The following is a 49,705-nucleotide window of genomic DNA, read 5'->3' on the forward strand; positions in this document are numbered from 1 at the left end:
CCTGATTTACAAGACTTCAAAAACGTGTAAATCAAACGGGGCTTGATTTACAAGAACTTTTCAAACGTGTAAATCAAATAGACCTTAATTTACAAGACTTCGTAAACGTGTAAATCAAACGGGTCTTGATTTACAAGAATTTTCAAACGTGTTAAACAAACGGGCCTTGATTTACAAGACTTCTGAAACGTGTGAAACAAACAAGCCTTGATTTACAAGACTTCAAAAACGTGTAAATCAAATGAGTCTTGATTTACAAGACTTTTCAAACATGTAAATCAAACGGGGCTTGATTTACAAGACTTCTGAAACGTGTAAAACAAACAGGCCTTGATTTACAAGAATTCATAAACATGTAAATCAAACGGTTCTTGATTTACAAGACTTCTGAAACGTGTAAAACAAACAGGGCTTGATTTACAAGACTCTGTAAACTTGTAAAACAAACGGGCCTTGATTTACAAGATTCTGTAAACGTGTAAAACAAACGGGCCTTGATTTACAAGACTTCAGAAACGTGTAAAACAAACGGGCCTTAATTTACAAGACTCTGTAAACTTGTAAAACAAACGGGCCTTAATTTACAAGACTCTGCAAACGTGATAATCCAACGCCCTCCGTTTATCAAGACTTAGCAAACGTGATAATCCAACGGCCTCTGTTTATCAAGACTTAGCAAACGTGATAATCCAACGCCCTCTGTTTATCAAGACGCGTCAAACGTGATAATCCAACGCCCTCTGTTTATCAAGACGCATCAAACGTGATAATCCAACGCCCTCCGTTTATCAAGACACTGCAAACGTGATAATCCAACGCCCTCTGTTTATCAAGACGCGTCAAACGTGATAAACCAACGCCCTTCCGTTTATCAAGACGCTGCAAACGTGATAATTCAAGCCCTTCCGTTTATCAAGACGCTGCAAACGTGATAATCCAGACCCTGCACTTTATCAAAACCCAACAATTATGATAAACCCCGTCACACGACTACCTCTTAAAACAAAAAAAGCACAGACGAAGTCGCGTTCGCAACCGCCTGTGCCTTATACAATCGATATCTCTATCTCAAATTTATAAATTATTACGCCATTCGACTAGCGTTTCAATATCTTCTTCCTTAATCGCGCCTTCTTCTTTAGCGACTTCGATTAATTCATCGTAGTTACTTAATGTGTAGAACGGCATGTCGATGTCTTTAAATGCATCAACTGACTTTTGTAAGCCGTAAGTGAAGATGGCTACAACGCCAACAACATTAGCGCCCGCTTCTTTCAAAGCGTCTACTGCTGTAATTGAAGAACCGCCTGTAGAGATTAAATCTTCAATTACGACAACGTTTTTACCTTCTGACTTAGCACCTTCGATTTGATTACCTTTACCGTGGCTTTTGCTTTTAGAGCGCACGTAGTTCATAGGTAAGTTCATTTTCTCAGAGATGTAAGCAGCATGCGGGATACCCGCTGTAGCAGTACCTGAGATCACGTCGACGTTCTCAAAGTTCTCTTCAATGAGCTTGATTAGACCGTCACGGATTTCTGAGCGTACGTCAGGATAACCTAAAGTTACGCGGTTATCACAATAAATTGGTGATTTGATGCCAGAACTCCAAGTAAATAAATCGTTAGGAGAAAGTGAAACTGCCTCAATATCAAGTAAAGACTTTGCGATTTGTTTTGCCATTTATCTTAACCAACTTTCTTTAATTTCTTTATAACTTTGGACTGGGTCCGTACTCTGTGTAATTGGTCGACCGACAACGATATGTGTCGAACCGTTTTGTCTTGCTTCTTCTGGTGTCGTTACACGTTTTTGATCATCTCTATTCGCATTTTCTAGTCGAATGCCTGGCGTGACTTTTAAAAAGGCTTCGCCAATCTCGTCAGTTATTAACTTCGCTTCTAAAGGTGAACATACGACGCCGTCAAGACCTGCAGATTGTGCTAACTTTGCATAATTTAATACAGCGTCTTCAATGCTTGTTTGAATGTTCTGTTCGTCATGTAACATCGCTTCAGTAGTTGACGTTAGCTGGGTCACAGCAATAATTTTAATATCTGGATTTACGCTACGTAAGCCTTCAATAGCGGCCTTCATCATTTCAGTACCGCCAGCAGCATGCACATTAACTAAGTCAACATCAAGTTTCGCTAGGCCTTCCATAGCTTTCTTCACTGTATTTGGAATATCATGCAGTTTCAAATCTAAGAAAATCGCGTGCCCACGAGATTTAATCTTTTCAATGAGACGCGGACCTTCCTGATAGAAAAGCTCCATCCCAACTTTTACGAAAAGGGGTTCGTCAAATTGGTCTAAAAATGTTTCGACCTTCTCAAGAGAATTAAAATCTAGTGCAATAATTGGTAAGTCTTTCATTATTTTAACACCTCGTGTGTACGTCCTTTTAGGTCGTGAATATGGTTAACTCCAAGCTCGTCTAAGCGTTTCGGTAGTTCGTCGATAATTTCTTTACAAACTAAAGGATTCTGGAAGTTGGCTGTACCTACTGCAACGGCATCAGCGCCTACTGAAATAAAGTCGATAACATCTTGCGCGTTCTGAATACCGCCCATTGCGATAATCGGAATATCAACAACTTGTCTAACTTGATACACCATACGCATCGCAACAGGTTTAATTGCAGGACCACTTAAACCACCTACGACATTATGAATGATAGGTTTACCAGTATTTGCATCAATACGTAAGCCAACTAAAGTGTTGATCATCGTTAAACCGTCCGCATGTTCACTAATCGCTTGTGCCATCTCAACGATATTCGTTACATTCGGCGATAATTTCACATAAACAGGGACTTCTGAAACGGCTTTAACTTGCTTCGTTAACTCACTCGCAACTTCGGGATCAACGCCGAACTGCATACCGCCTTCTTTAACATTTGGACATGAAATATTAAGTTCTAATGCGTGAACGTTCGGTGCTTTAGAAATATGTTCAGCAACATATACGTAATCTTCTAATACAGACCCTGCTACGTTCGCTATAATCGGCGTATCATATTTTTCTAAAGCTTTTAACTCATGTTCAACGATATGATGAACGCCTGGGTTTTGTAACCCAATTGCGTTAATCATACCACTATCTGTTTCCGCAACACGTGGCGTTTCATTACCGTATCTCGCTTCTTTTGTAGCAGCCTTAATCATGATGGCACCAAGTTCGGATAAGTCATAGAATTGACCGAACTCTGCACCAAACGCAAAGCAACCACTTGCAGGCATGACTGGATTTTTAAGTTCTAAACCTGGAATTGAAACATTTAATCGACTCATAAGATGACCTCTCCTTTTTTGAATACGGGACCATCCGTACAAACTTTCACGTAGCCGTTTTCCTCAGGTGTATGACATACACAAGCGTAACAAGCGCCAATGCCACAACCCATGCGTTCTTCTAATGATAGAAAACCGTTTACATCAACTAAGCCCTCGTGATTTGTGATGGCTTTTAACATAGGTTTAGGACCACACGTGTAGTACGTGTCATAATCTTGAGGAAGTGCTGAAATCACGTCTGTAACGAAACCTTTCGTACCGTTCGTACCATCTTCGGTCGCAATGTACGTATCGCCAAGTTCTCTAAATTTCTCTTCGTAAAAGACATCTTTCGCAGACTTGAATCCAAGAACATGAACGGTTTCGATACCGCGCTTATTTAATTGCTTAGAGAGTTCATATAACGGTGGAACACCAATACCGCCACCAACGAGTAACGCCTTGTGCTTCGCTTCATCTACAGGAAAACCGTTTCCAAGCGGCGCTATGATGTCGAGTTCATCTTGTTGGTTGAGTTTCGCAAGTTTTTTCGTACCTTCACCTTCTGCACGAAATAACATTGTAAACGTATCTTGTTCTGAATCAATATCACAAATTGAAATCGGGCGTCTTAACATGTGTAAAGACCCTTCTCCTACTTTAATGTGAACGAATTGACCAGGTTCTTTCATGTTTTTAGTTACAGGTCCTTTAACTTTTAACTCATAAATGCGATCTGCAATTTGACGATTGGAGACTACTGTCATTTTTTCCACCGTTCAATTCCTCCTCTTACATATTTTTCATATCAAATGTAATCACTTCGATAACGTCTGTTAATGCGCTTGCTGTATCAAGTGATGTTAAGCATGGTACGCCGTTCTCAACCGTTGTACGTCTGATTTGGAAACCATCACGTTCAACGAGTTTACCTTTTGTCATTGTATTAATAACGATTTGAACGTCACCGTCTTGAATTTTAGCAAGTAAATCGTGTTCGCCACCGATTTTTTCAACCTTTTCAACAGGGATATCGTTCGCTTCAAGATATTTCGCAGTACCTTCTGTTGCGATAATTTTGTAACCGACGTTTTGTAAACGTTTCGCGATTTTAAGACTTTCTTCTTTGTCTTTATCACTTACTGTGATGAGCACGGTACCATAGTCTTTAACTTCAAAGCCGCTTGCAGTTAATGCTTTGAAAAGGGCTTTTTCTAGAGTTAAATCACGACCCATTACTTCACCTGTTGATTTCATTTCAGGCCCAAGCGTAATGTCGACGTTCTTAAGCTTATTGAAACTGAATACTGGTGCTTTAACGAAGACACCTTCTTTGTAAGGTTGAATACCTTGTTTGTAGCCTGAGTCAGCTAGTTTGTGACCCATAATCGCACGCATTGCTTCTTGTGCCATAGGAATTTCAGTAATCTTACTTAAGAATGGTACCGTACGGCTTGAACGTGGGTTTACTTCTAATACATATACGCCGTCATGTGTTAACACGAATTGGATGTTAATCAGACCAATGATATTAAGGCCTTTTGCTAAACGGATTGTGAAATCTTCAAGCGTATTGATTTCGTCTTCAGTTAACGTTTGCGGTGGATATACCGCAATGGAGTCACCAGAGTGAACACCAGCACGTTCGATGTGTTCCATGATACCTGGGATTACGACGCTTTCACCATCTGAAATCGCGTCTACTTCGATTTCTTTACCTGTTAAGTAACGGTCAACTAAGACAGGATGTTCTGGACTTGCTTTAACTGCTTGATTCATGTAGTTCTCAAGTTCCTTATCGTTATAAACGATTTCCATCGCACGTCCACCTAGAACGTAGGAAGGTCTTACAACGACTGGGTAACCGATATCACGCGCATTCTCAAGCGCTTCTTTCGCTGAAGTTGCCGTCTTACCTTTAGGTTGAGGCACACCAATCTTATTTAAAAGCGCTTCGAATTCTTTACGATCTTCAGCACGGTTTAAGTCTTCTAACGTAGTGCCAAGAATCTTAACGCCGTGACGTTCAAGTTTATCCGCTAAGTTAATCGCAGTTTGACCACCGAATTGAACGACAACACCTTTAGGTTTCTCAAGTTCAACAATGTTCATCACATCTTCGTCTGTTAACGGTTCGAAGTAAAGTTTGTCTGAAATTGAGAAGTCTGTTGAAACAGTTTCAGGGTTGTTGTTCACGATAATCGCTTCATATCCAGCATTTTGGATAGCCCATACTGCGTGTACCGTCGCATAGTCGAATTCAACACCTTGACCGATTCGGATTGGACCTGAACCTAGTACGATAATTTTTTCTTTATCTGAAACGTCTGATTCATTTTCAGTTTCATATGTGCCATAGAAGTATGGTGTCTTAGATTCGAACTCAGCAGCACATGTATCTACCATTTTATATACTGGGAAGATGCTATGTTCTTTTCTTAAATTGTAAACCTCTTCTTCAGTCATATCGAAACGGTGCGCAATCGTTTTGTCGCTGAATCCAAATTGTTTCGCAAAGTGAAGGTATTCAGGATCACCTTTGTGCGCTTTAAGTTGATGTTCGATTTCAATGATGTTTTTAAATTTATTTAAGAAGAAGTAATCCATATCTGTCATGTCGTGAATTTCTTTTAAAGACATACCGCGACGAATCGCTTCACCGATAAAGAAGATACGTTCATCGTCTTGACGTTCGATACGATCTTTAATTTCAGCTAACGTAAATTTGTCGCCATTAGGTAAGCCTAGGTGATGGACACCGTATTCAAGTGAACGAATAGCCTTTAACAGAGACTCCTCGTACGTACGGCCAATCGCCATAACTTCACCAGTTGCTTTCATTTGCGTACCAAGTTGACGAACACCTTTGTCGAATTTATCGAATGGGAAACGTGGAATCTTAGAAATCACATAGTCTAATGCTGGTTCGAAAGCCGCGTAAGATGTACCTGTTACAGGGTTTAACATTTCGTCTAACGTTAAACCAACTGAAATTTTAGCTGCGAGTTTCGCAATTGGGTAACCTGTTGCTTTTGATGCAAGGGCTGATGAACGTGACACACGTGGGTTAACCTCAATGATGTAATAATTTAATGAATATGGATCTAACGCAAGTTGTACGTTACAACCACCTTCAATTTTCAACGCACGAATTACCTTTAACGATACGTCACGAAGCATTTGATATTCTTGATCTGTTAAAGTTTGGCTTGGTGCCACAACAATTGAGTCACCTGTGTGAATACCAACTGGGTCGATATTCTCCATGTTACAAACAACAATCGCGTTATCATTATGGTCACGCATAACTTCATATTCTATTTCTTTATAACCTGCGATTGATTTCTCGATTAAACATTGTGTCGCTGGGCTATATTTCAGTCCGTTAGAAACGACTTCATGAAGTTCCTCATCGTTATAACAAATACCGCCACCAGTTCCGCCTAAAGTAAAGGCTGGACGTACAATTAATGGGTAGCCTACTTCTTCTTTAAAAGCAATCGCTTGTTCAAGCGTGTTTACGATATCACTTTCAGGAACTGGTACGTTCAGTTCAGACATTAAGTTTCTGAATTGTTCTCTATCTTCAGCTTGTTCAATTGATTCTAAAGTTGTACCAAGTAATTCAACATGGTTTTCAGCTAGCACACCACTTTTATGAAGTTCAATTGCCATGTTAAGACCTGTTTGACCCCCTAATGTAGGTAAAAGCGCGTCTGGTTGTTCTTTACGAATGATACGTGCGATAAAGTCATGAGTAAGCGGTTCGATATAAACTTTGTCCGCTACTTCTTTATCTGTCATGATTGTCGCTGGGTTTGAGTTAACTAAGATCACACGGTACCCTTCTTCTTTAAGTGCTAGACAAGCTTGCGTACCAGCGTAGTCGAACTCAGCAGCTTGTCCAATGATGATTGGACCTGAACCAATGACTAATATTGTATTGATATCTGTACGTTTAGGCATGAACATCCGTCTCCTTTTCTTTAAATTCGTTCATCATTTGAATAAAATCATCAAATAAAGGATTTGAATCTGTTGGACCTGGGCAAGCTTCTGGGTGATATTGTACAGAGAATGCAGGTAAAGAAGTATGTTTTAACCCTTCAACAGTTCCGTCGTTTAAAGCAACGTGCGTAATTTCTAGGTCTGTATCTTTAAGAGAATCTTTATCGATCGCATATCCATGGTTTTGACTTGTTAAGGCAATTTTACCTGTAGCTAAGTCTTTGACTGGATGGTTCGCACCACGGTGACCGAACTTCATCTTATATGATGTAGCGCCTTGTGATAGCGCGAATAATTGGTGACCAAGGCATATACCGAAGAATGGAATTTTACCAATAATACCTTTAATCATTTCAACGGCACATTGTACATCATCAGGGTCCCCTGGTCCGTTAGATAACATTACACCATCTGGTGACATGTTTAAGATTGTTTCTGCCGTCGTATCATAAGGTACGACCGTAACGTTACAACCTCTAGCATTTAGTTCACGCACGATATTTTCTTTTTTACCAAAGTCGAGTAAGACAACGCTTAGGCCTTTTCCAGTAGAAATATAAGGTGTCTTCGTTGAAACGCGTTCAACTTGAGTTCTAGGGAACGTCTCTTGCTTTAATGTTTCTACCATTGCTTCAATTTCATCTTTGTTGTCAACGAAAGCTGCCTTTAATACGCCGTATTGACGAATCTTACGAGTAATACTACGTGTATCTACGCCGCTAATACCAGGGATGTTGTTCTTAACGAGGCAATCATGAAGCGTATATTGCGCTCTGAAGTGATTTGGTTGTAAACATGCTTCCTTAACCACAACGCCACTTAAAGTTAAATTTAACGCTTCGAAATCATCACGGTTAATACCGTAGTTACCAATTAATGGATATGTGAACGTGATAATTTGACCTGTGTATGATGGGTCTGAAATCGTTTCTTGGTAACCTGTCATTGCAGTGTTGAATACAATTTCACCTTTAGTTAGATCATCTGAACCTAATTTAAATCCTGGATAGAACGTGCCATCTTCTAAAACGAGATATCGTCTTTCTAACATTCAATTACGCCTCCTGATATTTGATTTCGCCGTCAACGATTGTAAGTACTGGATTACCAAATACGTGTTCACCTAAGAATGGTGTATTTGTTGCTTTAGATTTAAAGTCTTCACCTTTAATTTCATATTCTTGATCTAAATCGATCATTGTTAAGTCTGCAATTTTACCTTCAGCAAGTACGCCATAAGGTAATTTAAATGTTTGAGCAGGTTTAATTGTTAAGTAATCTACTAATTCTTGAAGTGACCAATCTCCATTCTTAACGAAGTTCGTGTAAAGTAATGGGAATGCTGTTTCACTACCAACAATACCGAATGGTGCTTTAACCATTGGTTGATCCTTTTCTTCGCTTGCATGTGGTGCATGGTCTGTCGCGATGCAGTCAATTGTACCGTCTCTTAACGCTTCGATTAATGCGTCGCGGTCTGCTTTACTTCTTAATGGTGGATTCATTTTATAGATCGCGTTGTCGCCTGGCACATCTTCTTCAGTTAATAATAAGTGGTGCGGCGTAACTTCAGCTGTTACTGGGATACCAGCTTTCTTCGCGTCACGAATCACGCGCACACTTTCCTTTGTAGATACATGGCATACATGATAGTGACAACCTGTAGCTTCACTTAATAACACGTCACGTGCAATTTGTACCGCTTCACAAATGTTTGGAATACCTGGGATGCCAAGTTCTTCGCTACGTTTACCTTGATGCATCGCACCGCCGTAAATAAGGCTGTTGTCTTCACAGTGCGCAACGATCGCTTTATCTTGTTTCTTAGCTTCAATCATTGCTTCGTACATCATTTTAGCTTCTTGAACACCTACGCCATCATCTGTAAAAGCAAAGACGCCATTTTCTTTTAAGCTTTCGAAATCAACTAAATTTTTACCTGCTTGGCGTTCTGTAATTGATGCGTAAGGTAACACACGCACTTGTGCAGATTCTTTAATAATTTGATTTAACTTTTCGATATTTTCAACTGTGTCAGGAACTGGTTTCGTATTAGGCATTGGGCAAACTGTTGTAAAGCCACCACGTGCAGCTGCTTTCGTACCAGTTTCAATTGTTTCTTTATGTTCGCCACCTGGTTCTCTTAAATGAACGTGTACGTCGATTAAGCCAGGTGCTACAAATTTACCGTTAGCATCGATAACTTCAGCGTCATTAGGTGCTTCAACGTCCTCACCCATTGCTTTAATCGTTTGCCCTTCGATTAAGATATTTGTTGTCGTTAAGTTATTGTTTTCTAATACTTGCGCGTTTTTAATAAATAACATGATTAGTTCCCCTTTCGATTAATAAGTTGATTTAATACTGACATTCTTAAGTATACGCCGTTTTCCATCTGTTTGAAAATGCGAGCCTTATCGCTTTCCACAAGTTCTGTATCAATTTCTACACCGCGGTTCACTGGTGCTGGGTGCATGATGATTGCATGTTCTTTCATCTTGTTGTAGCGTTCTTTCGTTAAACCAAAACCTTGATGGTATGCTTCCTTACCAAAACTTCCTGCATCTTGATGACGTTCATGTTGCACACGTAACAGCATGACAATGTCAACTTGATCTATATGAGCATCGATGTCGACGTACGGTGCTTTCATTGTGTCATCTTTCCATACATCTGGACTTGAAAACATCACATCCGCACCAAGCTTTTCAAGACTGTGATAATTACTTCTCGCAACACGAGAATTCACAATGTCACCACAGATAAGTACGTTTAAGCCTTCAAATGTGCCGAACTCTTCATAAATCGTCATGAGGTCAAGCAGACTTTGCGTCGGATGCTGACCACTTCCGTCGCCACCATTGATAACCGGGATGTTAAGACCGTCAAGTTGTTCGTAGTACGCGTTGTCGGAGTGGCGAATCACAAGTGCGTTCGCCCCAATACTTTCTAGAGTCTTACACGTGTCGTATAACGATTCGCCTTTTGAAACAGATGACGTGCTCGTTTCGAAATGAATGACGTTCATACCTAACTTCTTCTCGGCCATTTCAAAGCTACATTTCGTTCGCGTTGAATTCTCGAAGAAAAGATTCGCGATATATTTATTACTTAGATTTGGATAATTTGTTGCTTGTTTAAATTCGATTGCCGTTTCAATCAATGAAAAGATTTCGTCTTTCGATAGATGTTCCATAGAAACTAAGTTATCCATGTTATGCCTCCTCGTTTTGTTTCGTGTCTCCTTTTGGCAAAATTAAATTAAGTAGAATACCTGCAGTTGCTGCGAGCGCCATACCTTCGATTTGAAGTTTAATACCTACATGTTGTAGATCAAGTAATAAGTTACCGATACCTACGACTAAGATGACTGAAGCAATAACTAAGTTACGGTTATCCGCAAAATCTACCTTACTTTCGACTAACATTCTTAAACCACTTGCTGCGATTATTCCGAAGAGTAAAATCGACACGCCACCCATAACCGGTGTCGGAATGGATGAAATGAGTGCAGTAAACTTACCGACGAATCCTAGAATAATCGCACAGACCGCAGCGCCGCCGATAACGAAAATACTAAATATACGTGTTATTGCGAGTACCCCGATGTTCTCACCGTACGTTGTACTTGGTGGACCACCAATTAAACTTGCTAGCATCGTTGAAACCCCGTCGCCGATGATTGAACGGTGAAGGCCTGGCTTTTCAAAGAAGTTACGCCCAACAATCTTATTAATAACGAGTTGGTGACCGATATGTTCACTGACCGTAACAAAGACGATCGGAATCATAATTATGATTAGCCCCATATGAATGGATGGCTCATAATCTCTAAATGGTAAGTAAATATCAGGAAACTGTAACCATTTGGCCTTTAAAACCTTTTCAAAGTCGACTATGCCGAGCGTAAGCGACACGATGTATCCAACGATAATACCGATTAGTACTGGGATAAGGCTTAAGAAACCTTTGAAATAACCTTGAACAATGACTGTAACGAGTAACGTTATCATTGCGACAATTAAGTACGTTAAGTTGTAACCTTCCTTATCGCCAGGGTTCTCGAACGTCGCCATGTTAACTGCTACAGGCGCTAAACTTAGACCGATAACCATAATAACTGGTCCGACTACAACTGGCGGAAGTAATCGCATGAGCCAGTTCGTACCGCTCAGCTTGATAATGAGTCCGATAATGACATACATTAAACCACTCATGAAAAGTGCTACTAACATATCACCTAGGCTGTGCGTTTTCAGTCCTGTAATAATTGGCGTTATGAACGCAAAGCTCGAACCAAGGTAAGCCGGGATTTGAGCTTTCGTTATTAAAATATATAATAGCGTTCCTATACCTGAAGCGAGTAGTGCTGATGATACTGGTAATCCTGTTAGAAATGGTACAAGTACCGTGGCGCCAAACATCGCAAATAAGTGTTGTAAACTTAGGAATGCCCACGTAGATGCATTGGGCTTTTCATGGACATCAAGAACAGGTTCAACTGTTCGCTCAAACATATAATCATTCTTCATAACTTTCTTTCCTCTCTCATTAAAAAAGGCCTCTCTACATTTCAGTATGCAAAGAGACCTACACCTATGCGACATGGGTCACAGGTGTATCAAATGCCTTTGTCAGTCTCTCGTACTGAATTAAAAGGGTTTACTTATTCATTTAAATAATCACGACACCGTTCTTCTGGTCGACTTCTTCAAGGTAAACTTCTACAGACTCATCTTGCGCTGTAGGGATGTTCTTACCGACAAAGTCTGCGCGAATTGGTAACTCACGGTGTCCACGATCTACAAGTGTTGCAAGTCCAATCTTCGTAGGTCTTGTGTGGAGTAGAATCGCATCAAGTGACGCTCTAACCGTGCGCCCTGTGTATAATACGTCGTCAATGATGATCACTACTTTATCATTTAAATCTTCTTCAATTTCAAAAGACTTTGATAAATGTTTGTTCGTTCGTGATTCAATATCATCTCTAAAGTTTGTAACATCAATCGTGCCAGTAGGAATTACCTTACCTTCGATACCTTTAATCTTATCTTGAATTCGACGCGCTAGAAATTCGCCACGCGTTTTAATACCGAGTAAGATCAAGTGTTCAGAGCCTTTATTATATTCTAGAATCTCATGGGCAATTCGTGTAACCGTACGATTAATCGCTGCTTCGTCTAATATGACACGTTCAGACATCTTCTCACTCCTAACAAAAAATCCTCACGCCTACTTTGAGACATGAGGATTTAGGTATATGGAAATAAAGATAAGCATACTTATCCCTATAGGTATACACGTATCACGTTTATCATCATGTCTTCAAAGCCTCTCTGGACTTTATTTAAAGACGCTTTCTTTAAATTTACTTTATATTATTTTAACCCTTTTTCGTGTAAAAGTCAAAACGCTGAAGATAATTAATATTGTAACTTTTACATCTTTTGAGTGATTAAGGATGTTGTAGCGGTGATTGTAGATTTAGGTTAGAGAAAATTTTCGGGGCGTGAGGGATTTACAGCGGGGGCGAGTCAAGGTTGGCGACTTTGGATTGGCGAGTCAGGGGTGGTTACTTTTAACAAGGATTTTTTAAGGTGGGACTACAGTTCGGCTTAATAGATGTCCGAACCTTTTTGTTCTAATTTGAAGATGTAGAACAACTTGATGGCGTTATTTAGATGAGGTGAGTCGGCCATTATAAAAAAGCTTAGTACCCTCAGGCGAGGTACTAAGCTTGAATTTTGTAGCATATCATTGTGGTAACGCTAAGGTAATCGCAAATGTCACAAATAGAAGGCCTACAAAAGGAACGATCTTATATACATGATTTTGCTGTCTATGCTTAATTCCAATTGTAATCATCACAATACCAAGAATAAATGAGAACAGCATTAGCCAAAAGCCCATTTAAATCAGTCCTTTCTTAAATTGAAATATAAACTTAAAGTGCTTTTTTAAAGCATTATAAAATCAGTTAAAGACAAATTACGTTGCCTATGTAGCTGGGTAAAATCTTTCGATCCTTTGAAATTATGAAAATGTATAGTTGATTTAAATTTTGACCGACCTCATTCATATTAATCGAATAAGGGACATTTAAAGTGGTATTGTTTAAATTATCTTAGGATACTAGTTGAGTAAATATATAAAATAATTTTAATACCAAGTCTATCTTCAATATATTTCATAAAAATTAAAGAGTCAAATATATGTAATTATTAATTTCTAGGACTATAGTTGTAGGTTTGTGGATGATTCACGGGTTTAAGAGACATGAGTTTTACACGTTTCTGAAGTCTTGTAAATCTAGAGCACTTTCATTTACACGTTTAATAAGTCTTGTAAATTTGAAACTTTATGATTAACACGATTTCTATTTCTTGATAAACTAGCTCTCTAATTTCGCTCTACTTTTTATTAAACCTAACTAAAATCAATATTATCGCTTTATTGTTTTTTTTGTCATAATTCGATTGTTTATAATTAATTACTACAATCCTTAACTATAGTTATCATCCTATCATGACGATGTGCTAAGTCTAGTTCGTGCGTTACAGTAATTAATGTGCTTCTAAACTCTCTATTCATTTCAAATAATAAGTCTACAATACGTGCTTTAGTATCTTCATCAAGAGAAGAAGTTGGTTCATCAGCTAAAATTAAATCAGGTTTCATTATTAAACCTCTAGCTAAAGACGCTCTAGCTCGTTGACCTCCAGAGCATTCCAAAGGCTTCTTTTTTAGAATTCCTTGTATTCCTACCTTTTCAATGACATAGTTATAATGATCGATTAAATTTTGAACATCATTAGATTTAGCATATAAATAAGGTAATTTTATGTTCTTCTCAATGCTTAACGAATTAATCAGTGCGGATTCTTGTAGAATGAATCCCAACTTTTGATTACGTAAAAGTGCTTTTTCTTTCGAACTTAGCCCATTTATATTGTGACCAAATAAGTTATAATTACCGTCAAAATCTGAATCAACCAAGCCTATAATATTTAATAAGGTTGTTTTTCCTACTCCAGAGGAACCTGTTATTGAAATACTTTCTCCGTAATCAACCTCTAAGTTAAAGGACTTTAACATAGTTAAATTGTTCTTCTTAAATCTTTTAGAATTTAAAGATAAATTTATAATATGATTCATAGTAATAACCCCTTTGATAGCGGTATTCGCTTAACCTTTAAAATAGATAACTCTACAATAATAATTGATACGAATAAATTAATACCTATAACTACTAATAACGCATACCAATCAATATCTAATAATCCCCAAATATTATAGGTAGCTAAATTGCTCTCTTTATTCACCCAATGTAACCATCGATTATAAGCAATAAGTATAAATAAAATAACTGAGCTAATAGAACTTAAAAATATATAATAAGAGTAATAAACAAATTTTAATCTTTCGTAACTTAAACCTACTAAAATATTCAATATTATTTCTTTAGTGGTAAGGTGGATATATTTAAAGGTATTCCATAAAGCTAACCCTATAATAACTACAAGTATTATTGTAGTTATACAAGAAATCAGAATATATGATTGATAAAAGTTTTCTTTAAAATATGCGTCATTGTCATTTTTGCCATAAAAATTTAAATATATATTATATTTTTCAAAGTATCTTTTTAAACCTTCTACACTTTTATCGTTAGAATCTAGTATTAAAAGATTATGTATGCTATTAACTTTTAATAATTCATTGGAGTCATAAATAAAATTCTGGTTAATTGGTATTACTATTGAAAAGTTTCGATATTCCTTAGTATTAGGAGCTAATTTTAAAGACTTGTAAGAATTTCCTTGTATAACACCTTTGACTTGTAGAGTCACCTCTTTTTCCAAAGTAGGATCTTTTAATTTAAATATAGTATCGAGAGGAAAAAGTTTTTCTAAACTAGCACCGATTAAAACAGGTATAGGATCTTTTGTGTAGTTATTATCATAATTTAGATGTTTTCCTTTTATCAGATCAATTTTATTAAGTCTATAAGCTTCCTTACTAATATATTCCAGATTTATCTCCATATTTTTACTATCTCTAATTCCACTTTTTATTCCATTCACCTCAATAGCATAAGTAAAATTATCATTTAAATGTTTGAATAGTAAGTTTAAATCTAAGTTATTATCTACGCTTTCAAAATTATATTTCGGGTCTAAATTAAATAAGTAATTGTCCTTCTTATTCCATAAAGATACTTCCTTAAGTCCTTGTATATTTAGAATAATAGATCTTACAGTAGTAAAAGCTAGAAAGTTAGCAAAAATTAGTAAAGCGATTAAAGATAAGGTAAATAGAGGACGTTTAATAAATGAATCACTCATGAACTTTTTTAAATACATCATTAACAATCATCATTCCTATACTAATAAAGATATAAATAACTAATATGCCTAATACACTAAAATTTGACAAAAATGGTATATTAAAATAGAGATTAATTAATGATGAAATTGAAAAACTCAACAAAAGTATCATTAAATTTAAACTTATGTGTAAAAGTAAAAGGTTAAACAGGTAATCTCCAACAATAATTTTACATCTAACTTCGGTCGCTTTTCGTCTATTGAATTGATAATGATACACAAGACTGATAAAACTAACTGCTATAATAATTATGTTTTGATAATCAATAAATAAGCTTATATATGATTCTAAAACGATGTAATCCGACCAATCATGTAAACTAATATAAGTAATTAACGAATTCACTATAAGGCAGAACAAGTATATAAATAGAAGTTCAATTACTTCATTTGTACGAAATAGTGATTTACTCATATATTAGCCCACATCCCCTTTTATAATAAACTTTCACAATACATCTACCATTCTAAGTATTAGATCTTGAATTACATATTTTAATTATATAATTGCCTATAACTATTTTGTCAACTTATTTTTAACGTATTTTTTATAGATAATATAGCCAATTATAACTCTTTGCATTTTTACCCCTTAACCCAAAAAAGCACAAACGCCAATCAACGTTTGTGCCTCTTTCATTAACTAAGCTTCACCTTTATCCAAGTCTTGAAGGATTTCTTCAAAGTAAGTTGGAAGTGGTGCAATCTTTTCAATATATTCATTTGTTTTAGGATGGTTGAAACCAATCGTCGCCGCGTGTAAGGCTTGGCCGCCAATATCCATCGTTTTCTTAGGTCCGTACTTCGGATCACCTACTAACGGATAACCGATATATTTCATATGAACACGAATTTGGTGCGTACGACCTGTCTCTAAGCGACATTCAATTAACGTATAATTTTTGAAACGTTGTAGCACATCGAAGTGTGTAATCGCATCACGACCGTCGTCTTCAACAGCCATCGCCTGACGATCGTTCTTATTACGACCAATAGGTGCGTCTACCGTTCCATAATCATGAGGAATTACCCCATGTACTAAAGCCACGTATTTACGCGTTACAGTTTTATCAACGAGTTGATCAACAAGTGAACGGTGCGCGATATCATTCTTCGCAACCATTAATAAACCTGACGTGTCCTTATCAATTCGGTGTACAATACCAGGTCTAATTTCACCATTAATACCTGATAAATCCGTCATTTGATACATCAAACCATTCACTAACGTATTAGAATAGTGTCCTGGCGCTGGATGTACCACCATACCCTTAGGTTTATACACGATTGCCACATCTTCATCTTCAAAATAAATATCTAAATTTAAATCTTCTGGTAAGATGTCCGCTTCAACCGTTTCCTTTTCAGAAACAACGATTCGATCATGTTCCTTAATTTTATAATTAGATTTAACAGCTTTATCGTTAACTTTAATAAGTTCTTCTTTAATTAAATCCTGAACTTGGCTACGTGACCATGCATCATTTTGTTCAGGTAAAAACTTATCGATACGTTGTAAATGATGCTCTGAATCTACAGTAAATTCATGTTGTGCCATCTTATTCCTCCTTTTTACTATGAAAAGCATCGATAGCTAACATAATAAGTATTAGTATAACACCAATGGTTAAGCTTGAGTCTGCAACATTAAAAATAGGAAAATCATATCCAAAGATGTATGTATCGATGAAATCAACCACTTCACCATGTATAATACGGTCAATAAAGTTACCAAGCGCACCTGCGAATAATAAACTTAAAGCAAGCTGCATACCTGGCTTATATTTACCCTCTTTAATGAAAAAGACGATTAAGAATACGAGTACTGCAAGCGTTACGATATAGAAAAACCACATTTTGCCACTCAAAATTCCCCATGCAGCACCATCATTTCGATGTGATGTTATATGTAAAAAACCTGGAATTACTGAAAACGAGTCTCCAATTTTCATTGAACTTGAAACAATAAACTTCGTAATTTGATCTAAGATTAAAATTACCAAAATCGTAGGAATTACAAGCCCAAAGTAATATGCCTTTTTCATTTTTGTCCTCCTAATACCAACATCTAAAATACAAGTTCTATTATATATCACCCTAATTCAGAAAAAAAGCCATGGACATAGGACCACTCATGGCATAAAAGCTCACAAGCGATATATCGTTCGTTAACGTAAACTTCAAAGCCTTTTAAACAAATGCTTTCTTAATTTACGTTTAATCGAACAAAAGTCCTTATCCATGGCATCATTTTATTAATAGCTGTGATATTCAAGCCTCGTGCTTAGACATACACGCAAGAATATTTGCGTTTTTCGAAGTCTCATCGCACTATAAAAAACGCATTAAGCTTCGCTCATCACGAAAACTCATCGCACTTCGTGAATACACCTAAAACGCAAAAATCACATCGCGTTTCGTAAAAAGCATCACGCCTCGTCAAACACTTACAAAATTAAAGCGTGCTCACAACTTCTTGACAGCGTGGACATAGGTTCGTAAGTTCGCCTACTGAACCAAGAGACGTTGCGTAGTTCCAACATCTTTCACATTTTTCGCCATCAGCATGCTCAATTTTGATATCACCATAATTGTAAGATGTTCCGCCATCAACTTGATCTTCAAGCTCAACTTGAGAAACGATAAATAATTGATGTAAATCGTCAAAGTCTTTTAAGAATGAAAGTGTGTCGAATTGATCATTACCACTCATCACAACTTTAGCTTCTAATGATTTACCAATTACTTTTTCATTACGAGCAACCTCTAATGCACGGTTAACATCATCACGAAGTTTCATAAATGTGGACCATTTTTCAAGAAGTGCTGAATCAACTTCCTCTTTAACAGGGAAATCTGATAAGTGAACACTTTCCTCTTCAACGTGTTCCATATGAGACCAAACTTCATCTGTTGTATGCGGGATGATTGGTGCTAATAACTTCGTCATATTTAAAAGAATTTGATATAGAACTGTTTGCATACTACGACGTTTTAACGCATCTTGCTTTTCAATGTATAAGATATCTTTACCATAATCTAAGTAGAAGTTACTTAATTCAACATTGATAAAGTTTTGGATTTCTTGATAAATATCTAGATAATCATAGTTATCATAGTTATCAATCGTATGCGCAGTAAATTCTCTTAAACGATTTAATAAATACTTATCTACTTCTAAAAGTTCACTTTCAGAAATAGCGTCTGTATTTGGATTGAAGTCATTTAAGTTACCTAGCATAAAGCGTAACGTATTACGGATCTTACGGTATACATCAGCAGTTTGCTTTAAGATTTCATCAGAAATACGAACGTCAGCTAAATAATCCACCGAACTTGCCCATAAACGTGCAATGTCAGCACCTTTTTGTTTAACAATCTTATCCGGAACAATGACGTTACCAAGTGATTTACTCATTTTCTTACCATCGCCGTCCATAACGAAACCGTGAGAAAGTAACATCTTATAAGGTGATACGCCACGTGTAGCTACAGACGTTGTGATAGAAGAGTTGAACCAACCACGATATTGGTCACTACCTTCTATATAAAGATCAGCTGGGTAAGATAATTCATCGCGACCTTCTAAAACAGCACGGTGAGAAGAACCTGAGTCGAACCAAACGTCCATGATATCTTCTTCTTTCGTGAATTCACCATTCGGGCTACCTTCATGCGTGAACCCTTCTGGTAAGAGGTCCTTCGCTTCACGCTCAAACCAAACGTTAGAGCCATGTTCTTCAAATAAATCTGCAACATGGTTAACTGTTTCTTTAGTCATGATGATGTCGCCATTTTCAGCATAGAATACTGGTAGCGGTACACCCCAAACACGTTGTCTTGAAATTACCCATTCACCACGATCACGAATCATGTTGTAAAGGCGTGTTTTACCCCATTCAACTTTAAACTTCGTATCATCGATTGCATCTAAGATATCTTGACGCACTTTATTAATAGATGCGAACCATTGTGGTGTAGCACGGAAGATAACAGGTTTCTTCGTACGCCAGTCATGAGGGTAACTATGCGTAATAAATTCTAATTTTAATAAAGCGCCTTTTTCTGTAAGTAAATCTGTTACTTCCTTATTCGCTTTATCATAGAACATACCTTCAAATTGACCCGCTTCTTCAGTAAATACACCTTTATCATCGATAGGTGAAATGACATCTAAATCATATTTTTGACATACGAAATAGTCGTCTTCCCCGTGTCCAGGTGCAGTATGAACGACACCAGTACCAGCGTCAGTTGTAACGTGATCACCATGGATAACTAATGAAATACGGTCAATAAATGGATGTTTTGCTTCAACATATTCTAAATCCTTACCGTTATAGTCTTTCTCACGAACGATAGACTCTTTATCCCATTCTAATGCTTCAGCAACTTCATCCACTAAAGCTTCTGCGATAATATATTTCTCGCCGTTAACGTTCATTTGCACATAAGTTAATTCAGGACTTACCGTAATCGCTACGTTTGAAGGGATAGTCCATGGTGTAGTCGTCCAAATAATGAATTTAGCTTCTTCATCAACGACACCTTTACCATCTTCCACATCAAAAGCCACATAGATAGACGGTGAGCGTTTATCATGATACTCAATTTCAGCTTCAGCTAAAGATGACTCACTTGAAGGTGACCAGTAAACAGGTTTCTTACCTTTATAAATTAAGCCTTTATCAGCCATTTCACCGAATAAACGAATTTGAGCCGCTTCATATTGAGGCGTTAACGTGATATAAGGATTATCGAAATCACCATTAACACCTAAACGTTTGAAGTCTTCACGTTGACCATCAATTTGTTTACGTGCGAAATCCTCACATTTCTCTCTAAATTCAGCAGTAGACATCTGCTTACGGTTAACACCTTTTTTCGTTAATGCTTGTTCGATTGGAAGACCATGCGTATCCCAACCTGGAACGTAAGGTGCATAGTAACCTTGCATTGATTTATATCTTACAATAAAGTCTTTTAACATTTTATTTAAAGCATGACCCATGTGTAAGTTACCATTCGCGTACGGCGGACCATCATGTAAAATGAAATGCGTATTGTCTTTGTTCTTTTCTAGTAATTTGTTATAAATATCTTTCTCTTTCCACTCTTCTTGCAATTTAGGTTCTTTGTTAGGTAATCCTCCACGCATTGGAAAACCTGTCTTTGGCATTAATAACGTTTCTTTATAATCCATTTTATTTTACACTCCTTTAAATAAAAAGAACTCTAAGTTCAATTAACAGGGACGATGTAATCGCGGTACCACCCTGATTAACTCAACTTAGAGCTCTCTCATTCTTTATCATATTTATTCGTTACAATGTAGTGATACCAATAAGGATATACGCTAGGCTTCCACCGTCCCTAACTCGCTAAAGTATATGTAACTTATTGACGCGTCTACATTATTTCGTTTCGTTTTTAGCCTCATCATTAGAAGCATTAGCTTGTTCAGCAGCCTGTTCACCATCTGGTTGTTGTGCTTTCTCGTCTTCAGTTAAATCTTTGTCATTGAGATGCTTAATATTTTCTTCAGACACAGACTGTGCATCTAAATCATAATTAAGCAAGTACTCCCAATCATCAGATTTTAATAAATCAAGTTGCGCTTCAACTAACATTCTAAAACGTGATCTAAAGATTTTAGATTGGCGTTTCATATCTTCTGTTTGAAAAGACAAGCGACGTGCCTTTTCAATCGCATCATTCACAATCTTATCATGTTGCACCTTAGCATCTTGAATGATGGCTTCAGCTTCTTTTTGAGCTGAAGCTTTCGTTTCTTCACCAGTGCGCTGCGCCATAAGTAGCGCTTCGCCGATGGACTTTTCAACATCTTTAAATGATTGAATATTCGTTTCTTTATCTTCAAGCACTTTATTAAGTTGCTCTTTATCTTTATTTAAACGTGTGATCTCTTTACTAAGTTGTTCGATATAACTTTTAACTTCAACTGGGTCTAATCCATTTTTCGCTTTGGAAAATTCTTTATTTTTAATTTCACTCGGTGTAAAAGGCATCCCATATCCTCCTTCATCATACACTATTTAAACATTGTTTCATAGGTGATGTATAATTTATCTTTTTTAGTACGGTGACCAATTTCTGTAACTTTGGCACGTCCGTACCCTTGAATGGACAGTAAATCACCTTCGTCTAATTTAAAAGCTACATCTTCGATAATCGTATGATTGACTTTCACACGCTTTTTCTCGATTAAAGCTTTCGCAATACCTCGTGATTTACGAATCATATCTTTTAATACAACATCTAAGCGCATCGCACTCACCGTTGCCGTCTGGACTTTCCAATTCTCTTTAGATTGTATCATATCTTCAAGCGGAATAGAATTAAGTTTTATTGAGGCATTGCGGATACGTGTTAGTTCAAACATAATAAAAGATTCTAATTGTTTTGTCAAAACAAATTGTAGCCGATCACCGACTAATATATCGCCAATTTGTTCACGCTCAATACCTAAAGACATCAATGTTCCAAGTATATGTTGATGTTGGATCGTAACGAATTTTTTAGGATAATCGATGTCGATTAAACTTAACTCGAAGTCGTCTATTTGAGGTTCATAATAATCAGGCGTTATTAAAGCACGTTTACGTTCACTATCCCTACCGCCTTCAAAATAAACCTTCAAATCTTGATAACTACCTGTAATAACTTCTAAGATATATTGCCCCCGAGGATCTAGAAAGTGAGTTAACACAGGTGCATAATTACGTTCAGCTTGTAAGCATTTATCAATACACGTATCTATAAAGGGTGCTTCTTCTTTCCTAAAGTGTTGATAAATATCCAATGTCTTACGCTCCATTCTTTAAAAAGGAGCGAGATAGAAGTGTTTAAGACTTCTAACCTCGCCCTTGATATTCGAAATGAGGCCGGGACATAATACTACAATTCCCTTAAACAGCATGCTTTCCTGTAAAGTTCAACTCGAATTTTTAATTCGTTAGTTGAACTTACAAAGAAGCTTTCGCTTCTTTGTTCATTACATTGAAAAGCCCCGGCTTCCATAACTTGATAATTTGCTTGCGCAAATTTCTGTGCCGGGGCCCCGCCCTCTGAGTCATCTGTTTTGAGAATTGTAGGAAATAAAGCTTAATTGCCCTATTTAACGACTAATGTCCCAGCCCCCTATACATGAAACACTTTCATGCTAGATAAAATAGTGAGGCCTAAGATAGATATCCTAGACCCCTTTCAACTCAAATATTTAAAACATCATAACTAAAATATAATTGAATATACTTTGTAGACCTTTCATAAAGAAATGTACTACCACAATAGCTACCAATGAAGAAATATCAATCATACCAATTGGTGGAATGATCTTTCTAAATGGTTCTAAATAAGGCTCGTACATCTTAGCCATAAATTCTCCAAACTTCGAATCTCTTGCGCCTGGTAACCAAGACATAAAAATATATACAATTAAGCCATAATAGTAAATTTGAGCTATAAAAATGATAAATTTAAATATCGTAACTAATAAGTCCATACTCATTTTATACTAACCTCTAATCTCTTGGGTGATCATACTCATACGATTCAATCTGGTCAGTAATCGTACCTGCAACCTCAACATTGTCAGGTGTACATAAGAAGATATCTTGACCAACTCGTTGGATGTCCCCACCAATTGCATAAACAGTACCACTTAAGAAGTCAATAATACGTTTAGCAGAAACATTATCGATACGTTGTAAATTCACTAACGTTGCACGACGGTTTTTAAGTTCATCTGCAATATCTTGCGTATCAGAGAATACACGTGGTTCAAATAAGCACATTTTAGAACTTTCTTGTACGTTTTGATATTGATCTTGGTTCATATTTACCACATTCCTTGTCTGGTGGTTAGATGTACCTTGTTGAGATACATTTAATCTTGAAGTTTGTTTTTTTGGAACTGACTGAAGTGAATGCGCTTTATTTGAAGATTGTTTATGATTCTTACCTTGATTCGTAGTGTTTGATTTCGGTTTCTGTTTACGTTCATTTTTAGCTTCTTCGTCACGTCTTTGCTGTTCACGTCGTTCACGTTGTTCTCTTTCTTCTACAACTTCATCCTCTTCTTCCATTACGAAAAAACCATTAAATAAATCTTTGATAGCCATGGATTCACTCCTCTTTTCCTACTAAACTTGTTCCAATTCTAACATATGTAGCGCCTTCTTCGGTAGCAATCATGTAGTCATTACTCATACCCATTGATAATTCAGTACATGGCGCGTGCGCTAATCCGAGTGCTTTTATTTCATCGCGTTTATGTCTTAATTTACTAAATATTTCTTTCAATTCTGCTTCATCATCCGTATAAGGTGCCATCGTCATTAAACCTACAACTTCAATTTTCGAATAGTCACCTAACATTTTGATAAAGTCCTCTACTGCATCGAGCTCTAATCCATGTTTAGAAGCTTCGCCAGATACATTCACTTGAACAAAGCATTTCACAACATCGTCTGCTCTTTTTTCAATCTCTTTCGCTAAACTCTTGCGATCTAATGCGTGTAAGTAGTCGACATCATTAATCACTTCTTTAACCTTACGAGATTGAAGTGAACCGATAAAGTGCATCACGCTATCTTCAGGTAATGCTTTTTTCTTCTCTAAAAAGCCCTCTATGCGGTTCTCGCCAAAGTCTCTGATACCTGCATCATAAGCACTTTGTGCACGCTCTATTGTAACATACTTCGTAACGGCAATCACGCGAGGTTCATTCGAAGTAAGTTCAGTATTATGATGTTTTGTAAGATTCTTTGAAATATTTGTATAATTCTCTTTAACGTTCATTTAATACACCTCATTTACTTTTGACCTATAAAAGCGAGCATTCTACCTGTTTGTCCTTTTTCTAAACGATACGAAAAGAAATCATCTCGTATCTCAGTCGTTGTAAGATGTGTGACATCAATATTTGATTCAGGTACACCTTTATAGATACATAAAAGTTGATTTGCATGCTTTAAATCTATTCCATAACGATCTTCATCACGTTTATCAATATACGCATTTACATCAATTGGTAGCGCCTCAAATTGGGATTTAATGTCCGCATTAATTTCGTAACTATTAGATGTCGCAGGACCAATGACAACGTGTAAATCATCGAGATTAAAATCAATTGCATCTATCATATTACACACAATTTGACTTACCGTACCACGCCAACCAGCATGAGCAAGTCCAACGTAGTGATGCTTTTCACTATAGAAATAAATAGGCACACAATCCGCATAACACATCGTTAACAACACGTCTTGATCATATGTATAGATACCATCGATGCCGTGTAAGTCATCAGTGAGTTCTCTAATATTGATACCACGATGCGCGCGTGTAACTTCTTGAATGTGATTTTGATGCGTTTGAATGGGAAAGACCCAGTTTTCGACATCAAATTGAATCTCGTTCGCAAGCATGTCTTGATGTTGCGATACGTTGTTACGATCGTCATCTATGTATCGCGCCATGTTAAAGCTATCTTTAGGGTAAGCACTAAACCCACCCTGTCTTGTTGTCATCCCAATTGTAACATGATTCAGACATTTGTCTTCATATGCTACGTGATGTTGATGATATTTAAACTTTTCCATTGATATCCACTCCACTTTTTTAAAAGACACCGACCTAACGCGTGACATTATAAAAATAAGGTCTAACAAAGTCAATATAACTTGAACACCTCATCAGTATCAAGCAGTATGACGCGCATACCTGACTTTCTTAGACCTCTTTATTTAACCAATCGTTAAAAGGTAATTCGTATGATTAACGTCTAGTTCTTCTAGAACGTCTTTCTTCTCTGTTACGAATGAAGCTTGGAATATCATCTTCATTAGTAGAAGTGCTTCTAACATCACTTGCTGGTTCTTGTTGATTAGAAGGTGCTTGATTACGGTTAGAAAGACTTTCTTCTTGTTTAGCTCCAGTAACACTTGAACCAAATCCAGTGTTAGATTGTTTACGAGCGTGAGTTGAAGGTTTGTCTTCGAAACCTGTAGCGATTACAGTAACAACAATTTCATCTTGAAGTTCAGGGTTGATTACTGTACCAAAGATCATGTTTACGTCTTCATCAGCAGCATCTTGTACGATGTCTGCAGCTTCTTGAGCTTCAAATAGTGATAAAGATTCGCCACCTGTGATGTTCATTAACACACCTTGTGCGCCAACGATAGATGTTTCAAGTAATGGTGATGAAATTGCTTTCTTAGCAGCTTCAACGGCACGGTTTTCACCAGAAGAAACACCGATACCCATAAGCGCTGAACCTTGGTTAGACATGATTGTTTTAACGTCTGCAAAGTCAAGGTTAACTTCACCAGATACAGCGATTAAGTCTGAGATACCTTGAACACCTTGGCGTAATACGTTATCTGCTTCTTTGAATGCTTCCATCATTGGTGTAGATTTATCAACGATATCTAATAAGCGGTCGTTAGGGATAACGATTAATGTATCTACTGCAGCTTTCATTGATTCAACACCAGCAGCAGCTTGTGTTTGACGTTTACGGCCTTCGAAACCGAATGGACGTGTAACAACACCAACAGTTAATGCGCCCATTTCTTTAGCGATTTTAGCAACAACTGGTGCAGCACCTGTACCAGTTCCGCCACCCATACCAGCTGTTACGAATACCATGTCCGCACCTTGGATAGCGTCTTCGATTTGTTCACGTGATTCTTCAGCAGCTTTTTTACCAATTTCAGGGTTAGCGCCTGCGCCTAATCCACGTGTTAATTTTTCACCAATTTGGATTTTAGACTCAGCTTTAGATAAGTTTAAAGCTTGACCATCTGTATTGATTGAAATAAATTCAACATTGTTCATACCATGATCAATCATGCGGTTTACAGCGTTGTTACCGCCGCCACCTACACCAATTACCTTTAAAGTAGCTAAATGATTAAATCCTTGTTCAAATTCTAACATTTATATTTCCTCCTAATCTTTGTGGCTCGTTAATCAAACAGTGATCTCATTAATTTTTTGAACTTGCTTTCTTCTTGACCATTTTGTCCTGACTCTTGATTGTCGTACGTTTCATCTTCGTTATATGTACGTGATTCAGTGTCCTCGTCGTGATGTTTTGTTTCTTTTTGTGATGGTTTATTTGGTTTCTTCTTAAACCACTGACCATAAACACTTGATTTACTTGATTGTTTAGGTTCATTTTCAATAACTTCTTCTTCTATTTCTTCGTTATCATGATTACTTATTGTAACATATTCTAATAGCTCATCGAAAGTAATACTACTAGAAATCGTTGAAATAGCAGAACTAAATTCTGGTTTTCTGACACCCATTTGTGAAGGTGTGTGAATACGTACTTTTTCGTTAACCATATCAAGTAATAATTCTTTAACACCTAATAGGTTAGCAGAACCACCAGTGATAATAAACCCACCGTTAACGCGTGTTAATTGTAGTTCTTTTAATAAATCGAACACTGTGAAGAAGATTTCTTCAACGCGTGCTTCGATGAAATCACTTAATTCTTTTTGAGTGAATTCCGCTTTTTTATCACTATCGATTTGTTCAACTGTAAATACATCTTGGTCTGAAGCTGAATCATAGAAAGCATGACCATATTGTTGCTTAATCTTTTCAGCAGTCTCAACTGAAGTATTTAAGCCTTGTGCGATGTCTTCAGTGATATGACGACCAGCCATTCTAATGCTTTCTGCATCAACAAGTTCGCCTCTTTCATAAAAAGCAACTTGCGTAAGGTCTTCACCAATATCAATCACACATGCACCAAGTTCTCTTTCAGTTGGAGTTAAGATTGATTTGTAGTTGTATGAATCAGAAAATACATCTAATACATCAACGCCACAAGATTCGACACATTTAATTAAGTTGATAAGAATTGATTTATCAATGGCAATCGCGCCAGATTCAACTTTAAGAGAATGTCTTGCGACAATTTCTTTTGGATCTGAAACTTCGTTTGTACCATCTACAATAAACTTAATTGGGAATGTGTTTACGATTTCCGTCTCTGGTACGCTATTATCTTGACGAATGCCTTCTAAAACTTGTTCAATGTGCGTACCATCTAATTCAGTGTCTTGATGGAATTCAATTTCATTTTCACCATCAAAGATTTCAGTACCGACAATCGGCAATTTAAGAAATACTTCTTTAATATCAATTCCAGACGCGATAGATGCTTTTTTAATTGTATCTTTAATCGCTTGTCTAGCGATATCAAAATCATCGATCATTCCGTTTTTAATGCCGGATGTATAGGTTTGACCTCTACCTATCACATTGATTCCATTATGAAACTTTTCGCCTACTATTGTTTTTATACTTGATGAACCGATATCTATGCTCACATAGTAATGTTCTTCCATAGATAGGCACCTCCCTGACAATTACTATTCATCATTACGCTATGTTAAGTTTACAATAACAAACTTTTAATGTGAACTATAAAGCCAATTAAATACAATATTTTTTGATTATTGTCATTTCATGGTTATTCTTTATTTTGTTCACTATTGTTGTTTTCTTTGTTTTTTTGGTCTTTTTCTTTAGAATCGCTTTCTTTCGAACCATCTTTTTTAGCTTTGTCTTCTTTTTTCTTAACTTGAGTATCTTGCTTAATTTGATTTAAAGCGTTCTGAAGTTCATCTTTAGCTTCCGTTTCAGCTTGAGTTTTCGTTTTAACTTCCTTGTCTGTTTCAGAACCACCAGATGATGCTTTGATATTTTCGTATGGAATGAAAGTTGCGCCAACAGATAAATCAATAAAGCCATCTTGTTTCAACTTGCCTGATTCATCTTTTTCTAAAGCATTAGACATTTTAGGATAATACTTCATTTTATCTGCGATTGTCGTAATTTCACCAACAACTTGCAAATTATCTTTCATAAATAAATTAATTTTATTTTGTTTGGTTGCTTCTGGTTGATAACTTACTTCAGAAATTAAACTTCTAATATTAGGTTTCATTTCTGATAAGGCTTGAGCAATACGGTCTCTTTTCTCACCTTGGAACCCTTCAAGTACAGGTACATTTGTAGGTAACTTATCTTTATAGTCTTTAAGCATGCCGCCATTTTCAAGTAATGGCACGTACTTATCTTTATGCTTAACTAAACCAACCACATCATACTCATTTACATTAACCTTCAAGGTATTCGGCAATGATTTTTTCATTTCGGCGTCCTTAACCAAGTCATGATCTTTTATCTTTTGCTCAGTTTTACCTGCATCGAACGTATACATACGTGCGTTATTTTTAACGTCCAATTGATCTTCGATGTATGACTTAGATACGAAATGATTACCTTTAATTTCAACATTTGAAATCTTACTTAAAGGCGTGAACATATATATGAGTATTAGACCTACGATAAATAACAGACCAAGAATGATGCCAAGTTGAATTTGTTTACGGCGTTTTCTTTGTTTGCGTCTTTTTTCTTTAATGTAATCATTATTTATAGGTTTTACACGATCAGCCAATTTAGTCACACCCTTTAATTTGATGGCAAGTTACTGTAAAAGCTATCGATAAATGATTGGCCACGCTCTTCAAATGTGCCATATTGATCCCAACTTGCACAAGCTGGCGATAATAGTACCACATCATTTGGTTCAATCACATCTTGTAACTTATCTACAGCGTCCTTAACATCTTGTGCTTGAATCACGTACTTACCTTGACTTTCACCAAGTTTCGTAAACTTCTCTTGCGTTTGTCCAAATGTTACCATGACGCGAACATTATCCATATATGGTATCAGCTCATCGAAGCCATTACCACGATCTAAGCCACCGCAAAGCCATATAATTGGTTGATCAAACGAACTTAAAGCAAATTGAGTCGCAAGCGTATTCGTCGCTTTTGAATCATTATAATACTTATTCATTCGATTTGAACCAATGTATTGAAGTCTATGATCAATACCTGAGAATGTCGTTAACGTCGTATTGATAGATTTAATTGGAACACCCGCTAATATCGCTGCGAGCACTGCAGCCAGTATATTCTCTAAGTTATGCTCCCCTGGCAATACAATATCATCTTTGTGAATAATTCTCATTTGGTTATAAACAATATATCCGTCTTTTACATAGATGCCATCCACTTCTTGTTGTGTTGAAAAGTAAAGCACTTTGGACTTAATTTGATCCGCTTCAATTAAATGACGTTGGTTATAATTAAAAATTAAATAATCATTTTCATCCTGATTCTGATAGATACGTTTTTTAGCGTTCTGATAATTTTCTTGTGTTTCATGATAATCAAGGTGAGCTGAATAAATGTTCGTAATAATCGCAATATGTGGTTTATAAGTCTTCGTGCCTAATAATTGGAACGATGACAGTTCAGTAATCATATAAGCGTCAGACTCAACCTCTTCTGCAACCTTAGAGGCTACAACACCAATGTTACCAGAAATATGGCCTGTTACACGGCTTGTTTTAAACATGTCACCAATTAAAGATGTTACTGTTGTTTTACCATTGGTACCTGTAACACCAATAATAGGTGCTTCAGAAATAAGGTAGCTTAGTTCAACTTCTGTTAAAATTTCCAAGTCCTTCTCAATGGCCTTTTCAAGAATAGGAATATGGTAAGGGATGCCTGGATTCTTAACAATAATCGGATCGTTATCTAATAAAGTTAGCGGATGTTCATCATCCACAACAGTAATGCCCTTACTCTCTAAATCGATTTTAAATGGATCGTTCGTTAAATCTTTGCCATCGTTAACCGTAACTTTGGCACCTAATCTATGTAACACTTGTGCCGATTCATAACCGCTCTTTGCTAAACCTAATACTAATACCTCTTTATCTCTAAGCCCTTGATAATCCTTCATTTTAGTTCACTCCTAACCATAGACCGATTAAGCCTGAAATTAAACCAACAGTCCAGAATACAATAACGACTTTCCATTCACTCCATCCACATAATTCAAAGTGGTGATGTAGTGGACTCATCTTAAAGATACGTTTACCAGTTAATTTAAATGAAGTAACTTGAATCATGACAGATAACGTCTCAAGTACGAATACTAAGCCAACAAAGATTAATGTAATTTCTTGGTTCAACATAATTGAGATCGTTGCGAAGATACCACCTAGTGCTAAGCTTCCTGTGTCCCCCATAAATACTTTAGCTGGGTTTAAGTTATAAGGTAGGAAACCAAGTAATGCGCAAACCATGATGATACAGAAAGTTCCAATTGCTGGTTCATTTAAGATAAAGCTCATAATTGCATAAATTGTAAAGCCAATGATTGATAAACCAGTTGCTAGACCATCTAAACCATCTGTTAGGTTCACCGCATTTGAAAAGCCAACTTGCCAAAATACAATAAATACAACATAGAAAAATGATAAAGGTAAACTTACATCAGTAAATGGAATATTAATGCTTGTTGAGAATTTAAAGACATTAAATAACACACATACAATGAAGAAAATGACTGCAATTGCAATTTGTGCTAAGAACTTTTGCTTACTTGTTAAACCTTGGTTGTTCTTTTTAACAACGATAATGTAATCATCGATAAATCCAATAAGACCAAATCCAATCGTTACAAATAATAGTAAAAGTAATGGGTTTGGATAAGGCATGATCAAACTTGCGATTATCGTCGTAATGATAATACTAATTAAGAATGTTAAACCACCCATAGTAGGTGTTCCGGTCTTTTTCATGTGACTCTGAGGGCCTTCTTCACGAATACTTTGGCCGAACTTCATGCGTTTTAGTGTCGGTATTAAGATTGGTACTAAAATAAGTGTAATGATTAATGCAATTGCGCCTAAAATGTATGACATAGTTGGTCTCCTTTTTATATTATTTTTCGACGTTTCATTTCATTATTTTTAGATTAAAAAGAGTGACGAGATTTATAAGCACTTGGCTTTAGACTATTTGTATGCCAAACCCTAATCCCGTCACTCCATCATTCATACAGTTCTTTCTATGCTGTTATTCATCTGACTTACCATTGGTGTTCGGTGCTTCTAATTTAACTTCAATTTTTGCGTCATCTTTCAGTATTTGACCTTGTGAAATCGATTGGTCACTAACGTAACCGCTACCTTTCGTTTTAACGTGAATGCCTGTTAATTGTTCAAATGCAACTAGTTGTTCTTTCGTCCAACCTTTCATGTTAGGCATTGTTAAATCTTTATTCGTCATTAACATGACATTTGAATTTGGTAACAGTTTCGTATCGCCTTCAGGAACTTGCTTTTCAATCTTATCGCCGCCACCAATCACAGTTGCATTGACACCTTGACCTTTTAAGGTATCTTGGGCTTTTTGAACAGATTGACCAGCAACACTTGGTACTTTCTTATAATGAGGTTCGTTTGCTTCATCTTGCTTATTACCAACATTTAAATACTGAAGTGTATTCTTCATAACTGGCTTGAATAATTTACTTACACCCATTTCATATGCTTCTTGGTCATTTTGTTGCGCGAGACTCATACCTGAATAAATAAGTATTTCAGGATCTTTACTTGGCGCATGACCGATGAAACTTACAAAGTATGGGTTGTCGCCTTCTACGTAACCACCATTTTCAGGGTCGGAAACTTGGGCTGTACCAGTTTTACCAGCGATATCATAACCGTCGACTCTGTAGTTTTTAGCTTCTGCTTTTTCATTATTAACAACATTATCAAGTTGTTTCATTGTCTTATCAGCAGTTTCTTCAGTAATCGGTTTACCAATAACCTTTTTACCTTGATTAAAGTATGTCTCATCTTTAATTGGGTTCGTTACTTTATTAACTATAAATGGTTTCAACATATTACCTTTATTTAATACAGCTGATTGAGCTTGAATCATTTGGATAGGTGTCACTGTTGATGATTGACCAAAAGCAGATGTCTTTTGTTGTAATTCGTCTTCCCAAGCAATGTTGCCCTCAGGTTCTGAATCAAAGACACTGTCTGTTTTCTTACCAAATCCAAATTTCTCATACCATGACTGCATCTTGTCGGCGCCGACTAGATCTTGAAGTTTCATCATTAATACGTTTGAAGAATACATGAAACCTTCTTTCATCGTAATCTTGCCCCAACCTTCTTTATTCCAGTCATAGATCTTATGACCATTGATTTCCATGCTACCTGAATCATATTTTTCATCAGGTTTGAACTTACCTTCTTGGATAGCTGCGGCTAGTCCAAATACTTTAAATGTAGAACCTGGTTCATATGTCTCTTGGAATAAATCGTTTTGCCATTTCTTACCGAAGCCTTCTCCAGTTTCTGGATTGAACGTTGGTCTTTGACTGTATGCAAGAATTTCACCAGTATCAGCATCCATGACTACGGCAAAGATATCTTTAGGTTGATAACGATTAACCATGTCATCTAAAGCACGTTCTACAAATACTTGTATGTTTGAATCAATTGTTAAGTGAACATCATCACCACGTTCAGGTTGCTTTTCACGTTTAGAATTTGGCGTAATATAACCCCAAATGTCTCGCGTGAACGAAAGATTACCTTTCTTGCCTGATAAGTAACTATCGAATACTTTTTCGATACCTAAAGCACCGTTAATTTCACCTGTTTCAGGATCTTTTGATGCTTTACCAATTAAGTGCGAAGCAAATTTACCGTTTGGATAGAAACGATGTGTTTCCGGTAAAAGTGACACACCTGGAATATGCATTTTTTCAATCTTTTCTTTATCTTGGAAAGTTAAGTTCTTACCTTTTTGACCAAACTCAACTTGGAACGCTTTTTTATTATCTAAACGTTTTTTAATTTCTTTTTCTTCCATATCGATAACTTCAGATAACTTCTTAGCTGCTTCTTTCGTGTTAACAACATGGCGAGGTTTATCGGATCCTTCACTTGCCTTTTTATCAACAACAGCGACAAGCTTAAATCGTTCCACATCCTCTGCTAAAATCTTCCCGTTACGGTCATAAATTTTACCGCGTTCAGGTTCTTGTTCTTTTTGCGTTAAGTATTTTTCATTGGCTTTCATAATAAGGTCTTGGCCAGAAGAGTGACCTGTTAACATGATAAAACCATATCTAAAAACCAACAGAAAAAAGAGCAGTCCAAAAATACCAATCAAGAGGACTGCTCCTATTTTATTTTTTTTAATTTTAATTTTTCGCTTCGCCATCTTTACGCACTACCTTTACATTGTCGTTCTGAAGACTCATCCCTTGTTTCTCAGCTTTATCGTAAATGCGTTCATATGAGGAATTTTTCATAGTTTCAGATTTCAATGCACTATTCTGACTGGATTGTTTTTCAATCTTAGCTTCTAAATCTGCTATCTTCCCACGTGTATCGTACGCATCCATTTTTAAAGATAGCACATAGATACTGACCAAAGCAATCATTGTAATTAAGGATATGTATAGCACTTTTTCAAGTCTTGTTAGCTTTACGACTACTTTACGTTTGACCGTTGAAGTTTTAGTTTCCGGCTGCTGCAACGGTTGGTTATAATTAAAGGATTCTCTAGCTTCATCGTACACTCTTTCTACAGCCATTCTATAGACGCCCCTTCTATTTTAGTATTTCAGCTACACGTAACTTAGCGCTACGTGCTCGATTATTCTCATCTAAATCTGCTTCTGATGCCGTAATTGGCTTTCTATTAACTCGTTTTAACTTTGGTGTATACGCCTCTGGTATAACAGGTAAGCCCCTAGGTACATCTGGTCCCTTTTCATACTCTTGAAAAATTTGTTTACAAAGCCTATCTTCCAAGGAGTGGAACGTGATTACCGAAATTCTTCCATTAACATTCACAAGGTCAATTGCTTCCTCGATTGAATCTTCAAATGCTTTGAGTTCATCGTTAACTGCAATTCGTATGGCTTGGAAAATGCGCTTTGCTGGGTGACCACCTTTACGTCTTGCTTTAGCTGGAATACCTTCTTTAATAACGTCTACAAGTTGCAAAGTTGTTTCAATTTTAGTTTGTTCTCTCGTGGCTTCAATTCTTCTCGCAATTTGCTTTGAAAATTTCTCTTCACCATATCGAAAAAAGATACGAACTAAAGAATCATATGACCATTCATTAACGACTTCATAAGCTGATAATTCTTGATCTTGATTCATACGCATATCTAATTTTGCATCGTTATGGTAACTAAATCCGCGTTCTGCCACATCAAGTTGTGGACTAGAAACGCCTAAATCATAGTAAATCCCGTCAACTTTTTCTATATCTAATCGCTCTAGGATAGACCTCAGATTTCTAAAGTTATCATGTACAAAAATGACTTTATGTAAATGATCTTTTAAAACCTCACGCGCATTATTTAAAGCTGTCGTGTCTTGGTCAATCGCAATGAGTTTACCGTTGTCGTTCAATTGATTTAATAAATACAAAGCATGTCCTGCTCCACCAAGTGTACAGTCAATATAAACACCATCTTCTTTTATATTTAGTTGGTCAATGGTTTCTTTAAGCATGACACTTACGTGATGAAACATATTTTATCCTCCGTATTATAAATCAAAGTCAATTAAGTCTTCTGCAATTTCTTCAAAGCTGTCTTCTGAATCTTCGTAGAATTCATTCCAAGTCTCTGTATCCCATATTTCAATACGATTAGAAACTCCGATGACAGTACATTCTTTAGAAAGATTTGCATACTTTCTTAAATTTTGCGGGATATTGATTCTCCCTTGTTTGTCTAACTCTACTTCAATCGCACCTGAGAAGAACATACGCATAAATTTACGTGCGTCTTTTTTAGTCATTGGTAAGGTCTTCATCTTTTCTTCAATCAGTTGCCATTCCTCTAAAGTGTAGCCAAACAAGCATTTGTCGAGGCCCCGCGTGATGATAAAACGTTCATTTAAGTCATAACGAAACTTAGATGGAACGATCATACGCCCTTTAGTATCCAATTTGTTTTCGTATTCACCCATGAACATTATTTTATCACCTCACCTCTATTTATAATTTACCACATCTCCCCACTATCCTCCACTAATTATGTAAAAATCACCAAAATTAATTATTTTCACACAAAAAAGACCGGTTTATCGAAATTGATAAACCGGCCAAACCCTTGATATGACTATAGTTTAACGATGATTTGATCAAAAGTGTAAGAAAGTGGTGGATAGGTGGAGGGACTGAACACGTTTGTCCCAAAATCATTCATGATTTGATATGGATTCCAAATTCTTTCTTGAAGTCCACCCATTGGATGGAGATGAGATGAAATTTCCTTGAAATGATTCATACTTATTTGATTTTCGCGTTCAATATTTAAGAGGTAACGTCTCAATAAGTAATCGTACTGTTTCTGGTGAATTTGGTGATTCTTTCGAATTAAATTATGATTGTCTTCAGTACTAATTTCCTTAGACAATTGTTCAGTGAGTTTGTCTTGTAACGTCATCATATGTTCAACTTCTTGAATAAATGTATCTGAAGCACGGTCCCTTACGAAAGACGTCTTAAATTGATCGACCCCTTCTCGAATGACCGTTTCAAGTGGCACATCATATTGCGTTAATAATTTAGAGATTCTCTCATTAAGGTAAGTGATACGTAAGCGAGGTAAAACAATTGGCATTTCGATATCTAGAAATTCAAAGATACCTTTTAATTCAGCCCAGTATTTAATTTCACTTGGACCTCCTACGAAGCTTAACGTGTTAAATAACCACTCTTCCATAATTGGTCTTGTCACAACATTATTTGAAAAGCGTTCTGGCTCATTTTCCACGATGTCTAATAAGTCTGCTTTTGAGAACGTTTTTTCTGATTTACTTAAATAAAACTGTCCATCTTTATAATGAAGTAACTGTCTGGAGTTATCTTCACTTAAGAATAAATGCACATTTGTTTCTGTCTGAATCATACGTTCAAAACCTTTAGACGTGAGTTCACTTTGTGTCGTTCTAAACGCCTGATCAATGTCTTGATAATGTTCAATCATATATTTTAGCATTGGCTTTTCAAGTGTGCGCAAACCTTTATCGTTCGCATCAATAAGTAACACACCATAATCTTTAAATACGTCGTGAACGAGCACTTTAAATATGTCAGTCCAATAATTGTATTGTTCGATGATTTCGACAAGTCGTGTATATAAACGCTTTGAAGATGAAGTTTCTTCGATCTTTTCAAAATATTGCACGACCGCTGATTTAAACGCCTCTTTATCAATTTGGTAATTTGATACAGACGATTCCGGCTCGTCCATCGTATGATATTTAACCTTGGACATATCATTTGAAGCATTGTCATACACGAAAGTATGATTCACCTCATCAAAGTCATGATCCTCACCAGCTATCCAAAATACTGGCACAACCTTTTCTTGATACGTATCAGCAACAGTTTCTGAAAGCGTTACTAATGATAAGATTTTATGAAATGTATAAAGCGGACCTGTTAAGAAACCAGCTTGTTGTCCCCCAATCACAACTTTATGACCACTGCGAAGGTTCGCTATATTACGAGATTGTGCATCGCTTAAAGATAAGTCTGACATATAAGTTTCAATAACGTTAGACAATTGACCTTCACGGCCATTTGTAGGTGCGTTTAATTTATACTTGAAACTCTCTTTATCCATTGGATTGTATTGAAATAAAGACGTGTAACGAGGATCTTCTCGTCTCAAACAATCAATGAAATCGTTTTCATTATATACATTTATATATAAACATTCCATTCACGATTCTCCCTTAAAAGCACTATTACCAATTAGTATAAAACGTTAGTTGTCGTATGACAATCTAACGGCTTACTTCATTTTATAAATAATATAAGTTATAATTAATTTAGATAAGAAACAAGGGGGCAATTCTAAAATGACTAAAGTTGAACACTTAGATATTAACTACAAGACTGAACAGCTATTCGAAGAATTTAGAAACTTTGGTAATGAACACCTATTTATGGTCGATGAACTGCACGGTGAAATGATAGATGCAAGTTCTGACTCACCTTTCTATGGTATTTATGTAGGTGAAAAAATTGGTGCTCGCATGGCACTTTACAAAAAAGGGGAAGTTGAAGAAACATATTTCCCAGAATTCGACGACTATTTAGTTGTCTGGAAATTAGAAGTACTTAAACAATATCAATCTAAAGGTTACGGTCAAAAATTATTAGATTTTGCGAAAAGCTTTAATCTACCTATTAAAGTCATTGCTCGAAACCAATCTAAAGACTTCTTTATCCGTCAAGGTTTCACTGACTTAGAAAAGCAGAATGCAGACGGACAAGACATTTTAACATGGGAACCTCAATCATAAAATAAAAAACTAGTACGCATTCCAGTGCGTACTAGTTTTTTTAGTCGTCATCCACTTCGTAGCCGTCGTCATCATCATCGCCATCATCGTCACTTTGTTGATACGTTTGACGTGGTAATTGTTGATAGTGTTGCTGAGGTGCTGATTGTCTTGGTGCTGGTAATTGAACCTGAGTCTGTCGCTGCTGTTGAACCTGTTGTTGTGGTGCTGGATTGTATTGGGCTGGTTGAGACGCTTGATCATCATCTTGTGCTTCATATTGATCATCATCATCTGTAGATGCCTCGTTCTGTGTTTGTCCTTTTTTAAACCATGATACGTTATGCACCTTACCAGTAACAGCATTGATTGTTAAAATCGCACCTTCATTTTGATTCACTTCTTGTCTTACTTCATAATATGGGTAATGTTTTGATTGATTAAGTTTGATTTGGCTCGTGTAACCGCCAACCTTCTTCTTAGCAATAGACTTCGCCTTTTCTTTTGATATCTTTAATTTTTTAGCTTTCTTCTTTTTGTCTTTTTTAGACGATTTGTCTTTATCTTTCTGCTTGAGCTTCTTCGACTTTACATTATCAATATCTTTCGTCTTACGATCGATTTGTACAGTTATCTCAGTATCTTTATTCACTACGGCTATTTCAAATTTAGACTTATGTTCTCGTTCTTCCACATTCACTATCTTGCCACCATAACGTTCTTGAACGATGTTTTCAGCTTCTTTTTGAGATATCATTTTAGTCTTGGATGATTGGTACATAACCGTTGCTAAAGCTATACCTAAACCTAAAATCATTAATACAAGCATAATTTTAAGAAAGTGTTTCATGTTGTACTCCTTTATTAATTTCTAAAGTAAACGTGGTGCCTACTGTTAATTCACTTTTCACATGTAATTGAATTTGATTATTTTTAGCAATTTCTTTAGCGATAGCTAAGCCAAGACCCGTGCCACCTGTTTGACGTGCACGAGCTTTATCAACTCTATAGAAACGCGTAAAGGTGTGCGGAATATCCGCTTCAGGTATACCGATACCTTTATCCACGATATGCACATATATATGCGTTTTCGTTTCTTCCATCACAACACGTATAACATCTTCACTATATTTATAAGCGTTATCTAAGAAGATACGCATTAATTGTTGATAGCTCTTCTTGTCGATACACGTATATACATCCTCTTCAGGACCTTCAAATTTAACTTCAGTATCATAAACATGATCGAGTGTGGTCACAATTTCAGATGTCAACTTCGTTAAATTTTCTCTCTTAAAGTTAAGCGCTTGCTCTGAATGTGTATAGTTCGTAAAATCAAGTAGCTGCTCCGTTAAATACTTCATTTTTAAGCCCTCATCATGAATCGCCGTAAGCCCCTCCTCTAAAATATCTGGTTTCGTCTTACCAAAGCGTTTCAACATTTTACTATATGAATGAATAACTGTGATAGGCGTCTTTAACTCATGTGAGGCATTCATAATAAACACTTGCTGTCTTTCGTCATGCGATTTCAATTCGTCCATCATGTCATTGAATGAAACAGATAATGCTTTCAGTTCTTTAGAATCGCGTTCATTTACATCAATGTGTGAATAATTATTCGTACGCTCAATTTCATGCATTTTATCAATTAAGTGATGAATTGGATTCGTGATAACTGACGTAATAATTCGATTTAAGACATAAATGATAACTAATAACATTAATGAAGAAAGAAGCAATATCCATCTTAACGTACTAAATGAATCATATTTGAAGTTTACATTTTCAAATATTTGTAGATTAACAACTTCCCCATTTTTCCAAATAAGGGGAATCGAAACTAATGCGAAATGATTATCTTTAGTGTGCACAATTTTTTGGTATTGCCTATTTTGAAAAGGCCTTGCTAAATTCTTATATTTAACATCAGTTGATATTTGCATGATTGAATGATCTTTCTTATCAACAATACTGATATAGCCATCAGATAAGATATGTGACTGTATAATTGCTTCAGTTTGAATGTCCCTAGCGTCATCATTCTTAATTTCTTTCATAATATTAACAGCTCGGTTTTCGAGCTGCCCTATTTCATCATTTAAGGCATAGTGTTTGTACGTGAAATATACAACAATGTTGGTACAGATAATGACAAAGATTGTAGTAACGGTCGTATAGAGTTGAATTCGTGTACCGAGTTTCATTATTTAATCCTTCATCATATAGCCTACGCCACGTACACTCGAAATCAATGAAGGCTTATCGGTATCTAATTTCTTACGTAAATGTCTCACATACACATCCGTTACATTTGTATCACCATGATAATCATAGCCCCACACCGCTTCAATCATTTGTTCGCGTGTCAAAACTTGGTTACGGTGCGTTAATAAGTAATAAAGTAAATCATATTCCTTTTGCGTGAGTGTGACAAGTTTACCTTCTGCATACACCTCACGTGTGTTCGGATTGACGTTTAAATGTTTAAATGTGAGCTCGCTTTGCTCAGTAGACGTCGTTCCGATGGCCTTTAAATATACGCGCATGCGTGCTAATAATTCTTCTATCTCAAAGGGTTTCGTCATATAATCATTCGCACCTAAATCAAGACCCGTTACCTTATCGAACACCGTATCTCGCGCCGTTAACATGATGATTTTAATCATCTCATCTACCTGTCTAATACGACGAAGTACTTCTAAACCATTCAGTTCAGGGATCATCACATCAAGTAGAATCAAATCATACTTGTTATTTTGATATAGCTCGAGCGCTACCTTTCCAGTGTGCGCAATCTCAACTTCATAGCCTGCATACATTAATTCAAGCTCTATAACACGTGCTATCTTCTCATCATCTTCAACGATTAATATCTTGCTCATGTCCTAACTCCTTACATTAATTCTAATCCGATAAATTTCCAGAACGTAAAGTACATGCCAAGCATAAATAAGCAATACAATGGCATTAAGATACAACTGAGTTTAAATAGATGTTTCGGTTCAAATGGTTTATCTTCTTCCTCGTAAAAGACAAGGATTGCTTTCGAACTGATCGGGAACGTTAAGCAATAATTAATACCTATCAACGCGAGAAATACAACTGCAACTTCATTAAGTTGAAACAATTTTGCGAAAACGATAAATGCAGGAATGAGAACAACCGCTCTTGTTGTATGACTCGTGATAACGAGATGGGAAAATACAGAAATCACTATAATCACAATAACGATCATGAGTTCACTCACTTGCCCTAAAGATTTTAAAAACTGCATGATGTGAGATTGCAAGTACGTAACAACATTGTACCTAACCAATAGTTCACCTAAAGCACTACTTGATGTCACAAAAAATATTAAACTCCACGAAATGTGCTTTAAGCCCTTTTTCCAATGAAGTAAATTAAGTTGCGGCAATAGCATAATTAATGCCATCAATATCGTCGTGAATGCGATATCCAAACCGTGTAGCGGTTCAAGTACCCAAAGTAATAATGTAATGACAACACATATAATGGTTGTCTTTTCCTTTTGTGAAAAAGGCACTTTAAAATTAACTTCTGCTTCGTTCTTTATATCGATATCGTGTGAACGTTGTACATTCTCTTTCGTTAATACATATAAAATACATGTTGCGAAAATACCAAACAGGATGCCGAACGGAAGTCCCCATATTAAGAAATCTAAATAAGAAATTGTTTTTGATGTTTGCTTTTCCAAGATACCTATCGCAACTAAATGACTGCCAGCACCTATTAAAGATAAGTTACTTGCAATAAGGATTAACGTTGGAATCAATAATCCTAAGAAAAGTTTTTGCGACGGAAACTTTACGGTCATCGCTCGGTATATCGGTAACATTGCCATTGCCCGGCTTGATGTGGACGGTATAATTAACGAAAGACATTGTATTTTGATAAACGTAAATAGTGTAAGCTTCTGAATAGATTCACATTTACGATTAATTAACTTTACAAAACGTTGTAATAAACCACTTTCTTCAATTATACCACTAATTATAAATGCCCCGATCATTAGCCAGACAATATGTTGGTTTAACGACTCAAATAAGATACTCTCAGGCAATCCTAATAAGATGCCGCCCATTAAGACAAGCATGCCAACGAGTCCGGCCGGCACCTTTGAAAATATAAATAAACCTAATGATAATAAGAAAATAATAATACTAACTTTACCTAAATAATCAAGATCTACATATATAAATATTAAGATTGATGTAATAAGGTAGATAATGAGTAATAATAAATGTTTCGTTTGCATCTTAACTTACTTCTTCAACGATCTTTTTTTCTTGTTCTGCTTTAAGTTGTTGAGCTAAATCAAACCCAATTGTAATATGTCTAAACGCATTTTCGGCACAGTTTTCTAACCATTTCGGTGCATCGAGAATCGACTTTTCAAGAGAAGTAGGTTTAGGAATGATACTAGTAAACGCATCGATACCACTTTGGTAGTTAATCTTCGCGTTCTTACCAATAGTACCCGCAAATGCGATTACAGGTTTCTCGAAAGATTTCGCGATACGCGCAACTTCAGAAGGGATCTTGCCATTTGGCGTTTGATAATCAATACATCCCTCAGCTGTCACGACTAAATCTGCATGTTGAATCGCTTCTGATACCTGTATATATTCCATGATGATATCGAACCTAGGATGTAACTTAGCATCTAAGAAACCTACAAGACCAGCGCCTAAGCCTCCAGATGCACCACCGCCGTTAATCGTTGCAACTTCTCGTCCAGTATGGCTAAAGATGAGATCTGCTAAATGTTCTAAGTTATCTGACAGTAGTTCTACTTCCATAGGAGAAGCACCTTTTTGGGGACCAAACACACGTGCAACACCTTGAGGACCACATAATACATTTGTCCAGTTAACTGCTACGTTGATGTCAATATCTTTCACACGCTCGTCGATCTGAGATAAATCCATGTGATGAATTTGATTGATTTCTGCACCGCAAGTTACATCAATTAATAAATGCGCATCATCATAAAACTTAACACCGATTGCTTGTGCCATACCAACGCCACCATCTGAAGTTCCTGAGTCACCGCAACCAATTAAAATACGTTTCGCGTTATGGTTAAGTGCTTCTATAATTGTTTCACCCACGCCATATGTCGTCGTGAATAACGGGTTTCTTTGGTTAATCGGCACATGACGCAACCCAGCTATAGCAGCCATTTCAATTACAGCTGTCTCAACTCCATTTTCATTAAACATCCCGAAGTAAGAATCAATTTTCTGACCAGTAGGACCTGTAACATGTGTGTTAATAATACGTCCTTCTTTAAGTTTTGTTATCGTATTAACAAAGCCTTCCCCACCATCTACCATTGGGATAACTGTAACATCGTGATTAGATTCAACTTTTTCAATACCACGTTCTATAGATAAACCGACTTCTTCAGCACTTAAGCTCTCTTTAAAGCCTGATGGAATAATAACAATTTTCATAATTAAATCCTCCCTAAATTGTTTACGACCTTTTTCTTAATACTTAATCTAAGGGAAACAAATTTAGAGAGGATTATAGAATTATTAAAATATGATTAAAAAATGAATACGTCAATTTAATTTAAAACTAAACAAGTTGTAGTAATTCTTTTAAATGATGAATTTCATAAGTTGGTTGAATTTCATCAGAGCTCGATTTGAACCTATGATTAAACCAACATGTTTGAATACCTGCACGGATGCCACCTTGAATATCAGAGGTTAATGAATCACCCACGATTAAAATTTCTTCTAAAGGTGGACATACAGGAATGCGTTCGAAGACATAATCGAAGAAAGCGACATTTGGTTTATGAGACCCCGTTTCTTCTGATACAAACATTTGGTCAACATACTTCATTATCGGCGATCGTTCGATGCGGTTCCATTGTGTCTTAGTCGCCCCATTCGTCACGATAAAGAGACGTACCCTTTTAGAGAGTGCTTGGATGACTTCTAATGCTTGTTCATGATATGTAATCGTCGCTAACTCTAATCCCTTTCGAAAGGTCTCATCGGCATACACACCATCTATATCCATACCATACGTCTTGAATGTTTCGATAAAACGCTTAGTTAAAACTTCTTCTTTCGTTAAAATACCTGCTTGGAACTTCTCCCAATGTGCTTGATTAATACGTTGGAACGCTCTAAACGACTGGTCATTAAAGTCTAATTGATAAGCGTCCATTAAATGGCGATACGCTTCATACTCACAAGCATCAAAATTTACAATCGTATCGTCAAAATCTAATAAAACAACTTTAAATGTCATAAACTCACCTTTATCTCTATTTTAACGCCATTATAGCATGCGAAGTCTTTTAAATAAGAAGGAAATACATTAAAAAAGTCTGAGCTATAGAACGCGTTAATCCGCATCCTTTAACTCAGACTCGATCACATATGCTTATTAAGGTTAATACAATATTAATCACCAAGTGCACGTTGAATTTGTGGCAGAATTCAACTAATCATTAAACTACAGATTACCCGCTTCAATAATCTGAGCTTAATCATTAAGACTTAATGATTAACCAATCGAAATGCTATTACGATTACAACACTTGCAATCATTTAGATGAATAAATATTCTAAGCTTTACCCCCTAAAGCATAAAATATTTAACTAAATGATAAATGAAATAAAAGAAAGCAATTGAAAGATTGAGATTCAATTGACCTCCTTAAATATAATATATTGTGCATCACAAAAGGTGAGACGTTCATAATCTACTTATAATTCGTCTTAACTGTCGTATCATCGTATTCAAAAGACAGTTAGGCATTCCTAAGTGTCTTGAATCGTAATCTTTTTGTAACATTTACGTAAAACACTTGAAATCTTATGTAACTTTTAGTAACATAATAGATGTAAGTTAGCTAAAGGAGCTGAATCAATGATGCGTAATAATATGTTAAGAGTTGTAGTAAGTGGCCTTTTAGCCATTATGATTTCGTTGCTATCATTAACTGCGTATAGTGACAATCAAAGTCAAAAAGTTGACCATTCAAGAGACACGTATATGTCAACTTCACATTAATTCATTATAAGAAATCTCCACTATTTTTCTATTAAATTTCGACTTTCAAAAGACAAAAGGTCCGAGACAAGCCCCGTTCTTCTGTTATACGTGCTAACTTATCTCGGACCTTTATTTTTTATTGTTCGACGATCCACTTAATGGCCTTTTCAATGGCATAATCCCAATACTTAAAGTCATGTGCCCCAGGACTATCTCGAAACGTAACATCCATACCTTGTTCATCTAAAAACGACTTAAATGACACATTACTTACATAAAAATCATCTTCAGTTCCACACATTAACAATATTTCAGGAACCGTTTTCTCCTTGTCAATGGCTTGTTTTACGATAACGTATGGATCATATGTAGACCCTTTTAACTCTGTAGTATCACCTACGATTGCTGAAAGTGAAAAATCGTAAAACGTTAGATGACTAACCGCTTCAATATCAAGCGGAGCTGACATGATAATGGCCTTTTCAAAGAGATCACCACGCGTCATCGCATAGTTTAAAGCGCCATAACCGCCCATAGAATGCCCGGCGATAAAACTATCTTCACGGGCCTTTGATAACGGCAGTATTTGTTTCGCGTATTGATACACTTCTAACACATAATCGTAGTAATGGTGACCATGCGCCATATTCATATAAAAGCTATGATCCGCATGCGGCATGATTACAGCCATTTCATGTATATTCGCATAACGCTCAATATTGGTATAACGTGTATACATCGTCTCGTCGTTACTCAAACCGTGCAACAGTAACATAGATTTCAACGGCTTCACCTTGCCGTTAAAATCGAATTGTGACGCTGTCTCAGGGAGAATCACGATAAAGCGTTGGTGTTTACCAATCGTTTTTGAAAAGTAATTGATAGATAATAAGGCCATTCACGAACACTCCTTTTCAAATTCATTCACTTTGGAACTCGTAAATGTCTGATTTTGTCATTTTTAAACACTTAGGCACTTAAACATACAAGTTATGCACTGACCGACATTTAATGAAACACCCATGATAAATTATAGTTAACAAATCAATGAAGGGGGTCGCAAAGTTATGATTACAGGTATCATCGAAGCTATCAAATTCATCGTTGACATGGTTAAAAAATTCAAAAAATAATTGAAGACTTTTCACAATCCCATTTTATGTTGGGATTTTTTAATGTGTCAAATAAGCATGCTTCCCTTAAACATGCTCATTAACACCAAGATATTTAAGCCACTATTTCACTACCCGTTACACTACACTTTAATACGTTCAAGTATTCATGTCACGTCAAACCTATTTAAACACATTCAATTCAAAAGCTATTTCGACGCGTATTGAGACATCACTGATTTAAGCTTCTTCGTATACGTTTTACTTTCCTTCACTTCAAATACTTGCTCAGCTGTTAAGTTTTCATCCTGCTCTGTTTAATCTTTAGGCGCGAAACCTGATGACGGACGCGTATCTACGTCAGGTTTAAACGTAAATGCGTAAACTTTACCATTGTCTGCAAATATAAATTTCTTAATCGGTTCTTTCATATTGGCTACTTTATTGTAACCTTCGACATTTGATAAATCTTCAGCCTTCTTATCAAATCCTTTAGTCCCATCTTTCGACTTATATACGACGACTCCTGCTAATTTGTGAATTTTAAAGGCTTTTGGTCCAGGTTCACCTCGGTTACTCACTTGGACTTGACCATCCGTCGTGTTCGCATACCAGTCTCCTTCTTGGAAGGACCCACTACCGAAAAAGCGATTTGAAACAGCTAACCCATTCTTCGCTTCTTCTTTCGCAGTAAAATCGATTAATGTTTGCTTGATATGTTGTTTATCTTTATCAGATAACTTACTGTAGTCAAATTTTTGGTCATTATGTATGTTATTAGACTTAGCTTCTTTTGTTTCGCTCTGTTGTTGGCTGGCGTCTTTATCTTGTTTACCACACCCTGTAGCTAGAAGTGTGCAAACGGAAATAGAAATTAGTAACCGCTTCATAGAATTGTGCCTCACTTTCATATATATAAGACGCCACATGAAAATAGAAGCTTATCATGTGACGTCATCAATCTTACAGATTATTTATCTTTTTGAATACCAAATTCATCTACTAATTCTACGCTACGTTGTTCACCTTTAGTGAAGTCACCGCGTAGTTGATAGATTTTAACACGTAATTTGTTACCTTCTACTTCGTATACTGAGAAGTTTTGGTCAGAAGAGTCACGGTTATTTGAATGAGAATCTTCGAATGCATCTGTTTTCTGTGGTTGTTCCCCTACTTCAAATAAGCTGTTATAGTGATCAAGTTGTTCTTGTTTTAAGTCGCCTAACTTAGGACGTACTTTCTTAATGTGATCTAATGGACGGTCGAAGATACTATCGTAAGCTTTTGTACCACCAGTGTTAGGAATCACATAAACAGAACCTTTAGGGTTATCATAATATTTAATGTTATCGTCACCAACAACTTGTTTCACATCTTCTTTCTTAGCATTTACGAAACTGTTTTTAGTAGATGTATGTTGTAGAGATTTTGTACGTGCTAATACATGGTCGTGACCTTGTAGTACTAAGTCTACATCTAAGTCATCGATTTCTTTCGTTAATTCTTCACGAACTTTTTGAACGTCTTCATCTTGTAAAGAATGGTAAGACTTAGAATACATTGGTTTATGAAGGTTTAATACAACCCAGTTTGAACCGTTCGCTTTAGCTTCTTTGATGTCTTTTTTAATCCATTCCATTTGTTCTTTACCAATGGCTTTTCCTTCAGGATTATCTTTAGATTTCTTATTATCGTTCGTGTTAGCTACAACCATGTGAACGCCGTTGTAGTCAAATGAGTAGTATGAACCACCATTCACAGCATTATTCTGCTTAGGTACGTTCATGTGTTGATTCCAGATGTCTAAGTCCTTCTTGTCATGATCCAGTGTGTATTCATCATGGTTACCCGCAGCTGTCGCCATTGGTTGTTTCATGAATGATGGACGAGATTGACTATAAATATCTAACCAGTTATCTTCAATAGAAGCTGTCTCAACCATATCACCTGTGTGTAAAGCAAACGCAGGATCTTGAGCTGTCATAATTGCGTTATTTAATGTATCTGCACCAAATTGAGCTTCGTTGCGCACATTTTGGTTCCAGAATGCATTTTGTGTATCTGTATATTGAACGAACTTGAATGGTTGACCCTTTTCACCTGAAGTCTTGAACGTACCAACTTCACTCTTAGGACCATTCTCACTACCTACGCGGTAATAATATTCAGTGTTAGGATCTAAACCTTCAGCTTTTGCTTTATACGTATACTCTTTTTCTTTAGTCGTTTTCACGTCACCATGCATGTCACCGCTCGTCCATTCAGGACCTTTAGCATTTTTATCTGTGTAATAACCATTGATGACTTTGTTACCTTTGTCATCTTCAACAGGATTACCTTCATCATCTTTTTTAACATCCGCAAAGATAATGTTGCCATGCTTATCGCGTTCCACGTAGTTAGACGTTACTTCTTTAGACTCTGCATCGAATTCTTTCGCGTCTGAAAAGTCCTTTGACTTAGAAACCCAAACTTTAGCATCTTTAAATTGGTCAGTCGTATACCAGCTAAAGCCCATTTGAGATTTCGTATCACCATTGAAGTTAGCAATAATACGGTTCGGTTTATTCTTAGTTGGAACTGGCGCTACTTTAGGTTTATGTTTCTTAATTTTAATGTCGTGACCATGATTTTCAGTAGCCTTTTCACTCGCATGATGGTTAGGTGTACCGTTAGAACCTGAAGCATATGTATCAGCATCAAAAGGCGCTGCAGATAATAACATCATGCTTGCTACACCAAAAATAAGTGACTTTTTAACATTTACATATTTCATTTTTGCATCTTCCCCTAACAATAATTTTTAATAATAACCGTTCCTATTTAGATAATAACAAACAAAAATTAATTTAATATAAATTTTTGATAATTTATCATGGAAAATATATTAATTTATTAAAAAGCTACACTAAAATTTAGAGTTTCCCATAAATTACCAAAAAAACAAAAAAATAGTGTGCCCACCCACCACAGTGAACACACTATAAAGATTTAAGCTATGTAGTAACAGGAGCTTAAATCCTCCTTACACTTATAAATTACCATATTCATTTTTAAGCTTTCAAGACTTTTAAATAAAAAAATTGTGCTAAGTTATTTATGTCCTTATGAGTCCTGTTGATAAAGCTCTGATTTACACGTACTACAATAAACGGCTTGATTCTTAGCCCATTCTTTCAGATTCGTTAGACCATTTAGTTGTCTCGCATTCGATTGAATTAACACAACTTCATCCTTCTTTATTTCGTTGCCACAATTAACGCACGTTAGCTTTTCCAAAAACATGATAAGACCTCCTTTATTAAAAAATGTTAATCAAACTCACCTTAATTGTAACTTAAATATATTTAAATCAAACGAAATTCTATTGAACTGTATTATAATTAATGAAACGATTACGTCATCATAAGAAAGGAAAGGAACTTCAAATGTTACAAATATGTCTTCATGAACTGAAACAACAATTTAAAAGTATTAAAGCCATCGTCATCATTTTTATTCTACTTTCTTTAACATTCGGGTCCGCTAAAGTTTATGGGCAGTACGAACAACTTATTGGAGGTGCGAATTCCGATTTATATGCATCAGGGTTGTTAATCACATCTCTTATTG

44 protein-coding genes and 1 pseudogene are annotated in these 49,705 nt (G+C 36.2%); 4 read left to right on the plus strand and 41 right to left on the minus strand.

Annotated elements, in window-relative coordinates; translation table 11 throughout:
• Window positions 1-1,074: 1,074 nt before the first annotated feature.
• From pyrE to bshC, 31 genes are all read right to left on the minus strand, one after another.
• Window positions 1,075-1,683: an orotate phosphoribosyltransferase gene (pyrE, locus tag A33S_RS0103855; RefSeq protein ID WP_009381640.1), complete on the minus strand. Its 609-nt coding sequence runs from the start codon at window positions 1,681-1,683 to the stop codon at window positions 1,075-1,077.
• Window positions 1,684-2,376: an orotidine-5'-phosphate decarboxylase gene (pyrF, locus tag A33S_RS0103860; protein WP_009381639.1), complete on the minus strand. Its 693-nt coding sequence runs from the start codon at window positions 2,374-2,376 to the stop codon at window positions 1,684-1,686. It lies immediately after the preceding gene.
• Entirely contained in the window at window positions 2,376-3,293 is a 918-nt protein-coding gene (locus A33S_RS0103865; RefSeq protein WP_009381638.1) for a dihydroorotate dehydrogenase, read from the minus strand. Before A33S_RS0103865 ends, pyrF begins: the two co-directional genes overlap by 1 nt.
• Window positions 3,290-4,051: a dihydroorotate dehydrogenase electron transfer subunit gene (locus A33S_RS0103870; protein WP_009381636.1), complete on the minus strand. Its 762-nt coding sequence runs from the start codon at window positions 4,049-4,051 to the stop codon at window positions 3,290-3,292. Before A33S_RS0103870 ends, A33S_RS0103865 begins: the two co-directional genes overlap by 4 nt.
• Before the next feature lie 16 nt (window positions 4,052-4,067).
• Window positions 4,068-7,241 (minus strand): carbamoyl-phosphate synthase large subunit, encoded by a 3,174-nt coding sequence (gene carB, locus A33S_RS0103875; protein WP_009381634.1) that lies wholly within the window; start codon window positions 7,239-7,241, stop codon window positions 4,068-4,070.
• Window positions 7,234-8,334 carry a carbamoyl phosphate synthase small subunit gene (locus A33S_RS0103880; RefSeq protein ID WP_017176580.1) on the minus strand — a complete coding sequence of 367 codons (1,101 nt, stop codon included), beginning with the start codon at window positions 8,332-8,334 and terminating at the stop codon, window positions 7,234-7,236. The genes carB and A33S_RS0103880 overlap by 8 nt, the downstream gene beginning before the upstream one ends.
• Window positions 8,335-8,338: 4 nt before the next feature.
• The gene (locus A33S_RS0103885; protein ID WP_009381630.1) at window positions 8,339-9,610 is read right to left on the minus strand and encodes a dihydroorotase; all 1,272 of its coding nucleotides are present in this window, start codon (window positions 9,608-9,610) and stop codon (window positions 8,339-8,341) included.
• Between the two features lie 2 nt (window positions 9,611-9,612).
• Window positions 9,613-10,497, minus strand: coding sequence for an aspartate carbamoyltransferase catalytic subunit (locus A33S_RS0103890; protein WP_009381628.1), 885 nt, complete (start codon window positions 10,495-10,497; stop codon window positions 9,613-9,615).
• A 1-nt stretch (window position 10,498) separates the two neighbouring features.
• Complete coding sequence (locus A33S_RS0103895) at window positions 10,499-11,815, minus strand: uracil-xanthine permease family protein (protein WP_009381626.1); 1,317 nt, start codon at window positions 11,813-11,815, stop codon at window positions 10,499-10,501.
• 142 nt (window positions 11,816-11,957) lie between these two features.
• Window positions 11,958-12,485, minus strand: coding sequence for a bifunctional pyr operon transcriptional regulator/uracil phosphoribosyltransferase PyrR (gene pyrR / locus A33S_RS0103900; protein WP_009381623.1), 528 nt, complete (start codon window positions 12,483-12,485; stop codon window positions 11,958-11,960).
• A 1,284-nt stretch (window positions 12,486-13,769) separates the two neighbouring features.
• Entirely contained in the window at window positions 13,770-14,438 is a 669-nt protein-coding gene (locus A33S_RS0103910) for an ABC transporter ATP-binding protein (RefSeq protein ID WP_009381622.1), read from the minus strand.
• Complete coding sequence (locus A33S_RS0103915; protein ID WP_009381620.1) at window positions 14,435-15,649, minus strand: hypothetical protein; 1,215 nt, start codon at window positions 15,647-15,649, stop codon at window positions 14,435-14,437. Before A33S_RS0103915 ends, A33S_RS0103910 begins: the two co-directional genes overlap by 4 nt.
• Before the next feature lie 664 nt (window positions 15,650-16,313).
• Window positions 16,314-17,228, minus strand: a complete 915-nt coding sequence (locus A33S_RS0103925; protein WP_009381618.1) for an RluA family pseudouridine synthase — start codon at window positions 17,226-17,228, stop codon at window positions 16,314-16,316.
• A gap of 1 nt (window position 17,229) precedes the next feature.
• Window positions 17,230-17,715 (minus strand): signal peptidase II, encoded by a 486-nt coding sequence (gene lspA / locus A33S_RS0103930; RefSeq protein WP_009381617.1) that lies wholly within the window; start codon window positions 17,713-17,715, stop codon window positions 17,230-17,232.
• A gap of 410 nt (window positions 17,716-18,125) precedes the next feature.
• Entirely contained in the window at window positions 18,126-20,873 is a 2,748-nt protein-coding gene (gene ileS / locus A33S_RS0103935) for an isoleucine--tRNA ligase (protein WP_009381616.1), read from the minus strand.
• Between the two features lie 211 nt (window positions 20,874-21,084).
• Complete coding sequence (locus tag A33S_RS0103940; protein WP_009381615.1) at window positions 21,085-21,699, minus strand: DivIVA domain-containing protein; 615 nt, start codon at window positions 21,697-21,699, stop codon at window positions 21,085-21,087.
• A gap of 23 nt (window positions 21,700-21,722) precedes the next feature.
• On the minus strand, window positions 21,723-22,508 hold the full coding sequence (locus A33S_RS0103945; protein WP_026048958.1) for a YlmH family RNA-binding protein: 786 nt from the start codon (window positions 22,506-22,508) through the stop codon (window positions 21,723-21,725).
• Window positions 22,509-22,910: 402 nt separating this feature from the next.
• Window positions 22,911-23,201 (minus strand): YggT family protein, encoded by a 291-nt coding sequence (locus tag A33S_RS0103950; RefSeq protein WP_009381610.1) that lies wholly within the window; start codon window positions 23,199-23,201, stop codon window positions 22,911-22,913.
• A gap of 13 nt (window positions 23,202-23,214) precedes the next feature.
• Window positions 23,215-23,814, minus strand: a complete 600-nt coding sequence (locus A33S_RS0103955) for a cell division protein SepF (protein ID WP_009381609.1) — start codon at window positions 23,812-23,814, stop codon at window positions 23,215-23,217.
• Between the two features lie 4 nt (window positions 23,815-23,818).
• Entirely contained in the window at window positions 23,819-24,493 is a 675-nt protein-coding gene (locus A33S_RS0103960) for a YggS family pyridoxal phosphate-dependent enzyme (protein WP_009381608.1), read from the minus strand.
• A gap of 14 nt (window positions 24,494-24,507) precedes the next feature.
• Window positions 24,508-25,296: a peptidoglycan editing factor PgeF gene (gene pgeF / locus A33S_RS0103965; RefSeq protein ID WP_017176583.1), complete on the minus strand. Its 789-nt coding sequence runs from the start codon at window positions 25,294-25,296 to the stop codon at window positions 24,508-24,510.
• 175 nt (window positions 25,297-25,471) lie between these two features.
• Window positions 25,472-26,638, minus strand: coding sequence for a cell division protein FtsZ (ftsZ, locus tag A33S_RS0103970; RefSeq protein ID WP_017176584.1), 1,167 nt, complete (start codon window positions 26,636-26,638; stop codon window positions 25,472-25,474).
• 29 nt (window positions 26,639-26,667) lie between these two features.
• Complete coding sequence (gene ftsA, locus A33S_RS0103975) at window positions 26,668-28,065, minus strand: cell division protein FtsA (protein WP_009381604.1); 1,398 nt, start codon at window positions 28,063-28,065, stop codon at window positions 26,668-26,670.
• 125 nt (window positions 28,066-28,190) lie between these two features.
• Window positions 28,191-29,183 carry a cell division protein FtsQ/DivIB gene (locus tag A33S_RS11575; protein ID WP_009381602.1) on the minus strand — a complete coding sequence of 331 codons (993 nt, stop codon included), beginning with the start codon at window positions 29,181-29,183 and terminating at the stop codon, window positions 28,191-28,193.
• A gap of 14 nt (window positions 29,184-29,197) precedes the next feature.
• Complete coding sequence (gene murD / locus A33S_RS0103985; RefSeq protein ID WP_009381600.1) at window positions 29,198-30,547, minus strand: UDP-N-acetylmuramoyl-L-alanine--D-glutamate ligase; 1,350 nt, start codon at window positions 30,545-30,547, stop codon at window positions 29,198-29,200.
• A 1-nt stretch (window position 30,548) separates the two neighbouring features.
• Window positions 30,549-31,514 (minus strand): phospho-N-acetylmuramoyl-pentapeptide-transferase, encoded by a 966-nt coding sequence (gene mraY, locus A33S_RS0103990; RefSeq protein WP_009381594.1) that lies wholly within the window; start codon window positions 31,512-31,514, stop codon window positions 30,549-30,551.
• A gap of 154 nt (window positions 31,515-31,668) precedes the next feature.
• Complete coding sequence (locus A33S_RS0103995; protein ID WP_009381591.1) at window positions 31,669-33,837, minus strand: penicillin-binding protein; 2,169 nt, start codon at window positions 33,835-33,837, stop codon at window positions 31,669-31,671.
• Window positions 33,818-34,213, minus strand: coding sequence for a cell division protein FtsL (gene ftsL, locus A33S_RS0104000; RefSeq protein WP_009381590.1), 396 nt, complete (start codon window positions 34,211-34,213; stop codon window positions 33,818-33,820). Before ftsL ends, A33S_RS0103995 begins: the two co-directional genes overlap by 20 nt.
• Window positions 34,214-34,229: 16 nt before the next feature.
• On the minus strand, window positions 34,230-35,165 hold the full coding sequence (gene rsmH, locus A33S_RS0104005; RefSeq protein WP_009381589.1) for a 16S rRNA (cytosine(1402)-N(4))-methyltransferase RsmH: 936 nt from the start codon (window positions 35,163-35,165) through the stop codon (window positions 34,230-34,232).
• Between the two features lie 15 nt (window positions 35,166-35,180).
• Entirely contained in the window at window positions 35,181-35,612 is a 432-nt protein-coding gene (gene mraZ, locus A33S_RS0104010; RefSeq protein WP_009381588.1) for a division/cell wall cluster transcriptional repressor MraZ, read from the minus strand.
• A gap of 146 nt (window positions 35,613-35,758) precedes the next feature.
• Window positions 35,759-37,369: a bacillithiol biosynthesis cysteine-adding enzyme BshC gene (gene bshC, locus A33S_RS0104015; RefSeq protein ID WP_009381584.1), complete on the minus strand. Its 1,611-nt coding sequence runs from the start codon at window positions 37,367-37,369 to the stop codon at window positions 35,759-35,761.
• 139 nt (window positions 37,370-37,508) lie between these two features.
• On the opposite strand from bshC, the gene A33S_RS0104020 reads away from it, so the two are divergent.
• Window positions 37,509-37,955 carry an N-acetyltransferase gene (locus A33S_RS0104020; RefSeq protein WP_009381583.1) on the plus strand — a complete coding sequence of 149 codons (447 nt, stop codon included), beginning with the start codon at window positions 37,509-37,511 and terminating at the stop codon, window positions 37,953-37,955.
• 40 nt (window positions 37,956-37,995) lie between these two features.
• Here the strand turns inward: A33S_RS0104020 and A33S_RS0104025 are convergent, their stop codons facing one another.
• The 6 genes from A33S_RS0104025 to A33S_RS0104050 form a co-directional block, all read right to left on the minus strand.
• A complete protein-coding gene (locus A33S_RS0104025; protein WP_009381580.1) occupies window positions 37,996-38,784 on the minus strand; it encodes a PepSY domain-containing protein in 789 nt (262 codons plus the stop codon).
• Entirely contained in the window at window positions 38,768-40,141 is a 1,374-nt protein-coding gene (locus A33S_RS0104030; RefSeq protein WP_009381579.1) for a sensor histidine kinase, read from the minus strand. The genes A33S_RS0104025 and A33S_RS0104030 overlap by 17 nt, the downstream gene beginning before the upstream one ends.
• A gap of 3 nt (window positions 40,142-40,144) precedes the next feature.
• Window positions 40,145-40,819, minus strand: a complete 675-nt coding sequence (locus A33S_RS0104035) for a response regulator transcription factor (protein WP_009381578.1) — start codon at window positions 40,817-40,819, stop codon at window positions 40,145-40,147.
• Window positions 40,820-40,830: 11 nt separating this feature from the next.
• The gene (locus A33S_RS0104040; RefSeq protein ID WP_009381576.1) at window positions 40,831-42,216 is read right to left on the minus strand and encodes an SLC13 family permease; all 1,386 of its coding nucleotides are present in this window, start codon (window positions 42,214-42,216) and stop codon (window positions 40,831-40,833) included.
• 1 nt (window position 42,217) lies between these two features.
• Window positions 42,218-43,417, minus strand: coding sequence for a glycerate kinase family protein (locus A33S_RS0104045; protein WP_017176585.1), 1,200 nt, complete (start codon window positions 43,415-43,417; stop codon window positions 42,218-42,220).
• A 127-nt stretch (window positions 43,418-43,544) separates the two neighbouring features.
• Window positions 43,545-44,231 carry a YjjG family noncanonical pyrimidine nucleotidase gene (locus A33S_RS0104050; protein ID WP_017176586.1) on the minus strand — a complete coding sequence of 229 codons (687 nt, stop codon included), beginning with the start codon at window positions 44,229-44,231 and terminating at the stop codon, window positions 43,545-43,547.
• Between the two features lie 624 nt (window positions 44,232-44,855).
• Between A33S_RS0104050 and A33S_RS12195 the strand changes: the two genes are divergently transcribed.
• The gene (locus A33S_RS12195) at window positions 44,856-44,999 is read left to right on the plus strand and encodes a hypothetical protein (protein WP_017176587.1); all 144 of its coding nucleotides are present in this window, start codon (window positions 44,856-44,858) and stop codon (window positions 44,997-44,999) included.
• Between the two features lie 118 nt (window positions 45,000-45,117).
• On the opposite strand, the gene A33S_RS0104060 is transcribed toward A33S_RS12195, so the two are convergent.
• On the minus strand, window positions 45,118-45,879 hold the full coding sequence (locus A33S_RS0104060; RefSeq protein WP_009381573.1) for an alpha/beta hydrolase: 762 nt from the start codon (window positions 45,877-45,879) through the stop codon (window positions 45,118-45,120).
• Window positions 45,880-46,048: 169 nt separating this feature from the next.
• Here A33S_RS0104060 and A33S_RS12615 point away from each other — a divergent pair, with 169 nt between their 5' ends.
• Window positions 46,049-46,114, plus strand: coding sequence for a hypothetical protein (locus A33S_RS12615; RefSeq protein ID WP_392450446.1), 66 nt, complete (start codon window positions 46,049-46,051; stop codon window positions 46,112-46,114).
• 296 nt (window positions 46,115-46,410) lie between these two features.
• On the opposite strand, the gene A33S_RS11580 is transcribed toward A33S_RS12615, so the two are convergent.
• The 3 genes from A33S_RS11580 to A33S_RS0104075 form a co-directional block, all read right to left on the minus strand.
• Complete coding sequence (locus A33S_RS11580; RefSeq protein WP_017176588.1) at window positions 46,411-46,983, minus strand: hypothetical protein; 573 nt, start codon at window positions 46,981-46,983, stop codon at window positions 46,411-46,413.
• Window positions 46,984-47,063: 80 nt separating this feature from the next.
• Complete coding sequence (locus A33S_RS0104070) at window positions 47,064-48,869, minus strand: purple acid phosphatase family protein (protein ID WP_009381569.1); 1,806 nt, start codon at window positions 48,867-48,869, stop codon at window positions 47,064-47,066.
• A 329-nt stretch (window positions 48,870-49,198) separates the two neighbouring features.
• A complete protein-coding gene (locus A33S_RS0104075; protein WP_009381567.1) occupies window positions 49,199-49,378 on the minus strand; it encodes a hypothetical protein in 180 nt (59 codons plus the stop codon).
• A 101-nt stretch (window positions 49,379-49,479) separates the two neighbouring features.
• Here A33S_RS0104075 and A33S_RS12360 point away from each other — a divergent pair.
• A pseudogene (locus A33S_RS12360) lies at window positions 49,480-49,705 on the plus strand (hypothetical protein); the annotation flags it as partial.

Origin of the sequence: Staphylococcus massiliensis CCUG 55927 (genome assembly GCF_000298075.1) — a bacterium.
GTDB lineage: Bacteria > Bacillota > Bacilli > Staphylococcales > Staphylococcaceae > Staphylococcus > Staphylococcus massiliensis.

Bases quoted from the DNA above. Each gene is read 5' to 3' on its own strand.
- pyrE (WP_009381640.1), bottom strand. From the start codon at position 1,683: ATGGCAAAACAAATCGCAAAGTCTTTACTTGATATTGAGGCAGTTTCA.
- pyrF (WP_009381639.1), bottom strand. From the start codon at position 2,376: ATGAAAGACTTACCAATTATTGCACTAGATTTTAATTCTCTTGAGAAG.
- A33S_RS0103865 (WP_009381638.1), bottom strand. From the start codon at position 3,293: ATGAGTCGATTAAATGTTTCAATTCCAGGTTTAGAACTTAAAAATCCA.
- carB (WP_009381634.1), bottom strand. From the start codon at position 7,241: ATGCCTAAACGTACAGATATCAATACAATATTAGTCATTGGTTCAGGT.
- A33S_RS0103880 (WP_017176580.1), bottom strand. From the start codon at position 8,334: ATGTTAGAAAGACGATATCTCGTTTTAGAAGATGGCACGTTCTATCCA.
- A33S_RS0103885 (WP_009381630.1), bottom strand. From the start codon at position 9,610: ATGTTATTTATTAAAAACGCGCAAGTATTAGAAAACAATAACTTAACG.
- A33S_RS0103890 (WP_009381628.1), bottom strand. From the start codon at position 10,497: ATGGATAACTTAGTTTCTATGGAACATCTATCGAAAGACGAAATCTTT.
- A33S_RS0103895 (WP_009381626.1), bottom strand. From the start codon at position 11,815: ATGAAGAATGATTATATGTTTGAGCGAACAGTTGAACCTGTTCTTGAT.
- pyrR (WP_009381623.1), bottom strand. From the start codon at position 12,485: ATGTCTGAACGTGTCATATTAGACGAAGCAGCGATTAATCGTACGGTT.
- A33S_RS0103910 (WP_009381622.1), bottom strand. From the start codon at position 14,438: ATGAATCATATTATAAATTTATCTTTAAATTCTAAAAGATTTAAGAAG.
- A33S_RS0103915 (WP_009381620.1), bottom strand. From the start codon at position 15,649: ATGATGTATTTAAAAAAGTTCATGAGTGATTCATTTATTAAACGTCCT.
- A33S_RS0103925 (WP_009381618.1), bottom strand. From the start codon at position 17,228: ATGGCACAACATGAATTTACTGTAGATTCAGAGCATCATTTACAACGT.
- lspA (WP_009381617.1), bottom strand. From the start codon at position 17,715: ATGAAAAAGGCATATTACTTTGGGCTTGTAATTCCTACGATTTTGGTA.
- ileS (WP_009381616.1), bottom strand. From the start codon at position 20,873: ATGGATTATAAAGAAACGTTATTAATGCCAAAGACAGGTTTTCCAATG.
- A33S_RS0103940 (WP_009381615.1), bottom strand. From the start codon at position 21,699: ATGCCTTTTACACCGAGTGAAATTAAAAATAAAGAATTTTCCAAAGCG.
- A33S_RS0103945 (WP_026048958.1), bottom strand. From the start codon at position 22,508: ATGGAGCGTAAGACATTGGATATTTATCAACACTTTAGGAAAGAAGAA.
- A33S_RS0103950 (WP_009381610.1), bottom strand. From the start codon at position 23,201: ATGAGTATGGACTTATTAGTTACGATATTTAAATTTATCATTTTTATA.
- A33S_RS0103955 (WP_009381609.1), bottom strand. From the start codon at position 23,814: ATGGCTATCAAAGATTTATTTAATGGTTTTTTCGTAATGGAAGAAGAG.
- A33S_RS0103960 (WP_009381608.1), bottom strand. From the start codon at position 24,493: ATGAACGTTAAAGAGAATTATACAAATATTTCAAAGAATCTTACAAAA.
- pgeF (WP_017176583.1), bottom strand. From the start codon at position 25,296: ATGGAAAAGTTTAAATATCATCAACATCACGTAGCATATGAAGACAAA.
- ftsZ (WP_017176584.1), bottom strand. From the start codon at position 26,638: ATGTTAGAATTTGAACAAGGATTTAATCATTTAGCTACTTTAAAGGTA.
- ftsA (WP_009381604.1), bottom strand. From the start codon at position 28,065: ATGGAAGAACATTACTATGTGAGCATAGATATCGGTTCATCAAGTATA.
- murD (WP_009381600.1), bottom strand. From the start codon at position 30,547: ATGAAGGATTATCAAGGGCTTAGAGATAAAGAGGTATTAGTATTAGGT.
- mraY (WP_009381594.1), bottom strand. From the start codon at position 31,514: ATGTCATACATTTTAGGCGCAATTGCATTAATCATTACACTTATTTTA.
- A33S_RS0103995 (WP_009381591.1), bottom strand. From the start codon at position 33,837: ATGGCGAAGCGAAAAATTAAAATTAAAAAAAATAAAATAGGAGCAGTC.
- ftsL (WP_009381590.1), bottom strand. From the start codon at position 34,213: ATGGCTGTAGAAAGAGTGTACGATGAAGCTAGAGAATCCTTTAATTAT.
- rsmH (WP_009381589.1), bottom strand. From the start codon at position 35,165: ATGTTTCATCACGTAAGTGTCATGCTTAAAGAAACCATTGACCAACTA.
- mraZ (WP_009381588.1), bottom strand. From the start codon at position 35,612: ATGTTCATGGGTGAATACGAAAACAAATTGGATACTAAAGGGCGTATG.
- bshC (WP_009381584.1), bottom strand. From the start codon at position 37,369: ATGGAATGTTTATATATAAATGTATATAATGAAAACGATTTCATTGAT.
- A33S_RS0104020 (WP_009381583.1), top strand. From the start codon at position 37,509: ATGACTAAAGTTGAACACTTAGATATTAACTACAAGACTGAACAGCTA.
- A33S_RS0104025 (WP_009381580.1), bottom strand. From the start codon at position 38,784: ATGAAACACTTTCTTAAAATTATGCTTGTATTAATGATTTTAGGTTTA.
- A33S_RS0104030 (WP_009381579.1), bottom strand. From the start codon at position 40,141: ATGAAACTCGGTACACGAATTCAACTCTATACGACCGTTACTACAATC.
- A33S_RS0104035 (WP_009381578.1), bottom strand. From the start codon at position 40,819: ATGAGCAAGATATTAATCGTTGAAGATGATGAGAAGATAGCACGTGTT.
- A33S_RS0104040 (WP_009381576.1), bottom strand. From the start codon at position 42,216: ATGCAAACGAAACATTTATTATTACTCATTATCTACCTTATTACATCA.
- A33S_RS0104045 (WP_017176585.1), bottom strand. From the start codon at position 43,417: ATGAAAATTGTTATTATTCCATCAGGCTTTAAAGAGAGCTTAAGTGCT.
- A33S_RS0104050 (WP_017176586.1), bottom strand. From the start codon at position 44,231: ATGACATTTAAAGTTGTTTTATTAGATTTTGACGATACGATTGTAAAT.
- A33S_RS12195 (WP_017176587.1), top strand. From the start codon at position 44,856: ATGATGCGTAATAATATGTTAAGAGTTGTAGTAAGTGGCCTTTTAGCC.
- A33S_RS0104060 (WP_009381573.1), bottom strand. From the start codon at position 45,879: ATGGCCTTATTATCTATCAATTACTTTTCAAAAACGATTGGTAAACAC.
- A33S_RS11580 (WP_017176588.1), bottom strand. From the start codon at position 46,983: ATGAAGCGGTTACTAATTTCTATTTCCGTTTGCACACTTCTAGCTACA.
- A33S_RS0104070 (WP_009381569.1), bottom strand. From the start codon at position 48,869: ATGAAATATGTAAATGTTAAAAAGTCACTTATTTTTGGTGTAGCAAGC.
- A33S_RS0104075 (WP_009381567.1), bottom strand. From the start codon at position 49,378: ATGTTTTTGGAAAAGCTAACGTGCGTTAATTGTGGCAACGAAATAAAG.